The 50,984-nt window shown below is 56.8% G+C and carries 38 protein-coding genes; 26 read left to right on the top strand and 12 right to left on the bottom strand.

What is annotated here, in order from left to right:
- The first annotated feature begins 286 nt into the window (after nucleotides 1–286).
- From IGS51_RS05000 to IGS51_RS04980, 5 genes are all read left to right on the top strand, one after another.
- Nucleotides 287–913, top strand: a complete 627-nt coding sequence (locus tag IGS51_RS05000) for a Uma2 family endonuclease (RefSeq protein WP_297076696.1) — start codon at nucleotides 287–289, stop codon at nucleotides 911–913.
- 130 nt (nucleotides 914–1,043) lie between these two features.
- On the top strand, nucleotides 1,044–2,072 hold the full coding sequence (locus IGS51_RS04995; RefSeq protein WP_297076690.1) for a tetratricopeptide repeat protein: 1,029 nt from the start codon (nucleotides 1,044–1,046) through the stop codon (nucleotides 2,070–2,072).
- A 215-nt stretch (nucleotides 2,073–2,287) separates the two neighbouring features.
- Entirely contained in the window at nucleotides 2,288–3,382 is a 1,095-nt protein-coding gene (locus IGS51_RS04990; RefSeq protein WP_297076688.1) for a cytochrome c oxidase subunit II, read from the top strand.
- A 109-nt stretch (nucleotides 3,383–3,491) separates the two neighbouring features.
- Entirely contained in the window at nucleotides 3,492–5,144 is a 1,653-nt protein-coding gene (gene ctaD / locus IGS51_RS04985) for a cytochrome c oxidase subunit I (RefSeq protein ID WP_297076684.1), read from the top strand.
- A 137-nt stretch (nucleotides 5,145–5,281) separates the two neighbouring features.
- Nucleotides 5,282–5,911, top strand: coding sequence for a heme-copper oxidase subunit III (locus IGS51_RS04980; protein ID WP_297076682.1), 630 nt, complete (start codon nucleotides 5,282–5,284; stop codon nucleotides 5,909–5,911).
- 377 nt (nucleotides 5,912–6,288) lie between these two features.
- Here the strand turns inward: IGS51_RS04980 and IGS51_RS04975 are convergent, their stop codons facing one another.
- A complete protein-coding gene (locus IGS51_RS04975; protein WP_297076679.1) occupies nucleotides 6,289–11,274 on the bottom strand; it encodes a helix-hairpin-helix domain-containing protein in 4,986 nt (1,661 codons plus the stop codon).
- Nucleotides 11,275–12,189: 915 nt separating this feature from the next.
- Between IGS51_RS04975 and IGS51_RS04970 the strand changes: the two genes are divergently transcribed.
- Nucleotides 12,190–12,666, top strand: coding sequence for a thioesterase family protein (locus tag IGS51_RS04970; RefSeq protein WP_068514286.1), 477 nt, complete (start codon nucleotides 12,190–12,192; stop codon nucleotides 12,664–12,666).
- Nucleotides 12,667–12,754: 88 nt separating this feature from the next.
- Here the strand turns inward: IGS51_RS04970 and IGS51_RS04965 are convergent, their stop codons facing one another.
- Nucleotides 12,755–13,324 (bottom strand): cell division protein SepF, encoded by a 570-nt coding sequence (locus IGS51_RS04965; RefSeq protein ID WP_297076675.1) that lies wholly within the window; start codon nucleotides 13,322–13,324, stop codon nucleotides 12,755–12,757.
- A gap of 496 nt (nucleotides 13,325–13,820) precedes the next feature.
- Between IGS51_RS04965 and IGS51_RS04960 the strand changes: the two genes are divergently transcribed.
- Nucleotides 13,821–14,072 (top strand): hypothetical protein, encoded by a 252-nt coding sequence (locus tag IGS51_RS04960; protein ID WP_205369677.1) that lies wholly within the window; start codon nucleotides 13,821–13,823, stop codon nucleotides 14,070–14,072.
- A 96-nt stretch (nucleotides 14,073–14,168) separates the two neighbouring features.
- Complete coding sequence (locus IGS51_RS04955) at nucleotides 14,169–14,363, top strand: hypothetical protein (protein ID WP_297076669.1); 195 nt, start codon at nucleotides 14,169–14,171, stop codon at nucleotides 14,361–14,363.
- 65 nt (nucleotides 14,364–14,428) lie between these two features.
- Here IGS51_RS04955 and IGS51_RS04950 read toward each other — a convergent pair whose 3' ends face one another.
- Entirely contained in the window at nucleotides 14,429–16,039 is a 1,611-nt protein-coding gene (locus IGS51_RS04950; protein WP_297076667.1) for an ATP-binding protein, read from the bottom strand.
- A gap of 461 nt (nucleotides 16,040–16,500) precedes the next feature.
- Between IGS51_RS04950 and IGS51_RS04945 the strand changes: the two genes are divergently transcribed.
- Nucleotides 16,501–17,496, top strand: coding sequence for a PRC-barrel domain-containing protein (locus IGS51_RS04945; protein ID WP_297076664.1), 996 nt, complete (start codon nucleotides 16,501–16,503; stop codon nucleotides 17,494–17,496).
- A gap of 743 nt (nucleotides 17,497–18,239) precedes the next feature.
- Nucleotides 18,240–18,731 carry a peptidoglycan-binding protein gene (locus IGS51_RS04940; protein WP_297076662.1) on the top strand — a complete coding sequence of 164 codons (492 nt, stop codon included), beginning with the start codon at nucleotides 18,240–18,242 and terminating at the stop codon, nucleotides 18,729–18,731.
- 188 nt (nucleotides 18,732–18,919) lie between these two features.
- Here IGS51_RS04940 and IGS51_RS04935 read toward each other — a convergent pair whose 3' ends face one another.
- Nucleotides 18,920–19,087 (bottom strand): hypothetical protein, encoded by a 168-nt coding sequence (locus IGS51_RS04935; RefSeq protein ID WP_297076659.1) that lies wholly within the window; start codon nucleotides 19,085–19,087, stop codon nucleotides 18,920–18,922.
- Between the two features lie 771 nt (nucleotides 19,088–19,858).
- Between IGS51_RS04935 and sigC the strand changes: the two genes are divergently transcribed.
- The 4 genes from sigC to IGS51_RS04915 all read left to right on the top strand — a co-directional run bounded on the left by sigC (nucleotide 19,859) and on the right by IGS51_RS04915 (nucleotide 23,873).
- The gene (gene sigC, locus IGS51_RS04930) at nucleotides 19,859–21,121 is read left to right on the top strand and encodes an RNA polymerase sigma factor SigC (protein WP_297076657.1); all 1,263 of its coding nucleotides are present in this window, start codon (nucleotides 19,859–19,861) and stop codon (nucleotides 21,119–21,121) included.
- Between the two features lie 552 nt (nucleotides 21,122–21,673).
- Nucleotides 21,674–23,083: a GTP-binding protein gene (locus tag IGS51_RS04925; RefSeq protein ID WP_297076694.1), complete on the top strand. Its 1,410-nt coding sequence runs from the start codon at nucleotides 21,674–21,676 to the stop codon at nucleotides 23,081–23,083.
- A gap of 14 nt (nucleotides 23,084–23,097) precedes the next feature.
- Nucleotides 23,098–23,571 carry an SRPBCC family protein gene (locus IGS51_RS04920; protein ID WP_297076655.1) on the top strand — a complete coding sequence of 158 codons (474 nt, stop codon included), beginning with the start codon at nucleotides 23,098–23,100 and terminating at the stop codon, nucleotides 23,569–23,571.
- Between the two features lie 155 nt (nucleotides 23,572–23,726).
- Nucleotides 23,727–23,873 (top strand): hypothetical protein, encoded by a 147-nt coding sequence (locus tag IGS51_RS04915; RefSeq protein ID WP_172353196.1) that lies wholly within the window; start codon nucleotides 23,727–23,729, stop codon nucleotides 23,871–23,873.
- Between the two features lie 126 nt (nucleotides 23,874–23,999).
- On the opposite strand, the gene trmD is transcribed toward IGS51_RS04915, so the two are convergent.
- On the bottom strand, nucleotides 24,000–24,713 hold the full coding sequence (gene trmD, locus IGS51_RS04910; RefSeq protein WP_297076653.1) for a tRNA (guanosine(37)-N1)-methyltransferase TrmD: 714 nt from the start codon (nucleotides 24,711–24,713) through the stop codon (nucleotides 24,000–24,002).
- Between the two features lie 659 nt (nucleotides 24,714–25,372).
- On the opposite strand from trmD, the gene IGS51_RS04905 reads away from it, so the two are divergent.
- Entirely contained in the window at nucleotides 25,373–26,182 is an 810-nt protein-coding gene (locus IGS51_RS04905; protein ID WP_367279260.1) for a cyanophycinase, read from the top strand.
- 218 nt (nucleotides 26,183–26,400) lie between these two features.
- Nucleotides 26,401–29,133: a cyanophycin synthetase gene (gene cphA, locus IGS51_RS04900; RefSeq protein ID WP_297076648.1), complete on the top strand. Its 2,733-nt coding sequence runs from the start codon at nucleotides 26,401–26,403 to the stop codon at nucleotides 29,131–29,133.
- A 7-nt stretch (nucleotides 29,134–29,140) separates the two neighbouring features.
- Here cphA and IGS51_RS04895 read toward each other — a convergent pair whose 3' ends face one another.
- Nucleotides 29,141–29,326 carry a hypothetical protein gene (locus tag IGS51_RS04895; RefSeq protein ID WP_297076646.1) on the bottom strand — a complete coding sequence of 62 codons (186 nt, stop codon included), beginning with the start codon at nucleotides 29,324–29,326 and terminating at the stop codon, nucleotides 29,141–29,143.
- A 273-nt stretch (nucleotides 29,327–29,599) separates the two neighbouring features.
- On the opposite strand from IGS51_RS04895, the gene IGS51_RS22295 reads away from it, so the two are divergent.
- On the top strand, nucleotides 29,600–30,232 hold the full coding sequence (locus IGS51_RS22295; protein ID WP_172357197.1) for a CP12 domain-containing protein: 633 nt from the start codon (nucleotides 29,600–29,602) through the stop codon (nucleotides 30,230–30,232).
- 111 nt (nucleotides 30,233–30,343) lie between these two features.
- On the opposite strand, the gene IGS51_RS04880 is transcribed toward IGS51_RS22295, so the two are convergent.
- Nucleotides 30,344–33,565: a GAF domain-containing protein gene (locus IGS51_RS04880; protein WP_297076643.1), complete on the bottom strand. Its 3,222-nt coding sequence runs from the start codon at nucleotides 33,563–33,565 to the stop codon at nucleotides 30,344–30,346.
- 270 nt (nucleotides 33,566–33,835) lie between these two features.
- The gene (locus IGS51_RS04875) at nucleotides 33,836–36,859 is read right to left on the bottom strand and encodes an ATP-binding protein (RefSeq protein WP_297076641.1); all 3,024 of its coding nucleotides are present in this window, start codon (nucleotides 36,857–36,859) and stop codon (nucleotides 33,836–33,838) included.
- Between the two features lie 536 nt (nucleotides 36,860–37,395).
- Here IGS51_RS04875 and IGS51_RS04870 point away from each other — a divergent pair.
- On the top strand, nucleotides 37,396–37,794 hold the full coding sequence (locus IGS51_RS04870; RefSeq protein ID WP_297076639.1) for a hypothetical protein: 399 nt from the start codon (nucleotides 37,396–37,398) through the stop codon (nucleotides 37,792–37,794).
- A gap of 270 nt (nucleotides 37,795–38,064) precedes the next feature.
- Here IGS51_RS04870 and IGS51_RS04865 read toward each other — a convergent pair whose 3' ends face one another.
- From IGS51_RS04865 to tatA, 3 genes are all read right to left on the bottom strand, one after another.
- Nucleotides 38,065–38,550, bottom strand: a complete 486-nt coding sequence (locus IGS51_RS04865) for a hypothetical protein (RefSeq protein ID WP_277774083.1) — start codon at nucleotides 38,548–38,550, stop codon at nucleotides 38,065–38,067.
- Nucleotides 38,551–38,799: 249 nt separating this feature from the next.
- A complete protein-coding gene (locus tag IGS51_RS04860; protein ID WP_297076636.1) occupies nucleotides 38,800–40,725 on the bottom strand; it encodes a hypothetical protein in 1,926 nt (641 codons plus the stop codon).
- An 848-nt stretch (nucleotides 40,726–41,573) separates the two neighbouring features.
- Complete coding sequence (gene tatA / locus IGS51_RS04855; protein WP_297076634.1) at nucleotides 41,574–41,744, bottom strand: twin-arginine translocase TatA/TatE family subunit; 171 nt, start codon at nucleotides 41,742–41,744, stop codon at nucleotides 41,574–41,576.
- A 426-nt stretch (nucleotides 41,745–42,170) separates the two neighbouring features.
- On the opposite strand from tatA, the gene bioD reads away from it, so the two are divergent.
- The 7 genes from bioD (at nucleotide 42,171) to IGS51_RS04820 (ending at nucleotide 48,579) form a co-directional block, all read left to right on the top strand.
- Nucleotides 42,171–42,857 (top strand): dethiobiotin synthase, encoded by a 687-nt coding sequence (gene bioD, locus IGS51_RS04850; RefSeq protein WP_297076631.1) that lies wholly within the window; start codon nucleotides 42,171–42,173, stop codon nucleotides 42,855–42,857.
- 109 nt (nucleotides 42,858–42,966) lie between these two features.
- Complete coding sequence (locus IGS51_RS04845; protein ID WP_297076629.1) at nucleotides 42,967–44,271, top strand: glutamate-5-semialdehyde dehydrogenase; 1,305 nt, start codon at nucleotides 42,967–42,969, stop codon at nucleotides 44,269–44,271.
- A gap of 37 nt (nucleotides 44,272–44,308) precedes the next feature.
- On the top strand, nucleotides 44,309–44,629 hold the full coding sequence (locus tag IGS51_RS04840; RefSeq protein ID WP_297076626.1) for an MGMT family protein: 321 nt from the start codon (nucleotides 44,309–44,311) through the stop codon (nucleotides 44,627–44,629).
- 135 nt (nucleotides 44,630–44,764) lie between these two features.
- Nucleotides 44,765–46,078 carry a branched-chain amino acid ABC transporter permease gene (locus IGS51_RS04835; RefSeq protein WP_297076625.1) on the top strand — a complete coding sequence of 438 codons (1,314 nt, stop codon included), beginning with the start codon at nucleotides 44,765–44,767 and terminating at the stop codon, nucleotides 46,076–46,078.
- A 136-nt stretch (nucleotides 46,079–46,214) separates the two neighbouring features.
- The gene (locus tag IGS51_RS04830; protein WP_297076622.1) at nucleotides 46,215–46,970 is read left to right on the top strand and encodes an ABC transporter ATP-binding protein; all 756 of its coding nucleotides are present in this window, start codon (nucleotides 46,215–46,217) and stop codon (nucleotides 46,968–46,970) included.
- A 291-nt stretch (nucleotides 46,971–47,261) separates the two neighbouring features.
- Nucleotides 47,262–47,633 (top strand): (2Fe-2S) ferredoxin domain-containing protein, encoded by a 372-nt coding sequence (locus IGS51_RS04825; RefSeq protein ID WP_297076619.1) that lies wholly within the window; start codon nucleotides 47,262–47,264, stop codon nucleotides 47,631–47,633.
- Between the two features lie 145 nt (nucleotides 47,634–47,778).
- A complete protein-coding gene (locus IGS51_RS04820) occupies nucleotides 47,779–48,579 on the top strand; it encodes an E3 ubiquitin ligase family protein (protein WP_297076616.1) in 801 nt (266 codons plus the stop codon).
- A 41-nt stretch (nucleotides 48,580–48,620) separates the two neighbouring features.
- Here IGS51_RS04820 and IGS51_RS04815 read toward each other — a convergent pair whose 3' ends face one another.
- Complete coding sequence (locus IGS51_RS04815; protein WP_297076614.1) at nucleotides 48,621–49,520, bottom strand: pentapeptide repeat-containing protein; 900 nt, start codon at nucleotides 49,518–49,520, stop codon at nucleotides 48,621–48,623.
- A gap of 907 nt (nucleotides 49,521–50,427) precedes the next feature.
- Here IGS51_RS04815 and IGS51_RS04810 point away from each other — a divergent pair.
- Entirely contained in the window at nucleotides 50,428–50,964 is a 537-nt protein-coding gene (locus IGS51_RS04810) for a P-loop NTPase family protein (protein WP_297076611.1), read from the top strand.
- The last annotated feature ends 20 nt before the right edge of the window (nucleotides 50,965–50,984 follow it).

Below are 50,984 nucleotides of genomic sequence, written 5' to 3'. Positions count from 1 at the left end.
GAGCCGGATTAGAAGTCCCTCTCCCGCTTTGGGAGAGGGATTTAGGGTGAGGGTTCCAAAAGTGGGATACACCCAATCTAGACTGCATTCAGTTGCCCGCTTGCCTGGAGGCCCGCTGCCAATGCCAGAACCGGAGCTTCTCGCACCAGATCCGCTAGACGCGCCAAATATCGCTGCATTCGATCCAGCGCCCCTGCCGATGGAAGGACCTGCACTGGGGCAACCTGCGCTGGAATCGCCTGCCGAAGCTCGCTTGTCGGAGGAGGGCGATCGCGAGTTGCCCGTGATGCCCCCCTGTAATCTTGACAGCGACGAGCCACCTTTGGAATCTGATCTTCATCTCCAGCAAATCATTTTGTTTTTGGAATGCCTGAACTGGCTGTGGCGCGATCGCACGGACTATTACGCCAGCGGCAATCTCACGATTTACTACAGTACGAGCAAAATCAAGACCCGCGACTTTCGCGGCCCCGACTTCTTCGTGGTGCTGAATACAGAAAAGCGCCCGCGCAAAAGCTGGACGGTTTGGGAAGAGGACGGCAAAACGCCCAACGTGATTATCGAAATTTTGTCGAACAGCACGGCCCAGCAAGATCGCGGCGCGAAAAAGCAGCTTTATCAGGACGTGCTGCGAGTGTTTGATTATTTTTGGTTTGACCCAGTAACGCTGGAATTTGCCGGATTTACGCTTGTGGGTGGACAGTATCAGCCCCTACAACCGGGCGATCGCGGCTGGCTGTGGAGCGAACAGCTCCAGCTTTTCCTCGGCATCCAGGATCGCAGGCTGCGCTTTTTTACCCCCGACGGTGTGCTCGTTCCCACCCCTGCCGAAGTCGCTCTCCAAGAACAGCAGCGGGCCGAGCAGCTTGCGGCAAAGCTGCGCGAGCTTGGCATTGATCCGGACGCGCTCTAGACAGCGAAATCTTGCATCCACGCCATGATGAAGTTCTGATGGTTTCCGTTCGCGGCTGCTTCGCGGTTTCCGGAGTCGCTGATGGGCACACTGAGGCTATGGATAGAGTGCCAGACGGCGGAGCGGGACTATGCAGATTGTGGAGCAAACCTCAGGGCGGCTAAAACTGCGCGATCGCGGCTGGTCGCTGTGGCTCACGTTTTTTCCGATAGCGCTGCTCGGGCTAGGCATCATGCCCTTGGGCAGGCACACGATTTTTTCGTGCCAGCGCGTTTCAACGCTCAGCGCCCAATGCACGCTAGAGGAGAGCAATTTCCTAGTGTCTACCCGTCGCCCGATTCCTCCCAGCAGTATTCACGGGGCGGTTGTAAAGCGGCGATCGAGTGGACGCGGCAGTGTTCGCTACAGCGTGATTTTGCGAACCAAGAGCCAGTCCATCACGCTCAGTTCCAGGTCGTCAAGCTGGAGTCGTCAGGAGGCGATCGCCAACCGAGTCAACGCTTTTTTCATGGACAACACCCAGCCCTCGCTCTACGTCGAAAATGACGACCGAGTAGCGATGTTATTCATTGGCGGCATCACTGCGGCAATGGGGATTGGCGGGCTGCTGGGCCTGTGCGAGATTAACCACGCCACGCTAGACAAAGCCAGCGGCAAACTGCACCATATCCGCCAGGGCGCAATTGGACAAAAAGAATCGGTGCTGCCGCTGCATCAAGTGGCTTATGCAGACGTGGAGCAGGGCACAGGCAAATCGCGATCGACCGGACGGATTGTGCTGCACCTGAAGTCGGGCGATCGCTTTCCAATGACGCGCAACCTCTATCCCGGCCTAAGGCATAAGGAGAAAGTCGCCCGCTCAATTAGCGAGTTTGTGGCCGCTCCCGCTCCTGAGACTGTGATCAAACCGGAACGGGCAAAATCATCCCCAGTGCCCAGCACTCCCGAAGCAGCGATCGCCCACTATCAGCAGGCACTCCAGACCGATCCCGACGATGCCGAAACCCACTATCGACTAGGTATGGTGTTTTACAAGCAGCACAACGCCCAAGCCGCCGCCAACCACTTGCAACGCGCCCGCGAATTGTTTGCCGCGAAGCACGAATCCCATCGCGTGCTGCAAGTGCAGGATATGCTGTGGCGGCTGGAGCAGGGATAGCTCGGCTGGGGCAGTTGGCGCTGGGCAATCCGAAAAGGTTATGAAATTTCAACACAGGCATTGCGGGATCTGAAGCAAATCGAAAGTTTCCAGCGATCCCCAGAGTTCGGATGGTATTACAGGGAGAGAGTTCGGGGATTAGCGGGGGCGATCGCTACAAAACGTTACATCTCCCGCCTCACCCAACCCATCTGCGACTCACACTTTGAGGATTCATGAAACAGATTCCAGCATCCCTTCTCACGCTCACCGCTGGCATTCTGATCACCCTGGTCAGCCTGTGGGTGGGTCAGCACCACGGTCTATTGCCAGAGCAAGCGTCGGAAGCGGCGGTCTTGGTAGATCAGCTTTTTAACGTGATGGTGATGATCGCCACCGCGTTGTTTTTGGTGGTGATTGGGGCAATTCTGCTGTTTTGCTTTCGCTATCGCCGTGCGCCGGGGGACGAGGGCGACGGCATTCCCATCGAGGGCAACCTGCCGCTAGAAGCCTTTTGGACGGCGATTCCGGCGATCTTGGTCATTGGGCTGGGGGTCTACAGCGTCCAGGTATTTCAAGAAATGGGCGGCTTTGACCCCGGCAGCATCCACGTCGGGCACAGCATGATGGGCGGCGCAGTGTCGCACGCGATGCCGTCTCACGAAATGCACTCTATGCCGCAGGGTTCCGTCGTGATGATGGCCCAGGCTCCAGATGATGGGGCGATCGCCACCGATGCCACGGCCGATCTGCTAGCAGACCTGCCCGAAGGCACAGAACCGCCCGCCACGCCAGTTCCCCGCTATGGCTTTGGCGCAAACACCGCCGAAGAGGGTCGCACGCCCGACCTAGTGGTGAACGTTACCGGAATGCAGTATGCCTGGCTGTTTAACTATCCCAATAGCGGCATCATGACGGGCGAACTGCACATTCCCGTTGGCAAAGACATTCAGCTCAACATCTCTGCTCAGGATGTGATCCACTCCTTCTGGGTGCCTCAGTTTCGCCTGAAGCAAGACGCGCTGCCGGGCCAATCCTCTGGCTTGCGATTCGTTGCGACCAAGGTGGGCACGTATCCCGTCGTTTGCGCGGAACTCTGCGGCAGCTACCACGGCGGCATGAGAACCCAGGTGATTGTTCACACGCCAGAGGAGTTTAACGAATGGCTCCAGCAAAACGCCGTGGCCCAGCAGCAAAACCCAGCGCAAACCGTGGCGGTAAATCCGGCGGATCTGTCGGATGGAGACTATCTCTCGCCCTACGCGCAGGAAATGGGCGTGAGCGATCAAGTGCTTGCACAGGTACTTGCACAAGTGCGATCGCGCTCTTAGCGGGCGATCGCGCCGCTTCGCGGTTCAAGGGCATTCATTCATCTGTTCCAATTCTGAACTCCTTCTTCGCGCCAAGTCTTCATAAAAAACTGGTATATTCCCTCTGCGTATGACTCAAGCACAAGTTCCACTCGACGACGCAGCGATCGTTGCAGACCACGACCACGCCCAGGTTCACAAAGCCTGGAAATGGTATCACTACTTCGGCTACAACATCGATCACAAGGTGATTGGCATTCAATACCTAGTGACGGCGTTTGTGTTCTATCTCATCGGCGGGCTGATGGCCATGGGTATGCGGATGGAGCTAGCCACGCCCGATCCCGATTTTGTCGATCCCAGCCTGTATAACGCACTGCTGACCAACCACGGCACGATCATGATCTTTCTGTGGATTGTGCCTGCGGCCATCGGGGGCTTCGGAAACTACCTAGTCCCGCTGATGATCGGCGCACGGGACATGGCGTTTCCCAACCTGAATGCGATCGCCTTCTGGCTCAACCCGCCTGCTGGCTTGCTCCTGCTGGGCAGCTTCTTTTTTGGTGGGGCACAGGCGGGGTGGACTTCCTATCCGCCGCTCAGCGAAATCACCGCTCCAGTGGCCCAGTCGATGTGGATTATGGCGATCGTGCTGGTGGGTACGTCCTCCATCATGGGCGCGGTGAACTTCATTGTTACCATCATCATGATGCGGGTTCCCAGCCTGACGTGGGACAAGCTACCCCTGTTTTGCTGGGCGATTTTGGCAACGTCGGCGCTGGCGCTGGTGTCTACGCCCGTGCTGGCGGCGGGGTTAATCCTGCTGCTGTTTGATATCAACTTTGGCACGTCATTTTTCAAGCCAGATGCGGGCGGTAACATCATCATTTACCAGCACCTCTTCTGGTTCTACTCGCATCCGGCAGTTTACTTGATGATTTTGCCAATTTTCGGCATCATGTCGGAGATTATCCCGGTCTACGCCCGCAAGCCGATTTTTGGCTACAAGGCGATCGCCTATTCCAGCCTTGCTATCTGCCTGGTTGGCCTGTTTGTTTGGGTACACCACATGTTTACTAGCGGCACGCCGCCCTGGATGCGCCTGTTTTTCACCATTTCTACGCTGATTGTGGCCGTCCCCACAGGAGTCAAGATCTTTAGCTGGGTGGCAACGCTGTGGGGCGGCAAGATCCGCTTCACAACGGCAATGCTGTTTGCGGTTGGGCTGCTGGGGATGTTCGTGCTGGGCGGACTCAGCGGCATCACGCTGGGCGCAGCGCCGTTCGATATCCACGTCCACGACACGTATTACATCGTGGCGCATTTTCACTATGTGCTGTTTGGTGGATCGGTGTTTGGACTCTACGCCGCGATCTATCACTGGTTCCCCAAAATGACCGGCCGCATGATGAACGAGCGCTTGGGGCAGGTGCATTTCCTGATGACCTTCATTGGGGCAAACCTGACCTTTTTGCCGATGCACTCGCTGGGAATGCACGGAATGCCGCGTCGCGTCGCCATGTATGACCCGCAGTTCACCGCGCTGAATCAACTCTGCACCTTTGGCGCATTCATGCTGGCGGCATCGCTGATTCCCTTTATCATCAACGCGGTGTGGAGCTGGACGCGCGGCCCCAAAGCCAGTGACAATCCCTGGAACGCGCTGACCCTGGAATGGACGACCGCCTCGCCGCCCATCATCGAAAACTGGGAAGTGCTGCCTGTAGTGAAGCACGGCCCCTATGAATACGGCATGAGTAAGGAAGCCCTAGCGGTAGAGTGATGGGGAATAGGGAAGAACGAAAAACGAAAAACGAAAAATGAAAAGCGCAAAACAAGGCCTCTTCGTTCTTCCCTCTTCCCTCTTCCCTCTTCCCTCTTCCCTCCCAACTGACCTGAACTCTCGACAAACACCCAACCATGACTGACGCAACTGCACCCACCGGAACGGCGATCGCCCCCGAAATTACTGCCGAGGCTCAGGCCCATGACCACGCGCATCCCGATTTGCGAGTTTGGGGGCTGCTGACGTTCCTAATTTCCGAATCGCTGATGTTTGGCGGATTTTTTGCCGCTTACTTGATGGTGCGCGGGGCCGCAAGCCACTGGCCGCCGGAGGGAACCGAGGTGGAACTGCTGCTGCCAACGATCAACACCATCATTCTGGTGTCGAGCAGCTTTGTGATTCACCTGGGCGATGTCGCCATCAAGAAAAACGACGTGAACGGCCTGCGGAAGTGGTACATTGTCACAGCGCTGATGGGCGCAGTCTTCCTTGCAGGACAGGCCTATGAGTATGCAACGCTGGGCTATGGACTCAAGACGAATATCTTTGCCAATTGCTTTTACCTGATGACAGGTTTTCACGGGCTGCACGTCTTCATTGGGCTGGTGCTGATTTTGGGCGTGTTGTGGCGATCGCGCCGCGCGGGTCACTATTCCGACCACAAGCACACAGGCGTTGAAATGGCGGAAATTTACTGGCACTTTGTGGACATTATCTGGATCATCCTGTTTGCGCTGCTTTATATCCTGACGCAGTTTTCCTAGATTCCAACTAGCCTCCAAAATTCATTCACCGCTGTTTCACCTCACAGTTTCATTTCACCACTTAAACTCATCACTCAACGCACGATTTTTCACGATTCTTCTCTGTGAAAAATCGTGCGTTTTCGCATTCACGCTTCAATCTCCCCATGCTCAATTTGCAATTTTCAATAGACCTCTTGCATGAATGCTTTTCTGAGAGCGTGAATCGTCAGGCAGCGGTGTCATCCAACGATTCACGCAAGAGGTTCAACATGCAATCTCAACTTGCAACCCGCAACCCATTGACGCGTCCAAACTCTTGCGTATTGTGATTGCATGTTATGAGCAACTATTGTTTGCCAGACTGTGAGGGCGATCGCCCGTACTCTAACGGCACTTTAACGGCGTTTGCCTCGCTTGCTGGGCGGCTTTTTCCGGGGTGACCTGGCTTTGGAGGTAGGGCTGCTGGGAGTTCCAGCGGTAGACGGGTTTGCGGCTGGCGCTTCTGGTAGTTCCGCCTGTGGAGCAGCTTCAGCAGCAGGCGTTTCGGCAGATTCCGTAGAAGCCAGTGAGTCTGGCTGGGACTGGTCTAGCTGGCGCGATCGCCCTCGTGCTTCCTCAATCCACAAATTGGGGAAAATGCGCTGCCAGGATGCGGGCTGAATGATGTCTAGAATCTGTGCCTCAGAGGCTTCCGCCAATGCTGCAAAGGTGGTAATTCCAGCCGCAAACAGCTTCTGCTCGTAAACCGGGCCGATGCCATTAATTTCATACAGTGGGTCGCGGGGTACTTCTGTCGGGATAGAGGCGGGCGAGCGCCCACTAATCACCTGCGCTTCGGCAATCCACGCCTCCGGGTCAAATCGCTGCCAGCTTTCCGGCTGAATCAGGGTTCGCAACTGCTCTGGTGTTGCAGCGGCCAAATCCCCAAAGGTGAAAATGCCACCATCGAATAGCTTCTGTTCATACACCGGGCCGATGCCGTTGATGTCGCGCAGCGGGTCATGGTCGATGTCTGCGGGAACGTCCACCCCCTGAGCGAACCGCGCCGCTTCCTCGATCCACAGGGCGGGAAAGATCTGCTGCCAGGCGGCCGGACGAATAATCTCTTGCACCTGCGCTGGCGTGAGCGCTGCCAAATCCGCAAAGGTGTAGATGCCTGCATTGAACAGCTTTTGTTCATAAATTGGGCCGATGCCGTTGATATCGCGCAGCGGGTCGCGCTGAATATCGGCAATCAGTCCGGTTGCCTGAACGACTTCGCGATCTGGTGATTCAGTGGCGATGCTGGATGTGTCTGCATCCGAAAGGGCGATCGCCCCTGTCGCACTAGCCCCTGTCGCACTAGCCTCCGCCGTCAGCGCCAGCGGCAAAGCCTCTAGCTGCAAGCGCACCTCAGCAAGCTGTGCCGTGAGGGTATCCCGTTCTGCCTGAAGCGCTTCTCGCTGAGCCTGGGTTTCTGCCTGCGCCTGTCGAAGCGTTTCGGACTCGACCTCAAGCGTCTGGACGCGCGATCGCCATTCCGTTTCAATATCTTCTAGCTGAGTACGGAGAGCGGCCAGTTCTGTCTCAATCGCCGTGCGATCGCTGTTCGCCGTCGCGAGATGCTCTTGTAAGGTGGCAATCCGTTCTTGCAGCGCAAGACGTTCCTGATCGCGTTCCTGAGCTATCTCCTCCTGCTGTGTCTGTGCAGAAGCTAGCTCAGCCTCAAACTCATTTCGTTCCCGCGTTACTTGAGCCAGTTGTTCTTGCAGCGCTCCCAGTTCTGATTCTAGAGAAACCTTTGCAGCTTGTGCCTCATCCCGAACCTCTTTTAGCTGAGTCCGCAGCGTGTTCACTTCTGATTCCAGAGCTTCTCGTCCGCTTTCAAACTCATCGAACTGAACTTGTAGCGTCGTTAAATCTGCTTCAAAGGTATTGCGTTCCTGCTCAAGTTCATCCAGCCGTGCGCGGAGTGTGGCGATCTCTGCCTCAAACGTATCCTTCTCCAGGGTGATGTCGTTTATCTGAGAGTGCAGCGTGGATAGCTCGGCTTCACGGCGATCGCGCTCTTGGGTCATTTCGTCTAGCTGTGCCTGAAGCGGTACAATTTCTGCCTCAAACGCATCCCGTTCAGCGGTTAGATTCTGCATCTGGGGACGTAGTGCAGTCAGTTCCGCTTCAAACGCAGAGCGCTGTTCAGCAATCTCATCGAGCTGGGCCCGCAACTCATCAAGCTGAGTTATAAACTCATCGCGTTCTTCCGTGACGTTGCCGAACTGCGTTCGCAGAGCCGCCAGTTCGGATTCTAGTGTTTCCTGTGCAGCCGTTTTGTCTGCTAGCTGGGTGTTGAGATCAGCCAAGTTTGCTGCCAATGCATCGCGCTCCTGCACGGTTTCGTCAAACCGAGTTTGCAGCGTCGCAAGTTGTAAGATAACTGCTTCTCGCTCAGCGGCGATCGCCTCTAATTGAGTTCGTAATTCCGTTAACTCTTGCGCCCCTGCTTCACCTGCGGCAGTGGCATCCGAAAGCTGAGTGCGAACTGTGGCCAGTTCTAAATCCAGCGCGTCACGTTCCTCCGCAAGACGGTTTAGCTGGCCTTGCAGGTCTTCCAGGTCTGCGGCGGCGGCTTGCTGGGCGGCCGTTTGTTCCTCAACGAACGCATCCATCTGGGTCCTCAGGGTCAGCAACTCCGCTGCATGGACCGCTTGTGCAGCCTCCAGTTCTCTCTGAAGGTCTTCTACACGAGTGCGGAAGGTCGCAAGCTCATCCCCAAGCGCATCCCGCTCGGCTGTCAGCGCGTTGGCTTCCGACAAGAGTTCTGCCCGCGCGGCTTCCTCTTCTGCCCGAACGCGGGTTGATTCTGCCACGCTGGCCCGCAGCAGCGTCACCTCTGCGTCCAACTCGCTTCGGGTTGCCTTCTCAGCGTCAAGCTCTAGGCGCAATGCCAACAAGGCGTTTTCCGTCTCAGAAACGGCTGCTTCAGCGTTTTCAGCCTGCGATCGCGCGGTTTCCAGTTCCGTTCGCAGTTCTGTCTCCAAGCCTTCCAGTTCCGTGAGCCGCGATCGCAGCAATATCAGGTCTCCCTCTGCGTCATTTTTTTCAGCTTGAATACGTTCAAACTGCGATCGCAAATCATCTAACTGCGCGTCTAGATCCGTCTTCTCTGCTTGCGCTGACTGCAACAAAACTTGAAGACTCTGTGTTTCTTCTTCAGCAGCCGTTTCTGAATTTCGCTGTGCTTCTAGCTCTCGCTGAAGCAAGACAATCTGATTCGTCAGTTCATTCCGCTCGGCGTTCACCTGGCGTAGCTCTGCGCTTGCGGCTTCCAGATCGGCGGCGATCGCCTCTCGTTCGCGCTGGCTTGTTTCAAGCTGATCGTGCAATGCCGCCAGATCTGCCTGACGATGCTCAATCTGGGGACGAAGCTGGGCGAAATCGACTCGCTCTCCAGGGTTCAGCGATTCACCTACAAAGGCCGCATAGAAGCCGCTCAAAGCCTGCCAGTAGCTATCTTTTTCTTGAATAACGCCTGCTAGCGTTTGGCGCAGTTCGTCCAAGTCAGCCGTGCGGTCGGACTGTTCTGCGCGTGCAGTTTCCAGTGCTGCTTCTAGCTCAGATCGTCGGGTGTCGGAATCCTGCAAGCGCGATCGCAGCGTCTCGAGTTCCATCTCCAATGTTTGCTTTTCTGACCGGAGCGTTTCTATGAGCGATGGTGTCTGTTTGGGTTCGCCCGTCAATGCTTGTGAAAGGGCCAGTCCAGTCACCAGAGCGGTTTGAACTTCCTCTGCCGTGAATTCTCCTGTGGGTTCATCTTTACGTTCCTCCATGCGTTCCGGCTTTGCTATCAACGAAGGGCGATCGCCCCCTGCGGGCAGCGTATTTTCTGCTGGAAGCTCCACGTTCGTCTCGGTAATGGCTTCAGATTCCGGTTCTGGTTTATCCTCCATCTCATGAATCACTTCGGCATCAATCGCTTCAGCATCAATTGCTTCGGCATCAACCGTGTCAATGTCTGACGCTTTCGTATCAGTATTTGATTCCAGGAATAGTTCGCTCTCAGGTTCGAGATTTGATTCTGAACTTAGAAGCTCTACGGTGCCAAATTTAGAATCGATGCTTTCCGATTGATCATCGGTCTTCGGAACGCCCGTATCATCGGTCTGCTTCTCTGTTGATTCAGGCTCTAGTTCAACATCTGACCCCTCTTCAATCACCACTGCGTCCGCTACAGAAGTCCAGGCGGTGTCGTTTGAAATACGAACTTGGGCGCTATTGGTTCTGGTTTTGGCAGCCGTCGCCGCTGGGCGAGTTGGGATAGAGTCTGGCGATCGCCCCAAAGACCCGGCCTGCTCCGCCGCAGACAACGCTTGATTTCGCTGACGAGCCTGCCGCGCCAGCACCGCCTGCACCAGCGTCAGCAGCCCGCCCAGCACCAGCAGCGGCAGCAGCACCCACTTCAGCAAAGAGCCAATGCCGCGCCCGCCGGGAACCACCTCGCCAGGCGCGATCGCCACGGTTTTGCGTTTGCCCGCCTCCAGCGCGATCGCCCGTTTTGCCTCGCTCAGCAGCGCTTGCCCATCAGGCGATGTGGTCAGGTTTTGCGCTACGGCTGCTGCGGGAGAACCGGGTCGATAGGCGATCGCCCCCACCTGCTCCAGCGGATATCGCGCATCCGTCGGCAAAACCTCTTGGGGAACCGCCAGCTTCACCACGCGGGCTTTGGTCTGCTGGGTCAACTGGCTGGCGATCGCGTAGCCAATCCCATCTTTCCCCAGCTTGGCGATGACCTCGGCCGTGTCGTCGGTTTTCAGCAGCACCCGGTTCACGGTCTCTGGCAACGCATCCGGCGGCACGAGTCCATACTGCTGCAAGGCCGCCCGCGTTTCGCTGGTGGCGGGGCGATCGATCAGGCGAATCGGGCGATCGGGCCCGCCCACCTGCGTCCAGTTGGTAATATCGCCGCGCAGGATTTGCTCGAATTGCTGCACCGTCAGATGTCCCTTGAAGGGATTATCCTCGCCCACGATGACTGCAATTTGCGCCTGATCCAGCCATAGCGTTTTGAAGCCTTGGGCGAGTTCGTCTGGCGTGAGCGATCGCCCCACCGCCACCAGATCCACCTCGCCTCGCTTCAGCGCTGCCAGCCCTGCATCCGTTCCATTGGCCTGCACCTCCACCGTGAGATCTGGCGAGTCTGCTTCGAGTTGCTGCTTGAGCGCCCGATTCAGCGGCAGCAGATCGCGGGCCCCATCAATGCGAATGAGCGTTGCAGGTTTTGAAGCCACAGTTTGCAAATCTGCTGCATTAGCAGGCATAATTCCCAGCAGCACGAGCAAAAGACCCGACGCAGCCAGACCAGCCAAAGCAAAACGGTCTGTCCAAAAACCAAAATTTTTTGACATGAGGAGGATCCTGGCGAAAGGTGAATAAAACCGTGCAGTGCAGGCTATCCGAATGCTCACGGAACGCCAACCCAACTCAACCCGCTACAACGCTGCCGCGAACAAAAACCTAAGCGTTACGTCGGCGCAGCGCCATCCCTTTAGAAATAGTCCAGATGCCTGATTTGCGTCAGTTGTACAGAACACAAGCGATGCCCATGTGCCTTAAGCAATTCCAAAGTTTGCAGCGCGTTTTTGTGTGCAACTGGTGGAATGATCCCTCCACCCGGCATAATGAGGAAGCAATGTCAGTTCTAAAGTTTAGACTGACGATTTTAGATTGGCGATTTTAGAATGTTGGGTTAATTGTTGGTTTAGCTGATTTAACTTGATATGCCGCAAGACTTTCAGCTATTTTTAGCAGCTTCATGGGTCGCGCTGTCTAGGCTATTGTGTACACCCATTTCGATTATTTGCGTAAGGCTCTGAGAGATCTCCCTAAATCCCCCTTGATTAAGGGGGACTTCCGATCCGGTTCTCCCTGCTTCGGGTTTCGGTTCCCCCCTTAAGTAAGGGGGGCTAGGAGGGATCAAAGCACCGCCGCTTGAGTTCGGTTCCTGCTTATTTAAAGGGGGCTGGGGGGGGATCAAGGCATCGCTGCTCAAGCCTGAGAACTTGTGTGTACAAAGTAGGTTCTCTAAGAGAGTTGTCTAAGAGGATGTCTGAAAAGTCCTACTGTTTGGAGCAAAGCGTGCAGATCCCCCTAAATCCCCCTTAAAAAGGGGGACTTTAAGGCGGTTTCCCCCCTTTTTAAGGGGGGCTAGGGGGGATCTCTGAGTGCTTAACATTACAGGCGATACCTTTTCAAACACCCTCTAAGAGAATTGATAGGATTTTCATCAAAGACTAAATCTGTCCCTAAGCCGTTATTTGGGTATGCCCTTCACTTACTCTCGCACTGTCCGCTTTCAAGACACCGACGCGGCCGGCGTTGTGTATTTTGCCAACGTGCTGGCTATGTGCCACGAAGCCTATGAAGCCTCCCTCGCCGCCTCAGGGATTAATCTCAATGCCTTTTTTTGCTACCCGCGTATTGCGATTCCCATCACCCACGCCACGGTAGATTTCATGCGGCCGTCTTTTTGTGGCGACGAGCAGAAGATTTACGTCACGCCCAAAAAGCTGAAGGACAGCGAGTTTGAGATCGAGTACGAAGTGTTTACGGTGGAGCGAGTGGGCAAGGAGATTCCCGAAATCCAGGAAACCTGCGTTGCCCGCGCCTTTACCAAGCATGTGTGCATTGACAGCGCCCAGCGTGCGCGATCGCCCCTACCGCTAGAGGTGATGAAGTGGCTCAGCCAGTGGAGCCGCGAAGGAGAAAAGGTGTTTGACGATCTGGAAACCTTGCTCTAGAACCGACTCTTCGTAGAGGGCGTAGTAGGGGGCAGATGGGCGATCGCTCATCCAAGGCAGACGTTCAGAAGTGGCAATCAGGCGGCGATCAGAACGCATTGCCGGGCCAGGGTGGCGGCGAGGTTGGCGGCCCCTTTGGGGTCGGAGTGGGAGGATAGGTCAGGTTACCCAGCGGCAGATCGCCCCGGCCCATCGAGGTAAAGCTGCTGATCTGCACAAAGCTGGGAGTGAATAGGAAAATGTGGTCGCCCAGCCGCTCTTGGTGTCCATCCACCGCATAGGCTCCACCTGCCACATAGTCGGCCGCCCGCTGGGCCTGGTCTGGCTCCATTAGCCCTAGATTCAGAATGACTGACTTGCGCTCTCGCAGCGCCCGCACCGCTTGGGGAATTTCTTCAAAGGAGCGCGGCTCCATCAACACCACTTCAGGCTGATGCCCAGCAGCACGCGGCAGGCCTACGACATTATTGGGGACGCTATTTGGCGCAGCACCCCCACGGCGGCGAGGGGCGGGCGACGGGAGCGGAACTTGCTCAGGGTAGGCATCAGCATAGCCGTAGGACTCATCTTCGGCAGTGTATCCCAGGTCTTCGTACTCGGCATCGTCGTAGGGTTCGCCCAAACCAAACACGTCTTGAATTCGCTGGAAGAAGCTCATGGCTGTGGGAGGGTAGAGAGGACGGAGGGGCTGGCTATGGCGGCGCAGAAATCGCTACGGACAGTATAGGAATCAAAGTATAGAACTTTAAAGACTTAAAAGACTTGGAACTCAAACTAGAACTCAAACTAGAACTTGACCCTAGAACTCAAAAATTACTCAAACAATCGAACCGAGCCTGAATTTAGTTCGCTTGTTCTATTTTAACCTGTGTGCCCAAAATCCTAAAGTGGTTCCGCTCAAGTTTTGTGACGGGTCAAGTTTTGTAACGAAGGCGCAGATCCAAGCGTTTCACTGTCTACTCCGGACTGCGAATCCGACCTGCCCAATCCCTGTGATACTCATCACATTGTCCAGGGCATTCCATCACCATGCAGGGGCCCTGGCAGTCACCCGATTCTCAGAGAATTATCACCCCCCCAGATTTGTGGAATCACCCGGCTGGAGCGTGAAACAGGAGATAGTAGTCACAGCTAACCCAGAGAGTGTTCCAGCCATGAATGAGACTCGGCCAGCGCTACCTCGACGCAATTTGACTCGCGAAATCAAACCCACCTATTGGCGCAAGCTGATCGAGGCGGGAGTGCCCATCGATGCCGCCGATGCCATTGCCTGGGCGATCGCCCGATACGACACAGCCCGGCGGTTGCCGCCCTCTAGCCAGCAAGCGCTGATTCGGCAATATTGCGCGTTTGTGTGTCGGGCGGGGTTGTGGCGATCGCAGCTTTTGGTCAACCCTGGGCTGTAGTCGCGGGTAGAGTCAGCGCCCTGCGGCACTTCACGACCTCCGCCGCGCCGACCTCTGTTGTGACTGTTATGACTGTTGTGACTAACCATGAACGTTATGCAATCACCGATTACGCGACAGTATGCGATCGCCCAGGCGGCGCTGGAACACGCCGTTTATTTCCTGGAACTCGGAGCCGATACCAAAGCCGCCACCTACTTCCAATTTGCCGCACAAAACTTCCAGGGCATTGCCAAAATGCTGATCGAGCAGGAGACTCGGCGATCGCACCTGGATTCCAGGGAGGGGTAGTGATCGGGTTTTGGGAAGGCAGGCGGGTTCGGTGATCGCGCCTATGAGCGTGCTTATGACAGCGCTTATGACAGCGGCAAAAGAATTTCAAATTCGGTGCCGATGCCAGCGGGCGCGTCGGCTGGGAAAAGGGCGGGTGACTTGAGGCGAAACTGGCCGCCGTGTTTGGCGGTGACAATTTGATAGCTGACGGATAGGCTGGTTTCTTTGGCAGCACGACGCTCGACGGTGAACGACTCTAGAATACGCTGCTGGACTTCGGGCGAGAGTCCGGGGCCGTTGTCCCTAATGCGGACAGACACCCAGCGGCGTTCGTTTCGCGCTGCTGCGCCTGAGGGCGACTGAGCTGTTTTAGCGGTTGCTTGGATGGGGCCCGAGTCGGCTGGCGCGATCGCCCCCGATGGGTTAGCCCATGTCCCGCCGCCGGGTGATGGGTCTAACAGTCCCTGGATGGCTGTAGTGATGACGATTTGGGGTTTGCGGAGAGAACCGGCCGCCGCGTGGGTGGGGCGATCGCCCATCCCCTCAACCCAGTTCTGGTAAGTGGCCGAGTCCAGCAGCGCCTCGACGGCGTTGATCAAAATATTCATAAACACCTGACTCAGTTGCCCAATAAAGCAGGGCACGGGCGGCAGATGCCCATATTCACACACGATGTCGATTTCTCCAGTCAGGCGGCTTTTTAGCAGCAGCACCATGCTGTCAAGGCATTCATGCAGGTTGGCAGGCTTGGGATAGACCTCATCCACATGGCAAAAGTTTTGCAGGCTGGTGGCCAGGTTCTTGAGCCGTTCGGCTCCGGCGCGGATGCTGGCGATCGCCTGGGGCAGATCCCGTTTTACGTAATCTAGCTCAATAGCTTGCTGAAGCTGCCGCACCGCAGGCGGCACCGACGGCAGGCTGGCTTCGTAGGCGGCGATTAGATTCAGCAGGTCGGCGGCATAGCTCGACACATGGCTGAGGTTTCCCCAGATAAAGCCCACCGGGTCGAGGATTTCATGGGCCACGCCGTCCACCAGTCTCCCCAGCCCAGCCATTTTTTCGCTCTGAATCAGTTGCACCTGGGTTCGCTCATAGCGCACCTGGGTTTCGATGCCGCGAATCTGCCAGTGGGCCCGGTTTAGATCGTGGGGGCTGAGCAGATAATACGCCCCGTCTGCCTGCACCACGATTGGCTCGTTGAACTGGTCGGGCGATCGCCGAAGGACTTGCTGCGCCGCTGCCAGAATCGGCGTGTGCCCTGGTAGCATTAGCGGCGGCTGGGCGGCGTAGCTGTGCAAGACTTTCAGCGGGCGACCGAGAAACAACTCCGCCCCATGCGGCCGCAGCAGATATTCCAGCAAGCGCTGACGCGACAGCATCCCCACAAACCGCGCCGCATCCCACAGCACCACGCCCGGCAGCGCTGGATGCTGCTCAAACACCGCCGCAACTTGCAGCCCCGTCTGTCCACAATCTGCCCGAAAGTCGTGCAGCGGCAGTTCCTCCAGCGTGGACTCTGAGCTAAGCACCTGAAGGCCGGCCTCGCGCAATCGAGGCATCAAAAAATTCTCGGCTAGGGCCTCAGGCAGTTCCCCAGTCAGCGCCTCAGTCAGCGTCTCAGGCAGCACTCCAGTTAGCGTTTCCGATAGCGGAGATTCTGCGGAACAATCGGTCGGGAAGTCGCTCGATATCATGAACAGGTTATCTAGAACAGGTTATCTATCGGTCGGAAACAGTCCCAACAGCAGACAGACCGAGCCAGCCCTGGCCGGGAAAGCTTCCAAGCCCGAAGGTCTCCACAACCGGGCGATCGCTGTCAAGATTGCTGTCAATTGGGAAACTGTTCAGACAAAATTACAACGTGCAGGACTGACGCACTTGCGATAGGTTTTCTGGATTTTGGACGATTTCTCGCGAGCTGCGCCCGCGAGAAATCGTCCAACTGCGTAAGTCCTAACCTGATTGGACGAAATTATTTGTTTAGAATGCCCAGGAATCAAAAAACAGCATCTATCCTTTAGGAGTAGGCAGGCGGCAGGATTCAGCATTCAGGTCAAAAGTCTGGCTACGCAACCGTTTCCTGCACTGCCGCAAACATCCCCATCCCTTCGTCTTTCCAAACCTTAATTTCCAAACCCTAATCCCCCAAATCCCTATGACTACTGATTCCACTGCTGCGGCAACTCCCGTCATGTTGCAAAGTGAGGTGATCGGCAAAGTTGTCATCAAGCCTGATACGGCTGAGGAAGTCGGGCGCGTCAGTCGGCTCTGGCTCGATCCCAAAGCGCATCAAATTGTGGGGCTGGAATGCACAGCAGGCGCATTGGGGATTAAGCGCCATGCCTATAATTGGCTACAAATTGCCAGCATCGGCTCTGAAGGAGTGATTCTCAAGGCCCACATTGGCCCAGAACCGACCAAGCCCGATACGGTTGTGTTTGTGCTGGGTGATGAGGTGTGGACGGATAGCGGCAGCCGCGCTGGGCTGGTGGTGGATTATCGCCTTGACCCGACGAGCGGGCGCGTGCTGGATTACCTGTTTACGACCGACGGCTGGGGCGGGCTGACGAAGGGACTGCATCGGCTGCATCCGGCAGGCGTGATTGGCGTGAGCGATCGCCGCTTGGTCTGCACGGTGTCTTCGGTCGAGGCGGCGGAGTTGGAAAGCCCCGGCGTGGTGCAGAAAGTTCAGCAGGCGCGGGATTTCCTCAAAAATGATTATTCTCAAACCAAAGCAGATGTCAGCAACCTCAAGCAAAAGCTGACGGGCTTCGTTGGGCAGGCACAAAGCAGTGCCCAATCGCTGACCGAGCAAACCAAAGCCACCCTTGCAGAGAAAGCTGAGCAGCTTCAGCAAACGACCGAAAAGGCAAAAGAAACCCTTGCGGATAAAGCTGGCCAGCTTCAGCAAACCGCTGAGAGCGCTGCCGCCCAAGCCAAGGAGAAGCTGGCCGATGCGACAACCCAACTGCAAGCAACGGGGGAAAAAGCCAAAGAGTCTGTGGCCAATCTCACGGCCCAGGCGCAGGACAAGGCACAGCAGCTTTCGGAACAGGCTCAGGGGGCGATCGCCGATGCAACCCAGCGCCTCCAGCCTACTGAGCCGCCTGCTGCCAGCCCAGAAGACCTGCCTGATTCCTCTAATTCTTAATCGACTGGCTAATCGCCTCCCCTGCTGGGCGCATCCCAGTTCTGCAAGTTCGCCCTCATCCCCCAGCCCCTTCTCCCAGACCAGGAGAAGGGGAGCCGGATTGAAAGTCCCTCTCCCGCTTTGGGAGAGGGATTTACGGTGAAGGTTACAAAAGTGAGACGCACCCCCTGCTTCCCGCCACAGGTTTGAGCTTGTTTGACTCCATAAAGCTGAAACCACTGGGAAATGGGTCTGGTGTCAAGGGCGATCGCACCATCCACCCCTTTTTCGATGGAGAAGGACGGGTTTTGCGATCGCCCTTTTTGCAATAAACCTAGAGGTTCATGCTAGCGGGTGATCAGAGCGGGTGATCTGGGTCTACACCGCAGCATGAAGAGTTATTTCGAGCCTTTGCCTATCTTGATACTAGAGAGCGATTCAGGATTGTATCTCGACTTGGTGAACGAACCTTCTGCAAGTGGGGGTGTTCCCATTGCACCCCCGCCCTTCCTTTCAGACGGTTTTCCAGTGCAAGGTTCCACCATCAAGCCTTCAGGATTAAATAGCAGAATGACTTACGCAGTTGGACAATTTCTCGCGGGCTGCGCCCGCGAGAAATTGTCCAAAACCCAAAGAGCTTATCGCAAGTGCGTAAGTCCTGAGCAGTTTCAGGGTTTTAGCAAGGTTACCTTGCGGGGAGCTAGTCTAGCCCTTGCAGCGCACCTAGCGCCCGACCCCCCGACCAAACTTCAGGATTCGTGACTATGAAAACGGTTTATTCTTTGCAACAATTCATCGCCGTGCTATCGGGGCTGGGATATTTCGCAAATTCGGACGCAAATTCGGACGCAAATTCGGACAGCCTGCAAAACGACCCGCAGCCAGAGCAGCGCAAAGGACAAAGCCAGCGGGCGAGGGATGACCTGCAACTGGCAATTCGCACCTTTCAGGCACACTACGGGCTGCCGCTGACGGGCGAAGCAGACCAGCCCACCCAGGAAAAAGCACGCCAGCTTGTCCGCAACTTGCACCACGGACTGAAACAAACCGTGAGTCCGGATCTGTCCATCAGCGAGTTTTATGGGCCGCGCACGGTTAGCGCCGTTCAGCAGTTTCAAGCGCAACGGAGACTGCCTGTGACTGGCGTTGCCACGGCTAGCGTCCGCAGCGCTATTGAAGAAGACCTCAAGCAGCAACTCCGGCAAGCCCTCGGCAATGCTGGCAACCGGCATACCCCTTGTCCCTGTGCAAATTAGTAGGCTGGAATCGACCCAAAAGCCAGGGCACGTAATCAACGTTGTCCCAAAGCCGTCATCTGCATCCTCATCATCCGCATCCTAAAGACTCAAAATTTTGCAAGGCCCTGGACAATATCTATACAAACTATTAACAAAGCAGATTACACAGCAGGGCGATCGCCCTGTTTTATTCACGCTGCCTGTACCTAACTCGATTCATACAGCCCTTGAATTCCTCGTCTAAAGGCGCGAGATGTGCCTGAGATCAGCCATTTGTGCAACTCGGCGGTCACGCTGTCTAGCAGCCATAGAGCCAGCAGAAAATATAGTCTGAAAAAGGGAAAGGGGCGATCGCTCACCCAAATCTCACGCACCGCCGGAATTCGGGTTTCAAATTTGTATTCTTTGAAACCAGACTCCGCCTTTTTGCGGACAAAAGACCCGCCGAATATGGGTTCTTTTGATGTAGGAAGTGTGAACTTCAGAGGCCCCCTCGGGAATTTTCGGAGGGCGGCCTGTAGAACTTTATGTAAGAGCTTTGTGCAAACTGCCTCTATCGACCTGTTTGTGACTCGCTTGAGTCTGCGTCTTGCATCAAGACCGCTTTGTGATAACAGGCATTGAGCCGTTTGCCGCCGAAACGGGGTGCTTCTAGACCACTAGCATTAACACTGCGTCGTCATAAGACCTACGCAGAACCTAACGTGAAACCTGCGTAAACCCATTGGCTAAAGCCGATAGATGTTTACAGACCGAATCCTCAGGACTGGCCTAGCGTTTGGATTCTCATTGAGTTGTCAAATTGAGTTGTCAATAAGAGTTGTCACCAACCAAAACCGAATCTCGGTGTGGACTGTTGACTGAAACCATGTCCTTAGACTAAGCGCCTGCCGCGACCTGCCACCCGGCCACTCCTCCGCAAGTCTCCCCTTTCGGATGTGGCACTCGACTCTAGTCGCAGGGTCAGTTGGCATCGCTTTGTGCAGAGGACTGGAAGTCTTTGCGAGCCGCGACGCTCAAGAAACGCTTGGATGGAACCTGAATATTCTTTTTCAGTCCTGATGAATTAGTCCTGAATACCGGGAACACTATCGGTAAGCAGTGAAAGAAGCCCCTTGTTACCTGGAGCAACTGAGACGAGTACTATGCCAGCAAGATCTTTCTCCGCTGAGGCGGACTACAACGACTCCTCGAATAGCTTTGAGCTTCAAACTGGCGCTGTCAACGCTCAAGATGACGATCTAGAAGCGCAACTGAGCGAGGATTTGGCAAGCCTGGAAATGGAGTATGGGGCGGGTGCAATCGGCAAAAACGCCACCGCGCGGCGCACGACTGACCTGGTGCGACTCTACCTCCAGGAAATTGGGCGGGTGCGGCTCCTGGGGCGCGATGAAGAAGTCTCGGAAGCTCAAAAGGTGCAGCGCTATATGTCTTTGCTAGAGGCTTGCCACAAAGCAGCCGAACAGGGCGACCAAGCGCTCCAGCACTACCTGCAAATTATGGAAACCCAAGATCGGCTGGCCTCTATGCTGGGGCATCGTCCCTCGCTAGAGCGCTGGGCCGAGGCGGCGGGGATCGCCGTGACAGAACTGAAGCCGCTGCTGGCACAGGGCAAGCGTCGCTGGGCTGAGCTGGTGCAGCGTCCTGTAGAGGAACTGGAACTGGTGCAGTCGGAAGGGCTGGCTGCCAAGGATCACATGATCAAAGCCAACCTGCGCCTAGTGGTGTCGGTGGCCAAGAAGTATCAGAATCGCGGGCTGGAATTGCTGGATCTGATTCAAGAGGGCACGCTGGGTCTGGAGCGAGCAGTGGAGAAATTTGACCCGACGAAGGGTTATCGCTTCAGCACCTACGCCTACTGGTGGATTCGGCAGGGCATCACGCGGGCGATCGCCACCCAAAGCCGAATTATCCGCCTGCCCGTCCACATCACCGAAAAGCTCAACAAAATCAAGAAAGCGCAGCGCAAAGTCTCCCAGGAAAAGGGCCGCACCGCCACCTACGAAGACATCGCTGCCGAACTCGACATGACCGCGCCCCAGGTACGCGAGGTGTTGCAGCGCGTCCCCCGCGCTGTGTCATTGGAAACCAAAGTAGGCAAGGAGCGCGACACGGAACTGGGCGACCTGCTGGAAACCGAAGGCGCATCGCCAGAGGAACTGCTGATGCGAGAATCTCTGATCCGCGATTTGCAGCAGTTGCTTACCGACCTTACCAGCCGCGAGCGCGACGTAATTCAGATGCGCTTTGGACTGGGCAACGGACAGCCCTATTCTCTGGCGGAAATTGGCCGGGCGCTGGATCTGTCTCGTGAGCGGGTGCGCCAGATCGAGGCGAAGGCGCTGCAAAAGCTGCGTCAGCCCAAGCGCCGCAACCGCGTCCGCGATTATCTGGAAGCGTTGTCGTAGCACAATCCGCTGGTTCAACAGCTAGCTCAATAGCTAGTCCAACCGTTAGCTCAACAGCTAGTCCAACCGTTAGCCCAAACCATTGAACAGTGCATCCGACTCAGTTGGATGCACTTTCGCGTTTTATAGTCCGCATTTTGTAGAGAATGTGACTGGATTTGGAGAAGGTATCGAAAGCGCTTGTCAGTCCGTCTTCTACGACCCGCTTGGGAAATCGCTAGGATTAGACATAGAGCAGGATATCGGGCAAGACATCGAGCAGGCGCGATGAGGCGCTTCGTATCCCAATTCCATGCCCCTTGCTGAGCCAACTTGTAGTCAACTTGTGTGCCAGTGGCTACTTGTAGCTAACTTGTAAAGCTGCCGTTTGAGGCGGATCTGAGAGGGCAATGGGGCGGGGTCATAGTTTTGAATTGTTGGCTGGATCATTGCAGGAGTTTGAGATTGGCAGATCGTAAGGACAGGTCAGACCGTTCAGGCAGTCCCCACACTAGAACCCTTCCTACAAACCCGGCTCAGGACGCTGCCGAGCGATCGCCCTTTGACCCCGCCCTGGATCAAGAACTGGACGAGGCGATCGCCAGTTTTCGCGAGATCCAGGCAGACCTAACCTACTGTCAGGCGCAGGACGCGCTGCGGGATCTGGTGAATGGGCTAGATCTGACCCCGCGAGAGCGATCGGGTCTGGAAACAGAGCTAACTAGCCTGCAAACCCTGCTGCAAAAGCTCGACCGTATGGTGGTGCAAATTGCGGTGTTTGGCATGGTGGGGCGGGGCAAGTCGTCGCTGCTGAATGCGCTGCTGGGGCAGTCGGTGTTTGAAACGGGGCCGGTGCATGGCATCACGCAGGCGGTGCAGGCGGCGAACTGGGAAATTCGGCAGGAGGCGATCGCCGGAAGCGCTCAGGAGGTTCTGCGGGTGTCGCTGCCGGGAACGGGCCAGTCGCAGGTAGAGCTGATCGACACACCGGGCATCGACGAAGTAGACGGCGAGGGGCGCGAACAACTGGCACAGCAGATTGCCAAACAGGCGGATCTAATCCTGTTCGTTGTATCGGGGGACATGACTCGCGTGGAATACGAGGCGTTGTCGGCGCTGCGGCAGGCGGCTAAACCGATGCTGCTGGTGTTCAACAAGGTGGATCAGTATCCCGATGCCGATCGTCAAGCGATTTATCAGACCATCCGCGACCAGCGCGTGCGAGAACTGCTGTCGCCGGACGAAATCGTCATGGCGGCGGCTTCGCCGATAACGACGACGGCCGTGCGTCAGCCTGATGGTCAGCTTGTGGTGCGCCGAGAAGCCGGAAAGCCCCAGATAGACGACCTGAAGCTGAAAATTTTGGAGATTTTGCACCGCGAGGGCAAGTCGCTGGTGGCGCTGAATACGATGCTCTATGCCGACGATGTGAGCGATCGCCTGTTGCAGCGCAAGCTCGAAATCCGCGATCGCAGTGCCGATGACCTGATCTGGCAGGGCGTGATGACCAAGGCCGTGGCGATCGCCCTAAACCCGATTACCGTGCTAGATCTGCTGGGCGGCGCGGTGATTGAAATTGCCCTGATCGTCACCCTGTCACGCCTCTACGGCATCCCTATGACCCAGCAAAACGCCCTCATGCTGCTGCAAAAAATGGCAATTGGGCTGGGCGGCGTGACGGCCAGCGACCTGCTGCTGACGCTGGGACTGGGTTCGCTGAAAAGCCTGCTGGGTGCGGCGGCTCCAGCCACCGGGGGCGCGTCGGTGTTGCCCTATGCCTCCGTGGCGATCGCCCAGGCGGGGGTGGCAGGAGTGTCTACCTACGTCATTGGCCAACTCACCAAAACCTACCTCGCCAACGGCGCATCTTGGGGGCCCACCGGGCTAAAAACCGTCGTCAGCGAAATTCTTGACTCTCTTGACGAGGCCTCCATTCTGAGCCGAATTAAGGGCGAATTGCAGGCTAAGTTGGAGCAGCAGTAGAAGGGATGGGGAGAATGGCTGATTTTCAAATCTTTGAGCAATCTATTCAGATCAGCGCCAGCGCAACGGCGGTCGAGCAGTGTCTGACTGACCTAGAGTTGATGCATCGCTGGCTCAATCCGGCGCTGCGCTGTGAGCCTGTGGGTGTTTGGAGTACGGAACTGGGCGGCAAGAGCCGATTTCTAATTCAAACGCCGCTGGTGCAGCCTGCGCTCTACAGCACGGTGGTCGAGCGGGAGCCGGGGCTGATCGTGTGGGAGTTTAGGGGATTCTTTCAGGGGCGCGATCGCTGGGAGTGTCAGCCGACTTCCACGGGCACGACGCTGGTCAATCGCTTCGAGTTTCGCATTCCCAATCCCATCGTCCGCTATGGGTTCAATACGTTTGCGGCAGAGTGGACCCGGCAGGATATGCAGGCGCAGTTGCGGCGGCTAAAGCGCGTAGCAGAAGCGGTTTACAATAGCTCACAAACCGCACCCAAAAAGTGAAGAAACGTATGCAAAACTAAACCTTGATTACAAATTCCCAGTCTTCAATTGGGAATTTCCGACCTGGGTGATAGGTTGATGGGTATCGAATAACACCATCAAAAACTTTCGGTCGGTTTAGCTCAATGTACGATAAGAACACGAAAAAAGATTGGTTGAGCGCGGTTCTAACTGCCACGCTGGGCGCAGGAGCCGTGACCACATTTGCCATTAGCCAGGGACAACATCCGGCGATCGCCCTCAGTATTACAGCCTTTGCAGTTTTGGCTGCCTTAATGATTGATCACTACAGCCCGTCCTGAGTTTGAGCTGAAACTTGAGCCTAGATTGTCTAAATTCAAGCAAAATGGGAACCGAAACTTGATCTGACCTGAGCTATTGCTCAATCCTGACTATTGCCCAACGAGGTAATTTTCCGGTGCAGTCTGCTAATCAGGCTCTTTGGGGAAAGACTTTTGCCGCTCCTGCCATGCCTGCCAAAGGTCGGGGCGGCGTTTCTGCGTGCGCTCGATCTGCTGTTCGTGCCGCCAGCGGGCGATCGCCTGGTGGTTTCCCGACAACAGCACATCGGGCACTCGCCACCCGCGAAACTCCGCTGGCCGAGTGTATTGGGGATAGTCCAGCAGCCCATCCTCAAAGCTTTCCAGCTTCAGCGACTCTACTTTGCCGACTGTTCCCGGCAGCAGGCGAATCACGCCATTTAGCAGCGCCAGCGCCGGAATTTCGCCACAAGTCAATACAAAATCCCCCAGCGACACTTCCCGCGTCACTAGATGCAACACGCGCTCGTCTACGCCCTCATAGTGTCCACAGATAATGACCAGTTGATCCCGGCTGCTGGAAAACTCCTGAAACATCTGCTGGCACATCGGCTCCCCCTGCGGAGTCATGAGCAGCACCTCCCGTCGGGGCAGCACGGGCAGCGACTCCACCGCCGCAAAGATCGGCTCCGGCTTCATCAACATCCCCACGCCGCCGCCATAGGGTTCGTCATCGACCTTGTGATGCTTGTCGGTCGTGAAATCGCGGGGATTGGTCAGATGCACCTCCGCAATCTGGTTTGCCAGCGCTTTGCCCAGCAGTCCGGATTGCAGGGGAGAGGAAAAGAAATCGGGAAACAGGGTGATTAGGTCGAAGCGCACGGGGGGAAGAACGGAGGGGGAAGAGGGAAGAGGGAAGAACGAAGAGGGAAGAGGGTTGGAAGGGGGAGGCGGCTGCTTTGGAGTATTGTTTTTTGGAATAGTTTTCGGGGTGGTTTCTGGAGGCTTTGGGGGTTGGTGGTCGTAGAAGGCGATAGGTTTTTGCACCTATGCTCAAGGGGAATGTAATGAAGCTAGGATAGGGTTCGCACAAAAACTACCGTTAAAGGCTTGAGAGTATGGTTAAATAATTACGCTTAGACTCTAGACCCATTCCCATTAGATTTGCTGATTTAACTTGCCGAATCTAAATTCTATTCGACTGAACTTGATCAGGATAAAGCAGAGTCGGCGATGATATGCGAGATCGCGCCTGCGAGATTGCCCCTGCACCATTGCAAGCACTATCGCTCGTCTTTCGACGATTTATCCGAGGGTTCATGCCTTGACCGCTGGTTTCGCTGCATACTTGCTGCATATTTACTGCACGGTAGAAGATTTCCCGGCTGTTTTTCCCTGAGTCCCCACTCGCCAGCAACCTTCACTCTCGAGTAATGAGTAACACTCAACACGGGCTTGGCAAATTATTAGAACGGCTAGTGTCGCGCCGTCCGCTTTCAGAGCGGATGTTCCAACCTGATCCTACCCTCCAGCGTCAACGGATGCCCCAGTCTACAGAAACAGCGGTTATGGTCATCGGCGGTGCCGAAGACAAAGTCCACGGTCGTGAAATTCTCCGCACGTTTTTTCATCGATCTCGCGGTGCGGATGCGCGGATTGCCATTATTCCTTCGGCTTCGCGGGAGCCGGGGGTGATTGGCAGCCGCTACCGCGAGATTTTTGAAGACATGGGCGCAAAGGATATTGCCATTTTCGACATCCAAGATCGGGATCAGGGGAGCCATCCTGATTGGCAGGCGTTTCTGGAAGACTGTACGGGCGTGTTTATGACCGGGGGCGACCAGTTGCGGCTATGCGGGCTGCTGTCGGATACGCCCATCATGGAAAAGGTGAGAATTCGCGCTCAACTGGGCGAAATTACGCTGGCGGGCACGAGCGCGGGCGCGGCGGTGATGGGCCAGCACATGATTGCGGGGGGTGGCAGTGGTGAGCCGCCGAATCGGTCGCTGGTGGATCTGACGACGGGCCTCAACATTATTCCCGAAGTGCTGGTGGATCAGCATTTTCATAACCGCAACCGGATGGCGCGACTGATGAGTGCGATCGCCGCCTATCCCGAAAAGCTAGGCATTGGCATCGACGAAGATACCTGCGCCATGTTTCAGGGCAATGGAACCTTTGAGGTGATTGGCAAAGGCACGGTGACGGTGATTGACCCAGGTCAGATTTCCTTTACCAATCAGCCCGACGCGGGCACGGACGATCCCCTGAGCATCCACAATTTGCGGGTGCATATTCTCAGTCATGGCGATCGCTTCGATTTCTACAAGCGAGTCGTGCTAAATCGGTAGCGATCGCTCCATCCCGATAGGTAATTACTCACAAAAGTGTCTCCCTAGCCATTGCACAGGAGGCAAAAATGCGTCAGGATTCAGGCAAAAGATCTATAGTGAGCAGTTCTAAAACAAACTTAAAACTGTTTCAAATAATACAGTTTGTCTTTGTTATCCCGCTTGACACTAGACTATCGTGCTTCTAAAGCCGCACTTTATCCTGGAATCCCAGCGCTATGAAGATTCTCAAGACTCAGACGTTGCGAGGACCCAACTACTGGAGCATTCGATACCCGAAGCTGGTGATCATCCGGCTCGACCTCGAAGACCTGAGCGATCGCCCGTCTAACGAAATCCCTGGATTTTACGACGGGTTGGTATCCCTCCTGCCCAGCTTGGTCGAACACTACTGCTCACCCGGCTGCCGGGGCGGATTCCTCAGCCGCGTCCAGGAAGGCACCATGATGGGGCATATCGTGGAACACGTCGCGCTGGAATTGCAAACGCTGGCCGGGATGACCGTCGGCTTTGGGCGCACCCGCGAGACCTCGACTCCCGGTGTTTACCAAGTTGTGATTGAGTACAAAAACGAGCAGGCGGGTCGCTACGCAGCGCGGGCGGCGGTTCGCCTTTGCCAGAGCATCGTAGACACAGGTCGCTATCCCGTTGAAGAACTGGAGCAAGACCTGAACGACCTGCGAGAACTGGCGATGGAAGCGGCGCTCGGCCCCAGTACCGAGCATATCGTCGCCGCGGCCGAGGCGCGGGGGATTCCCTGGATGCCACTCAGCACGCGGTCGCTCATCCAGCTTGGCTACGGCGAATATCAGAAACGTATCCAGGCCAGCCTCAGCAGCGGCACGGGCATTTTGGGCGTAGAGCTAGCCAGCGACAAGGAAGGGACGAAGCGGCTGCTGGCCGAAGCGGGTGTTCCGGTTCCTCGTGGCACCACGATTTACTACCTGGATGAACTGGAGCAAGCCATCGAAGACGTGGGCGGGTTCCCCATCGTCATCAAGCCGCTAGACGGCAACCATGGCCGCGGCATCACCATCGACATTAACTCAATGGCAGAAGCCGAGGAAGCCTACGATGCTGCCCAAGCTGCCTCAAAATCCCATGCAGTAATTGTCGAGCGCTTCTATCGCGGGCGCGATCACCGGATCTTGCTCGTCGGTGGCAAAGTGGTGGCAGTGGCAGAGCGCATCCCTGCTCACGTCGTTGGCAACGGTCGCTCCACCATTGCTGAACTGGTGGACGAAACCAACCGCGACCCCCGCCGGGGGACAGGACACGACAACGTGTTGACCCAGATCGAGCTAGATCGCGCTGCCTTTCAAATGCTGGAGCGCCAGGGCTATGACCTGGATACAGTGCTGCCGATGGGGCAAGTGTGCTACTTGAAGGCGACCGCAAACCTTAGCACAGGCGGCATCGCCATCGATCGCACGGACGACATCCACCCTGAAAACCGCTGGATTGCCGAACGCGCCGCCAAAATCATTGGGCTGGACATTGCCGGATTGGACGTGGTAACCCCCGACATTTCTAAACCCATGCGCGAGGTGGATGGCGTAATCGTAGAAGTCAACGCCGCGCCGGGCCTGCGGATGCACTTCTCACCCAGCGAGGGTACGCCGCGCAACGTGGGCGAAGCCATCATCGACATGCTGTTTCCGCCCGGAACGCCTGGCCGTGTGCCCATTGTGGCGGTGACGGGCACCAATGGTAAAACCACCACCAATCGCCTGACTGCCCATATTTTCAAGCAAACGGGACAAATCGTCGGCTACACCACCACCGACGGCATCTACATTGGCGACTATCTAGTGGAAAAGGGCGACACCACAGGGCCCCAAAGCGCCCAGGTGATTTTGCAAGATCCAACGGTGCAAGTCGCGGTGCTGGAAACGGCGCGGGGCGGGATTTTGCGCTCTGGGCTGGGCTTTAACCAGTGCGATGTGGGCGTGGTGCTGAATGTGGCGGCCGACCATTTGGGTATTGGCGATATCGATACGGTGGAGCAACTGGCACACCTTAAGAGCGTCGTGGCAGAAAGCGTCGGGGTGGGCGGCTATGCTGTGCTGAATGCGGATGACCCGCTGGTGGCGGCGATGGCTGGCCGCGTCAAGTCGCAGGTGGCCTACTTTGCCATGAACCCGGACAATCCCACGGTGCAAAACCACGTCGCTCAGGGTGGACTGGCGGCAATTTATGAAAACGGTTACCTGACGCTGGTGAAAGGCGACTGGGCGCTGCGGCTGATGGAGGCGGCCAGCGTGCCCCTGACGATGGGCGGCCGTGCGCCGTTTATGATTGCCAATGCGCTGGCGGCTTCGCTGGCGGCCTTTGCCCAGGGCGTTCCGGTCGAGGCTATTCGGCAGGGGCTTGCCACCTTCCAGGCTTCTGCCAGCCAGACTCCCGGCCGCATGAATCTGTTTAATCTGGGTGAGTTTCATGTCCTGTTGGACTATGCCCACAATCCCCACAGCTATGAGGCGCTGGGCGGCTTTGTGCGGAACTGGAACGGGGAGCGGATCGGGGTGATTGGCGGGCCGGGCGATCGCCGCGATGAGGACTTCATTACCCTCGGTCGGCTCTCGGCTGCCATTTTCGACCGGATTTACATCAAAGAAGACAACGACACCCGTGGACGAGCGCGGGGCAGCGCAGCTGCGTTTATCGAAGAAGGTATTCGGCAAATCCAGCCAGGTCTGAAATATGACGTGATTCTGGACGAAACCGAAGCCATTAATACGGCGCTGGATCGGGCCCCCAAGGATGCGCTAGTGGTGATTCTGCCGGAGAGCGTTAGCCGTGCCATGAGCCTGATCGATGCCCGCCGACCCATTTCGGAGGCGACCACGCTCCAGCCCACCCCCGAAGCCCCACCAGAGCCGCCAAGGTTGGAAGACAATCCCTTCGAGACGGGCTTTGAAGAGTTTGTGCCCTCTGTGGCAGAGGGATAGGCTGGGGTTAGGATTCAGCGCTGCTTGAGCCAGTCTGCTTGAGCCAGTCTTCTTCCCGCTTAAACGTGGTAGACCCCAACAGTTCCCAATTGCGTCGCTGCAATCGCCAGGTTACATTTCTCAGGGTTGCCATGCTCCCTGGTGCCAGTTCAAGCTGACTAATCGGTTTGACGACGGGATTGGCGATCGTCATTGGGTTTCCCTCCGCCTTCTGAAAGTGCTGCTTAGAAATGCCACAAAAAATGCCACTTTAATGCCGCTTAATGCCGCCTTGAAGCTGCTCTTTGGATGAGTATAGGGTTCGAGCCTTTTGAGAATCGTGTTAAGCAGTCAGAGGCAAACTGTGTGAGGATAGTGCTGGCTCAACTTGCAGGCTGAGATTTGGGTATTTAAGCAATCGTTGGTAGCATTTGGCAATAATTGGCAACATTTAGGTTTCTCTAGGGTTTCCCATCAGGAAAGAATTATGTTGAAAGCGTCTGAGGTAATGTCCAAAGAAGTAGCGACCATTCGCGGCTCAGCCACGGTCTATGAAGCCGTCAAGCTGATGAAGGAAAAGGCGACCCGGACGCTGATTGTGGAACTGCGCCACAGCCAGGATGCCTATGGCATTGTGACTGAAACGGACGTGGTGTACAAAGTCGTCGCCTACGGCCTCGACCCAGCGCGGGTGCGCGTGTTTGAAATTATGACCAAGCCCTGCATTGTGGTGAATCCTGATCTGGGTGTGGAATATGTTGCGCGGCTATTTGCCAATACGGGCATTCACAGCGCTCCGGTGATTCAGGGCGGGCTGCTGGGGCTGATTACGCTGAACGACATCCTGACCAAGGGCGACTTTGTGGAACAGCCCAAGGCCGTGCTGCTGGAAAACCAACTGCAAGAGGCGATCGCCCATGCCCGACAGGTCTGCGCCGCCAAAGGCATCGACTCGCCAGACTGCGCTGCGGCGTGGGACATTGTGGAAGAATTGCGAGCCGAAGCCGCCCACCAAAAAGCCAATCGCACCTACGGCGATATCACAGGCGGCAAGTCTGCCTTTGAGCAATACTGCGAAGAGAACCCCGACGCACCCGAAGCGCGAATGTATGATTCGTAATTGGAATTCGTACGGACTTACGCACTTGCGATAAGTTTGCTGGGTTTTGGACGATTTCTCGCGGGCTGTGCCCGCGAGAAATCGTCCAACTGCGTGAGTCCTACCAAAATCTCAGATCAGCGGAATCCGAATGATAAACGTTGTGCCCTTGCCCACTTCCGATTCGCATTCCAGACTGCCGCCGTGACGCTGCACGACAATCTGGTAGCTGATGGACAGCCCCAGCCCTGTGCCTTTGCCAACGGGCTTGGTGGTAAAGAACGGATCAAACAGGCGATCGCGCGTTTCGGCAGAGATGCCCGGGCCGTTGTCGGCAATGCGAATGACAACGCAGCCAGTTGGCTCTGGCGACTGAGAGGGTGCGGGTTCGGCGGGCGGTGCGAGGGCGATCGCGGGCTGCGGCACAAACTCGGTCGAGATGGTAATCCGGCGTGGCGGGGGGCACTCTTCTAGCGCGTCGATCGCGTTCGCCAGAATGTTCATAAACACCTGGTTTAGCTGACCCGCATAGCATTCCACTTTGGGCAGCGATCCGTATTCTTTTTCAACGTCAATTCCTGTTCCTTCGGCGTGATTTTTCAGGCGATTTTGCAGGATCAACAGCGTGCTGTCAATGCCTTCGTGAATATCCACGGGCTTTTTCTCTGCTTCGTCGAGCCGAGAAAAGTTTCGCAGCGACAGCACAATCTGACGAATCCGGTCTGCGCCAATTTTCATCGAGGTCATCAGCTTGGGCAGATCGTCGCCAATAAAGTCCAGGTCGATCGACTGGAGCGCCTGAACCACCTCATCCGGCGGATCAGGAATGTGATTTTGATACAGATTCAACAGATGCAGCAGGTCTTTGGTGTAGTTGTTGGCGTGAACCAAATTGCCATTGATGAAATTCACCGGATTGTTGATTTCGTGGGCAATGCCCGCCACCATCTGCCCCAGGCTGGACATTTTTTCGGACTGGATCAGGTGCGCCTGGGTCTGCTGGAGGTGCTGCAATGTCTGGCTGAGCTTGGCGGCCTGGGCTTCGGCGGCGATCGCCGCTTCTCGGCTGTGGGCATACAACTCCGCTTGGTCGATGGCGATCGCCACCTGGTCGGCAACGGCTTGCAGCAGTTCCACCTCGCTGTCTGTCCAGGCGCGGGGGCTACTGTGATAGCAGGCGATCGCCCCCAACTTGTGCGATCGCGTTTCCAGCGGCATCAGCAAATGCGCCACCGCATCGGCTCGGTTCAGCACCTCCAGCAGCCCCGGCTCGACTGCGCCCGGCCGCCCGTCGGCAATCCGCACCATCTCCAGGTTCAGCACCTTTTCGCCCAGCGCCCGCCCCGGCCCCAGTGGATAGTCGCCCAGCAAGCTCATCAGCGCCGGGTTGCGGGCTTCGTGCGTAATCTCTAGCCGCGTCGCCTCCAGCGTCGAGCGACACCAGAGAAACTGGCAGCGATCGACCTGGAGCAGCGACCACACCTCACTCACCGTTGTTTCCAAAATCGCCTCCAGATCCAGCGACGCGCGAATCTGGCTGGCCAGGCGAAACAGCAGCGCCTCCCGCCGACTCAGCAACTCCTCTCGCGCCAGCGTCCGGTCGATGGCAACGGCGAGACTGTTGGAAATCCAGCCCAGGGTTTTATGCACCGTTTGGGCAAAGGGCAGATGGCTAAACAGCGCCATGACTCCGATTAAGCGATCCTCTGTGACCAGCGGGTAAGCCGCAAAGCCAACTATGCGCTCTTGCTCCAGCCAGTCTTTGGAGCCGATACACATATCATTTAGCACGTTGTCGGTGAGGTAGGGCTGCCGCGTTTGGGCAGCGTAGCCGATTACCGAAATGCCGATGGGAATGCGGTTTTGAAATTCCTTAGGGCAGGAGGAGCCGCCTGCGCTGGCTTGTAGCTCTAGCAGCCGCGTTTCGGGATTAAGCGTCCACACGTAGGCCGAGTGCGCGTCGAGATACTGCACGAGTTGGGCCGTGCAGCGCTTCAGGATGTCAATAACAGTGCCGCCCTGGGATAAGGTTACGCCGACGGCCGCGCCCAGTTCCGCCAAGTGCGATCGCGCTTTGAGTTCCTGCTCCGCTTCTTTGCGCTCCGTGATGTCCGTTCGCAGGGCGATGTAACGCTGGGGCTTGCCCGCATTGTCCAGAATGGGGACGATGGTCGTATCCACCCAGTAGAGGATATTATTCTTAGCCCGGTTGCAAATTTCGCCGCGCCACACATTGCCAGAGGATATGGTTTGCCACAGATCCCGGAAAAACTCCCGCGAGTGATAGCCAGAGCTAATCAGCCGATGATCTTGCCCGATTAGCTCCTCGCGGGAATACCAGGAGATTTCGCAGAATTTATCGTTGGCGTAGAGGATCTTGCCCTGGGGGTCGGTGATGGCGGCGATGGAGTGCTGATTTAGCGCGAAGGCCAGGTCAGAAAGCAAGTCGTACTGCGGCGGTTTGGGATCGAGCGGCGCGTCTGCCGAAACTTCGCTGGCAGTGGCGCACAAGAGCTGGCGGTCTGGCAGCGGCCCAATGCGCCACTGGAGCCGATGATAGCTGCCGTCGCGGTGGCGGCATCGGTTTTGAAAGGTGACTTTCTTCCCTTTGGCGACGACTTTTTGAATGTGGTTGAGGGTGATTTCCCAGTCGTCGGGATGGATGAATTCCAGGAATGGCTTGGCCATGAGTTCTGCTGCGGTGTAGCCCAACAGCCTGCGCCAGGCGGGGTTGAGCCGCTTGAGGTAGCCGTCGGCTCCCATGACGCAGGCCAGATGCGCCGATAGGGAAAACAGCAGCTTTTGCTCGGTTTCGGCAGCATGGTGCTGGGCGATCGCCTCTGTCAGAGCCGCCGTGCGCCGCCGTAGCTCAAGTTGAGCAATCACCTGTCGCGCCAGCAGCCGCAAGCCGTCCATCAGCCCTTCCGATGGATTTCCCGGCTCCCAGCCCATCACCGCCAGCACGCCCAGCGCCGCCCCCGCCGGACTCAGCAGCGGCACGCCAGCATAGAACCGTACCGCAGGCGTACCTACGGCGATCGGCTCAAATACAAACCGCTCATCCTGCTGCAAATCCATCACCAGCAGCCCATCTTCGGCGGCCAGCGTGCTGTCCAGGCACACCAGCGGATGGCAGGGCGTGTTCTCGGGCCAGCCCGTCAGCGCCTTCAGCCAATAGCGGTCTTCGCCTGCCAGCGCCGAACTGTCGCCTCGCAAAAAGGCGATCAGCCCCACCGACACGCCTCCTAACTGCGCTGCTAACCGCGCCAGCCCATCAAACCCCTCTTCAGGCGTGCTGTCTAAAATGTTGTACTGACGCAGCACATCGAGCGTAGCAAAGTCGGGAACTGGCATAGTTGTGGCACGGAAAGCAAGAGAAATGAGGGGCGGATAGGCGACGGGCTGCGAACGTATGAAGCGACGGAAAATTTTTGTCTCGGTTTAGCGCCAGACTTAGGCACTTGCGATCAGTTTTCTAGACTTTGGATAACTTCTTGCGGGCGTGACCCGTAAGAAATCATCCCACCGCGTAAGTGTCCTGTATTTTCCAAAATACCAGCACCAGACGAGGGGACAAAGCTCCCGATCGCCTATCTTTCCTAGAATTCCCTTACCTCTGAAAGACTATACAGTGGATTGGGGGGCTGTCTGGTGGGGCGGGGACACGGGCAGCGCGACGGTGAAACAGGTTTGCCGAGCGGCACTGGCGACCTGAATGCTGCCACCCAGATGTTCTGTCATTTTTTGCACCAAGGCCAGCCCCAGCCCTGTGCCCCCTTGTTTCCAGCGGTCGATGCCAGGGACGCGATAGAACTTCTCAAAAATATGGTCTAGCGCCTCGGCGGGAATTTCCACGCCAGAGTTGCAGACACGCAGCACAAAAAAGCCTGAATTGGGCGAGGGAAGAGAGGCAAAATTTTGCGCTGAGGCGAGATTTGGGGCAGCGGAGAAGGGCTTGAGGGCAAACGGGCGATCGCCCCCGGTCGTTTTGGCTATCGTTTCAGCCGTCGTTTCAGCCGTCGTTTCAGTCATCACAGCAGCTTCGCAGTCAAACGGGCCGACAGCGCAAGCAGCCACCCGAATTTTTTCACCGGGCGGTGTGTATTTGCAGGCATTGTTGAGCAGTTCTGTCAAAATGCGCTCCAGGCAGGCTGGGTCGGACGTGATGACGGGCAGCTTGTCGGAAATTTCAATCTGCAAAGTCTGCTGGCGGTTGCGGATGCGCTCCTGAAACGACTCGACAATGTGCAGCACCCAGTCCTGGAGGGAGATGGGTTCCAACTCAAGGGCCTGCGTCCCGGAGGCGAGGCGCTGTAAATCGAGCAGGTCGTTGATTAAATTAGCCTCACGTTCGCACTCCGCCTCTAAAATCTTCAGATATTGCTCGCGCCGCTCGTTCTGCTGCGACAGTTTCAGCATATTGATCGCCATTTTGATATTGGTAATCGGGGTTCGCAGTTCGTGAGAGACGGTGCTGAGAAAATCGTCCTTGAGCAGATTCAGGTCTTCCAGCGCCTTGAGCTGAATTTGGGCTGCTTCATATAGCCGCGCCTGCCGCAGGGCGATCGCACACTGGCTGGCCACCTGCTGCACCAGCCGCACCTCTGGCTCCTCAAAGCATTCGCCCTGGGGCTTAAATAGCCATAGATCCCCCAACACGCCCTGATCGTCCCAAATTGGATGGGCCAGCACCGTCATCATGCAGGCAGTGGGGCGGACTGGATGGGGCAGCGCGGCGCAAAACTGGCAGGATTCTCCCCGCAGCAGCAAACCATGAACCTCAGAAAACTCGTTGGGAATGGCAAAGCTCGTGCCCAGCGCCGACGGCAGGGCGGTTGTATATTCGTACTGAATTGTCGAATACTTTTGGTCGGCACTGTAGAGCGCTGCATCACAACAGAGGAGGTTTAGCTCTTGCCCCAGCGCCTGCACCGCCGTCTGCAAAATCTGCGACTCGTCCAGGCTGTCGCGCACGCTGTCGGTAATGCGCCTGACCAATGCTTCGTAGCTCAGCGCCTGCTGAATCGCGCCAAACTGCTGGGTCAGCGTTTTGCCCATCGTTCTAAAGTTTTTGACCAGAAACGCGAGTTCGGTGATCTGGCTGTCGGGCCAGTCGATGGGCTGCCCAGCCAGCAGCTTGTCGGGTAGATTGGTCGTTACCTGGGCAAGTCGGGACAGGGGGCGCACCATCCGCTGGCTCACCAGCGCCGACACCAGCAGCGCCAAGAGCGCGATCGCCAGCAGCAGCGCCAAATTTCGAGAGTAGATGCTCTGGATATTTCGCATATCCGGCTGGGCAGAAGCCATGACTTCCAGCGTCCAGGGCAGGCCTGTATCCACAGGCACTTCCTGCACAAAGGAGGAGTTGATCCAGCGCACCATGATGGGCCGGTGTTTGTTGGGAAATAGCTGGTAGAAATGCTCATCCAGTTGCTCAATGCTGCTATTCTCCGGCAGTTGCAGCAGCGAACCGGGCGGGCGATCGCCCCGCGTACTCAGCACCACCGCCTGCCGCCGCCCAATGAGCGTGAGATCCAAATCCTGGTCGCCAGCGCTCTGTCGCAGCAGGGACTCGACTTGATCGAGCGTCAGTTCACTGGTGATCAGGCCTTCAACCTGCCCATCCCGCACAATGGGGAAATTCCAGACGACATAGGGCGGCGAATCGGGCACCACATCCGACAGAATCGGCTGGAGTGTTTGTCGAGCCAGGGCTGCATAGGGGCTTAGTGGGGCGATCGCCGAGTCGAATGCTTTGCCAAACGGCTCATCCAATGCCTCATCAAACGTCTCGTCAAACGCTTCATCAGACCGATTGCTCGATCGCGATCTGTTGTGGCTGGAAACCAGCAGCCGCCCCTCCCGATTCCACACCTGCACCTGGCGCAAATCGGGCAGCAGCCGTTGGGTCGATTCGAGATGGTGCTGCAAATCCTCCAGATCCGTCTTGTGATACTGCACGACTTGCAGCGCCAGTTCGTTCGCCGACCGCAGATGTTCCTGATGCCACGACCGCAGCGCTGCCACGGCATAGCCCGATACCCGACTGAGATCGGCCTGGGCTTCGGCCCGAATGTTGTCCACCACATCGCGGCTGGCAAGCACAATCAGCAGCAGCGTCGGAAAAAAGACAAACGCCACCAGCAGATTAAACAAGGTTTGCTGAACAGCGAGGGAGTTGATAGCGCTGGGTCGATTTAGCCAGCGGTGGATGGGCAAATAGGTCATCAATAGGCTGGCAACCAGCGCATTGAAGATGCCATTCACAGGCTGCTTGAGCAAAATGATTTGCACCTGGAAGGGGTCGGCCTGCAACACGCCCGCATAGAAAAACCAGCCCAGGGGAACTCCGATCAGCAGCCAGAAGAGTCCATCCAGCAGCACGATGTTTGGACGGTTTGTGGGGCGATCGCCATAAAACAAAACGCCCACAAACAGCGCCTCCAGCGTAAAAACCACGCCCGCGTAGAAATGTCCCCACAGAAAGTAGGTACAAACACCGCTCAGCGCCCCTGCCAACACGCCCCACCGAACCCCATAAAACCCCACCACCAGCCACACGGCAATGGAGCCAAAAATCAGGTCAATATTAAAAAACAGGTTCCATCGCGCCAGATTGCCCAGATAGCTGGCGACGAGCAAAATCACTAGACCCAGAAGACTTCTGCGCCGGAGAGGGAAACCAGTGAGTTGCCTCAGTTGGCGCTTTAGCCCCATATCGTCTGCCCTTTCCAACAGGCTTTACAGCATCTAACCACGCCACTCAGCATTTCTTCGCAGTTCGTTATTTGTGAGATGTGTTAGCGCATCAAAGCCTTACGAGATGATGCGTTGATGATGCGTTACGGCTACGCCTAACAGCACCCTACAATGCGATTCATTATCGCCGACTGGCTTATCGCCGACTCGCTGATTTGCAATTGCACGCTGCTGTCTCTATATAACCCCAAGCAACTTGCGGAATCTGCATTCACGCTTGGGTCTGTTTCAAAAGTTGATTTTTAGGCTAGGTTTTTCAATGCTAGGACTTACGCAGTTGGACGATTTCGCGCAGGCTGAAACAAACCCAGGATTCGGAAATCTCTCCTGGGAAATTCGAGCTTTCCATCTGGGCTTGGTATGATCCGCATTATCACAATGAAGGAGTGGATTCGCAGAAATCCCGATTGTTTAGGGAGACAGCCATGAATCAAAACGGCTATGGGGGTTTGCGGTTTACCCTGTCAGGACTGGGGTTTTGGATAACCTTGCTGGCGATCGCCTGGCTGCTGGGCATGGTGGGGCTGGGCTGGCTGGTGAAGTCTTTTATCGTGCTGATTGGGCTGCTGATTCTAACGCCTGTGATTGCCTTTTTTGCCTTTCGCTGGTGGCTCAGCCGCAACCTAGTGGAAGCGCCCTGCCCCGTCTGCGACACTCGCTCCGCAGGCATCAACGGCACCCAACTTCGCTGCCCCAACTGCGGCGAGGCGCTGCGGGTCGAAAAAGGCGCATTCTATCGCCTCACGCCACCGGGCACGATTGATGTACAGGCCGTGGAGATCGAGGCTCGCCCCATTGAGGAAGCAAAGGATGAGAGGGGCTAGAGACGCTTGATGGCTGCCGTTTTTGCATAGCTGCCGTTTTTGCAAATTGCAGAAACAGCCTAGCAGCTTAATAAGTTGCTAGGCATTGTCTTAAGACTTTCTAGGTCGTTGATTGCCCTGAGTCGATCCCCTTAAATCCCCCTTAAAAAGGGAGACTTCCGGATCGGTTTGGCCCAGTTCTCCCCTTGTTAAGGGGGGCTAGGGGGGATCAAAAGGGTTTTCAAGCACGCCCTAGAGTGAGTGGCAGATCTACCCCCGATCGCCCGTCAGTTACGTCTTCTCTCCTTCCGATTTCAGCGCCCGATCTAGCACCGTCCTCGCCTGCTCTGCCTGGGCGCGGGCTTCCCGGTAGCGCAGGTTTGCCTGGGCATAGGTTTTTAGCACCTTAAAGCCCTCTTTGAGGCTGGCGATTTCTTCTTCGCTGACAACCTCGTCGGTGAACAGGGTGTCGATTTGGGCGCGGATCTTCATCGCCTCGGCCCGGGAGGCCTGCACCCGCAGCTTTAGGGTGGCCAGGTTGCTGAGAACCTGCACGGCCTGAGTGATTGCGTCTTCGTCTTCGGTGTTGGTCAACACAGGCTCCTTGACTTCGATAAACTGATGGGGCCCAAAGCCATCGGAAAGATCCGTGGGCAGGCTGCCGGATTCCATTAGCTCAATGAGCTGATCCATCGCTTTGTCGCGGGCTTTGGCGGAATCCTTGCCGGGAACGGTGAGGATTACGTCGGGGCTTTGGGCGAGCGTATATTGCACCATAGGGCGTTGGGGGAATGAGTAAAGTACCTATGTACTAATTTTACTCGATGGACGGTTCGCAGATTGGGTTCGCACCAGGATGGATCTGAGGGGCGATCGCCCTTCTGGAATAACCCACAGTCCAGCAGCGAACCCACATGGCAAAGCGATCGCCCAACTCACACACCCCACAAGCCGGAGTGTAAGGGCGATCGCTTCAGAGCGTAGCGCAAAATTCCCAGAACAGAACAGCGCTTTCCCAAACGGGAATCAGGCGATAACGAAATTTTTGGGCTGCACCGCATCCAGCGACACGTTTCGCAGCGTCACCAGCGTTATGAAATCCAGCCGCAGCCCGTTGCCGTCGCGGTCGATTTTCACCTCCGTATTCGCGCCATTCTGCACCAGCCGAATGAACTGGTTGTATTGAGCCGTGGGGCTGGGCGCAGCAAAGGTAGGGCTGCGAAAGATGCCGCGCAGGTCAATGCGATCCACCGCTTCAAAGTCGGTAATGATATCGCCTGCGTCGTTCAGGTTGTTATAAACAAACATATCGATGCCTTGCCCGCCCGACAGCACATCCGCTCCGCGCCCCCCAATCAGGATATCGCCGCGCTTGCCGCCCTTCAGCGTGTCGTCGCCGTTGCCGCCCACTAGTTCATCTCGCCCATCGCGGCCGATCAGGCTGTCATTGCCTTCGCTGCCAAACAGGCGATCGTTGCCCCGTCTGCCATCTACCACATCGTTCCCCCGCTTGCCGCGCAGGATATCGTTGCCAGGAGTGCCCGCAATCCGGTCGTTGGCGGCGGTGCCGTTGCGAGTAATGCCAGCGGGCCCGTTGTTAAAGTCGATGGGTTCAATGGGCGTGCCCAGGCTCACGTCGATGCGATCGCCCACATAGCGGCGCACCGAAAAATCTCGGTCAAAGAAGCCCACATTGGTTCCCACCAGCACCACATTGCCATCGGGCTGGAGCGCAATATCGGCATTGTTGTCCGCCGCATCGAGATCCGTCGTGACGCGCCCGTTGCCGTCGAAGCTGCTGTCCAGAGAACCGTTGCTGTTGTAGCGCAACAGAGCGGCCCTGCCGTCGCTCACCGCCAGCACCAAAATCTTGCCATTGGGCTGCACCAACACCTTCTTTGCCGTGCTGTTATTGCCCAAACTGGTCGTGACGCGCCCGTTGCCGTCAAAGCTAGAGTCGAGGCTGCCGTCTCGGTTGTATCGCGCCAGGGCAACCCGTCCGCCGCTCGTCCCTGCCACCAAAATCTTGCCATCCGACAGCAGCACCGCATCCGTCACCGCATCCACAGTGGTAAAGAAGCCGCCAAAATCGGTAGTTCGCACGCCCGATCGCCCAAAGCTGCGGTCGAGGGAACCGTCGGAGTTATAGCGGGCGATCGCAAAATCATCGCTACTCGTCCCCACGGCGATCAGCTTGCCGTCGTTTTGCAGCAGCACCTTTTGAGCAATTGAGAACGTCGTGCCGCTGCCGATGCGCGTCCGCACAATGCCCCGACTGCCAAAGTCTCGGTCGATCGACCCATCCGTGCGATAGCGCACCAGCGCAAACGCCGAACCGTCGGTGCCCGCAACCACAATCTTGCCGTCATTTTGCAGCAGCCCGTCGCTAACCTGTGCCGTGGCCCCTAGGTTGGTCGAATTGCGCCCATCGCTGTCGAAGCTCGTATCGCGAGAACCGTCCGTGCGATAGCGAGCCACTGCAAAGCTGTTGCCGCTAAAGGTGCTGCTGCTTTGGCCAATCACCAGAATGCGACCGTCGTTTTGCAGCAACACTTTTTGAACCGTTTCTGTAGCCCCAAAGTTGGTAGACTGGCGGCCATTTCCGGCAAAGGAACTGTCAAGCGAACCGTTGAGGTTGAAGCGGACAATGCCAAAATCGCCATCGCTGTCGCCCACCATGATGAGCTTGCCGTCGGATTGCAGCACTGCATCGCGCAAAACCTGCGTGCCGCTGAAGTTCAGCACGGTTCTGCCGTTGCCCGCAAAGCTATTGTCTAAGGAACCATTTGCCGTCAGCCTGGCCGCCGAAAAGCTGCCACTGCTGTCGCCCAGCGCCAGAATTTTGCCATCGGCTTGAACCAGCACTTTGCGAGCCTGGTCGAGGCCATCTAGCCCAAAGGTGATGCGGCCGTTGCCATTGAAGGTGGTATCGAGTTTTCCGGGAGTTGACATACTGAAAGGAAAGTTTGGGTGAAAAGTGACTGAAGGGACGTGCGCTTTGAGAGTAGGAAATCAGAAAAAAATCAGTCAGAAAGTTCAGGTAAAGAAGCGCCAAAAATAAAGAAGTGTAAAAGCTGATAGAGAGCTAATAGAGAAACGGGCAGAGGAGGCAGTTAACCTCGCCGCCTCATGTTTTAGCGCGTGTGGGTCAGTTTGCTCTATCCCCTGACAGCATGATTTCAAAAACTGCCCGATTACAGGATCAATTGCCTGTAATGTCTTGGAGGAGCCTCGATTTTTCCAGCGGAAGCGCTAGAGGACGGAACATATGATGGATTTGGGCGATCGCAGGTTCCCGTTCGCTCCCCAATGCATGAGGGTTTCTGCTGGAAAAGCCTGTTGGAAAAGTCTGTTGGAAAAGATGGGCGACGTTCACAAGGGGTGATTGCTGATCGTAATCAGCACGAAATCAGGGCAATGTTCCCAAGGGGTGACTGCTGATCGAAATCAGCATGAAATCAGCACGAAATCAGTACGAAACCAGTTATTCGACGCGATAAGCACAAGACTGCCCCGCTGCACGATGATGGCTTCTCGAACGGGACTGACCTGCCGCACCGCTAATAGCACTTGCAACGTTCCCAGCAGAACCGCCCCTGACGCTACGGCAGGGTTCAGCAGCTTTACGGTTTCTATGACTTTTTTTCAAAAGTCCCTCTCCCAGAGCGGGAGAAGGATTTAGGGTGAGGGTTACAAAAGTGGGATGAACTCTATCGGATGGATCTGGCGATTGCTCAAGCAGTTCTTGGATTACTTCTGAGGTCATGCCACTTTGATCGGCCAAATCTGGACTTTGGGGGCTATTCTTCCAGTTCGCGATCGCCCTCTTCGTCTACTTCGTTCATCCCTTCCTTGAAGCCCCGCAGCGTCTTGCCCAAAGCCCCGCCCAGCTCAGGGATCTTTTTGGGCCCAAAAATAAGAATCGCAACGACTGCAATAATGGCAACCTCGGGCCAGCCCAAACCAAACATAACGCTCTCCTGCCACTCATTCTGTCCCCACTATACGGGAATTGTCGGGCATCGCGTCGCCAATCTGGGAACCGCCCGAATCGCCCAAAATGCCGCCATTGCAGACAAAACATCCAAAACCTCTAGAAGGCGCTTAACCCATACAGGTAGGAGCCTATGCAGGTATGGGCATCCTCAACACTGGTTCTGGGGGCAGCTTGACCGCTGCGATATAATGTAGGTTTTCGCTGGGAAGTATTCTGTCCCAGCTTTTTTATCCAGCAGGACTTACGCACTTGCACTTGCGATTAGTTCTCTGGGCGTTGGACGATTTCTCGCAGGCTGCGCCCACGAGAAATCGTCCAACTGCGTAAGTCCTATCCCGTTTGCTAGCTTGAGTTAGCAAGTGGAACGTGTCTTTTTGGAAATGGTCACTAGGAGTTGGTTTTGAGCGCGCTTTTGATTGCAGCGACGGATTCAGATACGGGAAAAACGGTGCTGATTTCGGCACTGGCGGCCTACTGGCAGGCCCACAGCGGCGGGCGATCGCTCGGCATTATGAAACCTGTGCAGTCTGGCAAGGGCGATCGCGAACTCTATCAGCGCCTCTTCCCGCTCAACCAGTCCATTAGCGAGATCAACCCCATCCACTTTGACTCGCCCCTAGCGCCGCCCATCGCCGCCGAAAAAGAAGGCCGCAACATCAACCTAGACAGCGCGTGGCACACCTTTGAAACCCTTTCCAAACAAAAGGACTGGGTGCTGGTCGAGGCGCTGGGCAGCCTCGGTTCGCCCGTCACCCACGAAACCACCGTCGCCGACCTCGCTTGGGACTGGCGCATCCCCACCGTCCTGGTGGTTCCGGTGAAACTGGGGGCAATTGGGCAAGCGGTCGCCAATGTTGCCCTCGCCCGCCAGGCCCGCGTCCACGTCAAGGGCATTGTGCTAAACTGCATCGCGCCCTGCACCCAGCAGGAGATTGACGACTGGGCCCCTGCCGACCTGATCCAGTCCCTCACCCAGGTTCCCATCCTCGGACTGATTCCCCACCTGCCCGACCCCACTGATCTCGGCCGCCTCACCCAAGTCGCCTCTGACCTAGCGCTGGAGCGGCTGATGCCAATGAGAGGATAGTAGGTAACAAGCGGGTAACAAGTAGGTAATAAGGTAGGTAACAGCGCAGGCAAGCCTCCCAAAATCCAAAACCAAAAACCCAAAACCAAAACTCCAACCCTCTACTCCCATGCTCACCTCCACCCCCGACCTCAAAACCCTGGCCCAGCAGACCCGTTCGGCGGCACGGCGGCTAGCAGCGCTGTCGGGCGAGGCGCGAAATCAGGCAGTCGGGGCGATCGCCCTTGCCCTAGAAGCCGCCGCCCCAGAAATTCTGGCGGCCAACGCGGCGGACTGTGCGGCGGCCCTGGAAGAGGGGTTGGCAAAACCGCTTTATGGGCGGCTCAAGCTGGATGAAACCAAGCTGCGCGGTGTGATTGCGGGCGTGCGCGATGTGGCACGGCTGGCCGACCCGGTGGGTCAGGTGCAGCTGCATCGAGAACTGGACACCGGGCTAGTGCTAAAGCGGATCACCTGTCCGCTGGGCGTGCTGGGCGTGATTTTCGAGTCGCGGCCCGACGCGCTGGTGCAAATTGCGTCGCTGGCCATCAAGTCGGGGAACGGAGTCATTCTCAAGGGCGGGCGCGAGGCAGTGCGCTCTTGCGAGGCGCTGACTCAGGCAATCCATCAGGGCTTGCGGTCGGTAGACCTAGACCCGGCGGTGGTGCGCCTGCTGACGACGCGGGAGGAAACGGTGGCGCTGCTGGGGTTGGATCAAGAGGTGGATCTAATTATTCCACGGGGTTCCAATGCCTTTGTGCGGTTTGTGCAAGAGAACACGCGGATTCCGGTGCTGGGCCATGCCGACGGCATCTGCCACCTATACGTCGATCGGGCGGCCGACGTGGCCCAGGCGGTGGCGATCGCCCTTGACGCCAAAACCAACTATCCCTCCGCCTGCAATGCCATTGAGACGCTGCTGGTGCATGAGGCGATCGCGCCAAAGTTTCTCCCTGCAATGGTTCCGGTCTTCCAGTCCGCAGGTGTAGAACTGCGCGGCGACGACCGGACACAAGCCCTGGTCGGCGCTGCCATCGAGCCTGCCACGGAAGCAGACTGGGCAACGGAATACAGCGATCTGATCCTGGCAATTCGTGTGGTGGATTCGCTAGAAGCGGCGATCGCCCACATCAACACCTACGGCTCCCGCCACACCGAGGCGATCGCCACGCAAGACGACGCAGCCGCCGCCACGTTTATCTCTCAAGTAGACGCAGCAGGCGTGTTTCACAACTGCTCTACCCGCTTTGCCGACGGCTTCCGCTATGGCTTTGGTGCAGAAGTCGGCATCAGCACCCAGAAAATGCCGCCCCGCGGCCCCGTGGGGCTAGAAGGTCTGGTGACCTATAAGTACCAGTTGGTGGGCAATGGGCATATCGTCAACACCTACAGCGGCGAACACGCCCGCCCCTTCACCCACCGCGACCTCGCCTGAGCCGCCATCCTCACTTCTGCGCTCACCCCGGAAACCGATGAACACCTACCAGGTGATCTACGACATCGTGCAGCAGATTCCCTACGGGCAAGTTGCCACCTATGGGCAAATCGCTGACCTGGCGCAACTCTACGGCAAGGCGCGGCTGGTGGGCTATGCGCTCTATCGGGTCGATATGCAAAATTCCGACATTCCCTGGCACCGCGTCATCAATGCCAAAGGCGAAGTATCGGAATCTCCCCTGCGCTACGGCACAGACTATTTGCAGCGATCGCTCTTAGAAGCCGAGGGCATCGAGTTTAGCCCAGAAGGAAAGGTGGATTTGCGGAAATATCTGTGGCGGCCGGGGGGAGAGTGAAGGAAGGAAGAAAGAAAAGGGAAGAGGGAAGAACGAAGAACGTTTCATTTTTCGCTCTTCGTTTTTCGTTTTTTCCATCTCTCCCTCCTCTTCCCCGACCTGCTATTCTTCAAGAAAGCTAATTCCCGACTGCTCATGGAAGGGTTTGTTGTCTCGCTGGTCATCTTTGCGGCAATTTTTGCCATTTTTGCTCTGGGGCTGAATCTGCAATGGGGCTTTACCGGGCTAATCAACTTTGGGCAGGTCGCGTTTATGACGATCGGAGCCTACGCGACGGTGCTGCTGAGCTTGCAGGGGGTGCCGCTGTGGTTGGGGGCGCTGGTCGGGGCGGGGCTGGCGGCGCTGCTGGGGTTGGGCATTGGGTTTGCGACGCTGCGGCTGCGAGAAGATTATCTGGCGATCGTCACGATTGGTGTGGCAGAGATGGTGCGCCTGATTGCCGAAAATGAGGCCTGGCTGACAAGGGGAACCTTTGGACTCCAAAGCTTTCCGCTGCCGCTGGCGACTTGGAACCCCAACTGGCTAGGGCGATCGCTCATGGTGGCAATGCTAACGGCGATCGCCGGGTTGGCCTACTGGCAGTTCTGGCGCTGGCTGCGGCAAACCGTAAAGTCTATTCCTCCGGCACATCTGACCAACGGCGTGGCCCTGTCGCTAGGCTACCTGCTGTCTCTGACGCTGCTGGTGATTGGGCTGGGCTATGCCTCCAGCACGCTCAAGCAACTGGGCACGGTTCCCTACTGGCTGCTGGGGGTGCTGCTGATGGGGGCAATGGTGGCGCTGGTGTGGTTTTATGTGTGGCTGGGAGCGTTGGCCAAGGCCAGAATTCCTGCCTGGTCTAACAGCTTGGGAACGCTGGCGGCGCTGGTCTGCGCGGCGCTGGGCCTCTGGGTCTATGGCTACTCGGCTTTGGCGCTATATCACTACGACCGCAATCCCAGCAAGGCAGGGCTGATGTTGATCTCGGTGGTGCTGCTGGCGGTGATTTTTTGGGCATTAGAACGACTCGTGCGATCGCCCTGGGGCCGTGTCCTCAAAGCCATCCGAGAAGATGAAGCCGTCGCCCGCGCCCTGGGCAAAAACGTCTTTGCCTACAAGCTGCAATCCCTGGCGATTGGCGGCTTTTTGGCCGGCATTGCGGGGTCCCTCTACGCCTGGCAGCTCACCACGGTCTATCCCGATAACTTCCAGCCCCTCGTCACCTTCAACGCCTGGACGATTGTTGTCCTCGGCGGCGCGGGCAACAATGTAGGCACGATTTTGGGAGCCGCCATCTTCTGGGGCTACCAGACCGTCACCCGCTTCTTTTTGCGCGATGTAATTCCCCTCGACGATGCCCGCCTAGGCGCATTCCGCATCATGCTCATCGGTCTGCTGCTGATGGTTCTTATGGTGTGGCGACCGCAGGGCATTTTGGGTAACAAAGATGAGCTAACCCTTGGGAAGTAGGGAGGAAAGAGGGAAAAACGAAGAACGAAAAACGAAAAACGGAACCTCTTCACTCTTCGTTCTTCCCTCTTCGTTCTTCTCTCTTCTCTCTTTCCCCCTCTCCCCCCCCTCCTATCCCTCCAACATCCTCCCCCTCATGGCTCTCCTGACGGCAACCCAACTTACTAAAACCTTCGGCGGCATCCGAGCGGTGGATTCGGCCTCGATCGAAGTGCCAGAGGGCAGCATCACCGGGCTGATTGGGCCGAACGGGGCGGGCAAGACGACGCTGTTTAACCTGCTGTCGATGTTTTTGCGTCCAGACAGCGGCGAAGTGCAGTTTGCTGAGGAGCCGATTCACGAGCTACAGCCGCATCAGGTGGCACAGCGGGGGCTGGTGCGGACGTTTCAGGTGGCGCGGGTGTTGTCGCGGCTGTCGGTGCTGGAAAATATGCTGCTGGCGGCCCAAGAGCAGACGGGCGAAAAGTTTTGGAATGTGTGGTGGCGATCGCCCCGGATTGCCCAGGAGGAAGAAGTGCAGCGGGAGTATGCCTGGAACATCCTGGAATCGATCGGACTGGCACACAAAGCGCATGACTACGCGGGTTCCCTCTCTGGCGGGCAGCGCAAGCTATTGGAACTGGGGCGGGCGCTGATGGTGAAGCCCCGGCTGATTTTGCTAGATGAACCCGCTGCGGGCGTGAATCCGACGCTGATCAACCAGATTTGTGAACATATCGAAGCCTGGAACCGCCAGGGCATCACGTTTCTGGTGATCGAACACAACATGGATGTGGTGATGTCGCTGTGCGATCGCGTCTGGGTGATGGCAGAAGGACGCAACCTGGCATCGGGCACCCCCGAAGAAGTGCAAAACAATCCGCTGGTGCTAGAAGCCTACTTGGGTCAATAGCCCACGATTGCTAATGTCTCTAATGTCTCTAATGTCTCTAATGTCTTTCACGTCTTTCACGTCTTTAACGTCTATTACCAACAGGACTTACGCAGTTGAACGATTTCTCGCGGGCGCAGCCCGCGAGAAATCGTCCAAAGCCCAGAAAATTTATCGCAACTTGCCAACAGCAATTGGCAGGGGCACAGGAATTGGCAGGGGCACAGGTTCTTGGCAGGTGGCAACTCCGCAAATTAATGAATAAGCTGTGAGTAGAAATCTCTACGCATCGCGGCACTGATGGCGGAACCCATGTTTGAGACTCCTCAGCCCACCTCGCAAACGGAATCCCTCCAAGCTGAATTACCCGGCAAACAAGCGACTCCGCTAAAGCGACGCTGCGTTTCGGTCTGTCAGTATCGCTCCTGCGAACGGAGTGGGTCGGCGGCGGTGTTGGCGGCGTTTCGGGAGGCAAATCTGCCGGGGGTGCTGGTCAGCGCTAGCGACTGTATGGGGCAGTGTGCCTCTGGGCCAACGGTGCGCGTCACGCCAGACAACGTGTGGTATTGCCGGGTAAAGCCAGAAGATGTGGGGGCGATCGCCACTCAGCATCTCCAGCACGACGAACCCGTGGAGCGGCTGCTGCATCCGCGATTTCATCCCCGGTTTGATTTTGCAGATTAATTTGCGAATTTTATCCTGTGGCGGCATTGCATTCGAGCGGATATGTATGGAGGAAGTGTATAGATGTCTTGAGCCTGTGAGACTGGAGAAACGGTTGCGGGCATCCTAAGCACGTCCTCTCAAACGCTGGGTCTGGAGTCGAGTTATGGTGCTGCTAACGGTCGGCGCAGTTTTGCTGATTGCAGGAGTCGTGATGATTTTTGTAAAACGCCACCACAGCGGCCGCGCCTATTGCCTCAAGGTGTCGCGTCCGGTGACGGTGGCCGAACTGGAGAAAATGTCGGCAGAGATTGCCCAGGAAATTGGCGGCGGCAACTGGCGCGAGTATGTGCGGCTGTCGGGCATCGTGCAGTGCGATCGCCCGCTCACCTCCCAACTGGCGCAGCAGCCCTGTGTTCACTACCACATGACCGTGCGGCGCGAGTATGAGGAAACCGTGGTTCGCCGCGACAAGGACGGCAACGAAGAGCGCAGCACCGAGCGCGGCTCGGAAACCGTTGCCAGCCACGAGCAATCGACACCCTTCATGCTGAAAGATGACACCGGGGCGATCGCCGTTGACCCCAACCAGGCCGAGTTTGAGACGGTAACCGTGCTGGATGAATTTCGGCCTGAATCGCCCGGCAACTTTATTTCCTTTGGCGGCTTTTCGCGGGCGCTGAGTCCGCTAGGGGGCAACCGCCGCACGCTGGGCTATCGCTACCAGGAAGTGATTGTACCCGTGGAACGGCGAGTGACGGTGGTGGCGACGGTGAGCGATGCGGGCAATGGTCTGACCTTGCAGCGCCCGACCGAATCGGGGAAACAGTTCATCATCTCGCTCCGCAATGCTGAAGAACTGACGAAATCGGCCGAGCGCAACGCCAAAGCCAGCGACCTTGCGATGAAGTATTGTTTGGTGGGTGGGGCTGTGCTGGCGATCGCCGGACTGGTCACGGGCTTTTAGGTCGATTTGCGATTTTGGAATGCCCGCCGAGCGTCTGCTGCTCACAGATTTCTGGCAAACGGCATCAGGTCTTCAGTGGTTTCCAGGTTAGCCGTCACTTCCAACTCCTCTCCGGGCTGCGTCGGCGAGTAGCTTTCCAGGGCGATCGTACCGTTCAGCATTGCGCCATCGAGCTGGGCCGCCGTCAGGTTCACCTGATCGAGCGTAACGTGCCACAGCTCCGCCTCTCGCAGGTCTGCCCAGATGAGCCTCGCCCGTTGCAGATTGCTGTCCTGCAAATAGGCATGGCGCAGGTTTGCCCCGCTCAAGTTGGCATCGTGCAGCACGGCCCGGCTCAGGTCGGCTCCCATCAAGCTGGCATTTTCCAGGTTTGCCCCTTGCAGTTGAGTCCCCTTTAGGTCAGTCAGCGCTAGGTTTGCGTCTCGCAGGTCGGCTTCGCTGAGGTCGGCCCCACTGAGGTCGGCTCCGCGCAGGTCTGCCCCCTGAAGCTTGGCTCGACGCAGGGTTGCCTGGGTCAGATCTGCCCCTTGCAAATCCGCATGTTCTAATACGGCTCCCGTCAGCTTGGCGCAATGCAGGTTTGCCAGCCCCAGTGCTGCCCGGGCAAGCACACAGCGGATCAGGCTGGCTTCTTGCAAATTGGCATCTTGCAGATTGGCTCCGGTGAGGTTGGTCTGGTACAGGTCGGCGCGATAAAGATTGGCGCTTTCCAGAATCGCATTGCTGAAATCGGCCTGGCTCAGGTTGGCAAAGCTGAGGTTGGTCTGGCGGAGTTCGGCTCGCTGCAAGAGGCAGCCCCGCAGCAGCACCCGGCTTAGGTCAAGTTCTGATAACCGCGCATCAGACAAGTCCAGCCGCCCCGCTTCGGGATGGGTCAAACACCATTGGTTCCAAATGCTGACACCTGTTTTCAGCAGCGCCAGCAGGTCAAAATCTGCCATGAGGAGAGCGCGAGGGGGCAGGGGGTAAAGGATCTGGGCAGGGATTACGAGGTTCAGTTAAAAGCCGTTCTTCTCACAAGTGGGTGACGGAAGGCTTGTCCTAACCATTTCTGTAGCCCCAAGTGTTGGCCCCTTTCACTGCCGTACAGAACTTTTCTGGCGTTTGCAGCCCTGACCCGGATGAAACCGGGCGATCGCCCCTGATTGCTCAAGCAGGCTGCCCAAAAAGCAGGCTGCCCAAAAAGCAGGCTGCCCAAAAAACAGCGGTGTCTGGCAATTTTGACGCTATGCTTCGGCGATCGCCACTTGGTTTTGCCCGGATTGCTTAGCCGGATAAAGGGCCCGATCGGCGGCATCTAGCAAGGTTTTGGGATGTGTGTCCAATTAGCCAAGCAGGTATCGCCAAAGCCGGGCGTAGCGTGTGAACTAATGGACGATTCAAATCTCGCTGGTGATCCTGGGCAGCGAAGAAACTATCTGGCAAGGGCGATCGCTCAAAAACCTACAGCGCCTAATGCCGACTATGCAAGTGGAGTGGGCTTAGGCAGGATTAGGAGATAACGCTTGACGCGATCGCAGATGTAGTGTTTTATAGAGGCAAAGTGCAGTCGATCACGCTACATTTTGTTTTGTGAACCTCTGTGCCAACTGCTTAATAAAGCTCGTTTGGGTGCATCTTGTCGGCAAATTGCGTTAATACTAGCGTATTGGTCTGCGGGCGTATCTGTTTTTGGCAGTTTTTTTGCAGCGCCAGGTAGCGTTACGTAGCGCTATATAACGTCCTTAATTAATGCCTTATTGGGCGATCGCCCAACTGAAGCGCTCCTGAAGCGCTCCTGAAACGCTGGCATAAACACGCTGCGATCGCCCGTTTTGCGCCCCCATTTCCCCCTATTGGTCAGTGTTCATGGTTTCTCAAGTTGAGACCTCGGTTTCAGATTTCACCCGCCCCCTCTCTCATACGGTGGAAGGACTGGTGCAGGTGTTTACCTGTCCCCACCGCAGCTTTTTTACCAGCGTGATGGCGCAGGCGCTCCGCATTGCGGGGCAGGGAACGCCTGTGCTGGTGGTGCAGTTTCTCAAAGGCGGCATTGGGCAGGGGCAGGCACACCCAGTGCGACTGGGGCAGCACCTCGACTGGCTGCGCTGCGACTTGCCCCGCTGCATCGATACGCCCCAACTTGAGGATGGCGAAGCGGAGGCATTGCAGGAATTGTGGCAGCATACCCAGGACGTGGTGCGGTCGGGCAAGTATGCGCTGGTGGTGCTGGATGAACTCAGTCTGGCGATTAAGTTTGGGCTGATTCCAGAATCTGAGGTGCTAGAACTTTTGAAAAACCGACCCCGCCAAGTCGATTTAATCCTGACGGGGCCAGAGATGCCTGAGTCAATTCTGGAGCGGGCGGATCAGATTACAGAACTGCGCCGCAGCCATCGGCCGTAGCGATCGCCATTAGACCTGTT

This window comes from Thermoleptolyngbya sp. M55_K2018_002, assembly GCF_015295965.1.
GTDB lineage: Bacteria > Cyanobacteriota > Cyanobacteriia > Elainellales > Elainellaceae > Thermoleptolyngbya > Thermoleptolyngbya sichuanensis.
The sequence above is the reverse complement of the archived record's forward strand: the minus strand, read 5'-3'. Positions and strand labels throughout refer to the sequence as shown.

Excerpts from the sequence above, each read along its gene's own strand:
- IGS51_RS04825 (WP_297076619.1), top strand. The coding sequence starts at position 47,262 with ATGTTTGAGACTCCTCAGCCCACCTCGCAAACGGAATCCCTCCAAGCT.
- IGS51_RS04810 (WP_297076611.1), top strand. The coding sequence starts at position 50,428 with ATGGTTTCTCAAGTTGAGACCTCGGTTTCAGATTTCACCCGCCCCCTC.
- IGS51_RS04960 (WP_205369677.1), top strand. The coding sequence starts at position 13,821 with ATGAATGAGACTCGGCCAGCGCTACCTCGACGCAATTTGACTCGCGAA.
- IGS51_RS04845 (WP_297076629.1), top strand. The coding sequence starts at position 42,967 with ATGCTCACCTCCACCCCCGACCTCAAAACCCTGGCCCAGCAGACCCGT.
- IGS51_RS04865 (WP_277774083.1), bottom strand. The coding sequence starts at position 38,550 with ATGGTGCAATATACGCTCGCCCAAAGCCCCGACGTAATCCTCACCGTT.
- IGS51_RS04965 (WP_297076675.1), bottom strand. The coding sequence starts at position 13,324 with ATGAGCTTCTTCCAGCGAATTCAAGACGTGTTTGGTTTGGGCGAACCC.
- tatA (WP_297076634.1), bottom strand. The coding sequence starts at position 41,744 with ATGTTTGGTTTGGGCTGGCCCGAGGTTGCCATTATTGCAGTCGTTGCG.
- IGS51_RS04970 (WP_068514286.1), top strand. The coding sequence starts at position 12,190 with ATGCCCTTCACTTACTCTCGCACTGTCCGCTTTCAAGACACCGACGCG.
- IGS51_RS04905 (WP_367279260.1), top strand. The coding sequence starts at position 25,373 with ATGCCCCAGTCTACAGAAACAGCGGTTATGGTCATCGGCGGTGCCGAA.
- IGS51_RS04950 (WP_297076667.1), bottom strand. The coding sequence starts at position 16,039 with ATGATATCGAGCGACTTCCCGACCGATTGTTCCGCAGAATCTCCGCTA.
- IGS51_RS04955 (WP_297076669.1), top strand. The coding sequence starts at position 14,169 with ATGCAATCACCGATTACGCGACAGTATGCGATCGCCCAGGCGGCGCTG.
- IGS51_RS04830 (WP_297076622.1), top strand. The coding sequence starts at position 46,215 with ATGGCTCTCCTGACGGCAACCCAACTTACTAAAACCTTCGGCGGCATC.
- IGS51_RS04870 (WP_297076639.1), top strand. The coding sequence starts at position 37,396 with ATGAATCAAAACGGCTATGGGGGTTTGCGGTTTACCCTGTCAGGACTG.
- IGS51_RS04880 (WP_297076643.1), bottom strand. The coding sequence starts at position 33,565 with ATGCCAGTTCCCGACTTTGCTACGCTCGATGTGCTGCGTCAGTACAAC.
- IGS51_RS04860 (WP_297076636.1), bottom strand. The coding sequence starts at position 40,725 with ATGTCAACTCCCGGAAAACTCGATACCACCTTCAATGGCAACGGCCGC.
- IGS51_RS05000 (WP_297076696.1), top strand. The coding sequence starts at position 287 with ATGCCCCCCTGTAATCTTGACAGCGACGAGCCACCTTTGGAATCTGAT.
- IGS51_RS04820 (WP_297076616.1), top strand. The coding sequence starts at position 47,779 with ATGGTGCTGCTAACGGTCGGCGCAGTTTTGCTGATTGCAGGAGTCGTG.
- IGS51_RS04895 (WP_297076646.1), bottom strand. The coding sequence starts at position 29,326 with ATGACGATCGCCAATCCCGTCGTCAAACCGATTAGTCAGCTTGAACTG.
- cphA (WP_297076648.1), top strand. The coding sequence starts at position 26,401 with ATGAAGATTCTCAAGACTCAGACGTTGCGAGGACCCAACTACTGGAGC.
- IGS51_RS22295 (WP_172357197.1), top strand. The coding sequence starts at position 29,600 with ATGTTGAAAGCGTCTGAGGTAATGTCCAAAGAAGTAGCGACCATTCGC.
- IGS51_RS04990 (WP_297076688.1), top strand. The coding sequence starts at position 2,288 with ATGAAACAGATTCCAGCATCCCTTCTCACGCTCACCGCTGGCATTCTG.
- IGS51_RS04840 (WP_297076626.1), top strand. The coding sequence starts at position 44,309 with ATGAACACCTACCAGGTGATCTACGACATCGTGCAGCAGATTCCCTAC.
- IGS51_RS04945 (WP_297076664.1), top strand. The coding sequence starts at position 16,501 with ATGACTACTGATTCCACTGCTGCGGCAACTCCCGTCATGTTGCAAAGT.
- IGS51_RS04940 (WP_297076662.1), top strand. The coding sequence starts at position 18,240 with ATGAAAACGGTTTATTCTTTGCAACAATTCATCGCCGTGCTATCGGGG.
- IGS51_RS04835 (WP_297076625.1), top strand. The coding sequence starts at position 44,765 with ATGGAAGGGTTTGTTGTCTCGCTGGTCATCTTTGCGGCAATTTTTGCC.
- IGS51_RS04980 (WP_297076682.1), top strand. The coding sequence starts at position 5,282 with ATGACTGACGCAACTGCACCCACCGGAACGGCGATCGCCCCCGAAATT.
- sigC (WP_297076657.1), top strand. The coding sequence starts at position 19,859 with ATGCCAGCAAGATCTTTCTCCGCTGAGGCGGACTACAACGACTCCTCG.
- ctaD (WP_297076684.1), top strand. The coding sequence starts at position 3,492 with ATGACTCAAGCACAAGTTCCACTCGACGACGCAGCGATCGTTGCAGAC.
- IGS51_RS04995 (WP_297076690.1), top strand. The coding sequence starts at position 1,044 with ATGCAGATTGTGGAGCAAACCTCAGGGCGGCTAAAACTGCGCGATCGC.
- IGS51_RS04975 (WP_297076679.1), bottom strand. The coding sequence starts at position 11,274 with ATGTCAAAAAATTTTGGTTTTTGGACAGACCGTTTTGCTTTGGCTGGT.
- IGS51_RS04815 (WP_297076614.1), bottom strand. The coding sequence starts at position 49,520 with ATGGCAGATTTTGACCTGCTGGCGCTGCTGAAAACAGGTGTCAGCATT.
- IGS51_RS04920 (WP_297076655.1), top strand. The coding sequence starts at position 23,098 with ATGGCTGATTTTCAAATCTTTGAGCAATCTATTCAGATCAGCGCCAGC.